Here is a 57,671-nt window from a genome sequence, read left to right on the forward strand (position 1 = left end):
GTATGAATGCAGAGGCTCAAAGAATGGGGCTGGTAAATACTCACTTTGTTAATTGCACTGGATTACCGGCAGAAGGGCAATACAGTAGTGTGGGTGATTTGTTGCTGCTGGCACAGGCATTGGTGCGTGATTTTCCTGAATATCAGGATTGGTTTGCTAAGAAATCGTTTTCTTATAATGGGACTACTCAGTTAAATCGTAATTTGTTGTTGTTTCGTGATGATCAGGTGGATGGGCTGGCTGTGGGTTATACTATCAATGGTGGTTATAATCTGGCGGTGAGCAGTAAGCGTAATGAGCGCAGGGTTATTGCGGTGCTGGTAGGTGCGGACAGTAGTGAGGCCAGAGCAGCAGAAGGCAGTAAGTTGTTAAGCTGGGCTCTGACTTCTTTTAATACAGCCAGATTGTATCCAGCCAGCCATAAGGTGGCCGATATTGCTGTTTATAAGGGGGCGCATGGTAAGGTAGCTGTGGGTTTTTTACGTGATGCTTATGTTACTTTGCCATCTGGTGGTGTAAAGCAGTTATCACTTGAGTTGGAAGCGGTGCAGCCGGTGGTGGCACCGGTGCGTAAAGGGCAGGGTATGGGTACTTTAAAGTTGCTGGCCGGTAAGCAGGTTGTTGCTCAGCTGGAAGTGGTGGCTTTGGATAATGTGGGTGAAGCTGGCTGGTTTAGCCGCTGGCTGGATAATGTGTGTTTATGGTGGCGCAGTATTTTTGGCTGATATGCTATGTTATAGGTAATAAGTTGGCTGATATTTTTAGCTGGTTTTAAAGTGCTTGCTACTATAAGTTGCGGTGGCTAATTGGTAATATGGATCGGGCTGATGAAATTGCTTGAAAGGTGTATTTTTGAGCCTTGGCTAAGTTTATTTAAAAGAAAACCCATCTACTGATGGGTTTTCTTTTTTGCATTAATTATTCGTATGGGTGTTGCAGTAAGATGGTTTCTTCACGGTCTGGGCCGGTAGAAATCATGGCAATCGGTGCACCGCAGATTTCTTCAATGCGTTTCAGATAGGCTTTGGCATTGTCCGGTAAGGCATCATATGATTTCAAACCAAAGGTACTTTCCTGCCAGCCGGGCATGGTTTCGTAGATGGGGGTACAGGCAGACACGGCATCGGAACCACAGGGCAGTATATCTGTTTTTTCTCCGTTGTAATCATAGCCGACACAGATATTAATGCTGTCCATGCCATCCATAACGTCTAGTTTGGTGAGGCATAAGCCGGAAATGCCATTTACTTGAATGGAACGTTTCATTAGTGCGGCATCAAACCAGCCGCAGCGACGCGGGCGTCCGGTTACTGCTCCAAATTCGTTACCGCGTTGTGCTAGGCCTTCTCCTATGCTGTCGAATAGTTCGGTTGGGAATGGGCCGGAACCGACGCGGGTAGTATAGGCTTTGACAATTCCTAGTACATAATCGAGTTTGGTAGGGCCTACACCTGATCCGACAGCAGCGGCACCGGCAATGCAGTTAGAAGAGGTAACATAGGGATAGGTGCCATAATCGATATCAAGGAATGTTCCTTGTGCACCTTCAAACAGTAGGGATTCGCCACGTGCATTCATTTCGTTCAGCTCGCGGGAAACATCGCCCACCATTGGCTGTATCTGTTCGGCCAATTCCAGTGTCTGCTGATAGATTTGTTCAGCATCCAGTGCTTGCTGACCATACAGTCCGGTAAGCTGGCAGTTATAGATGGCGACTGCGTCTTTGATTTTCTGCTCTAATACGTCTGGCTGGAATAGATCCATGATCCGTACTGCGCGCCGGGCAATTTTGTCTTCATAGGCTGGGCCAATGCCGCGGCCAGTTGTGCCAATTTTTTTATCGCCTTTAGCTGTTTCACGGGCGTGATCCAGTGCAATATGGTAAGGCAGGATGAGTGGGCAGGTTGGTGCAATGGTAAGCTGTTTGGTTACATCGATACCAGCCTGTTGTAACTCGGCCATTTCACTGAGTAAGGCTTCTGGCGATACGACAACACCTGAACCGATAAAACAACGTTTGCCAGTATGTAAGATGCCACTGGGAATTAGTCGTAATACGGTTTTTTTGCCATTGACTACTAGGGTATGGCCTGCATTATGTCCGCCCTGATAACGTACCACGCCGGAGGCACGTTCTGTTAGCCAGTCTACTATTTTACCTTTGCCTTCGTCACCCCATTGGGTGCCGACAACGACGACGTTTTTTGCCATATGGTTTACCTGCTCATACTATAAGGGTTAATTATTGCTACAAAGGAATCAGCTGCCATTGCTGGTTTTGCCAGATTAGTTGGCGATCGCATCCTTTGACATTGTTGCATTCAGGGGTGTAATCGATGATGACGCATTCACCGGCTGAACGCAGTTGCTCTATTTCGTTTTTTGCAGCTGTGGCATCGTGCACGCTGACTTTTATGCCGCGCAGTTTTTCTACTGGAGGCAGATGCCCGATTAAATCACGTAAGTCAAAACTGAAACCGGAAGCAGGGCGACTACGGCCGAAGTATTTACCTAAGCCATCATAGCGGCCGCCACGTGCCAGGGCATCTGGCCAGTTTTCACTATAGGCGGCAAACAGTAATCCGGTATGGTAGTTGTCTACTCTCAGTTCACTCAAGTCGATAAATATGTTGTAGTTGGTGAAAGTTGTGCAGATTTGCTGTAGTTGCTGTAATGCCTGATGAATTTCCGGTAAATCCGGCAATGAGGCTTTGGCAGTCTGTAATACTTTCTGGGTACCATATAGGGTGGGTAATGCTACAAATGCATTAATCCATTGTTCTGGAAGCTGCCATTGCTGCACGTATTGCTGTACGGCAGCCACATCTTTTGCCTGCATGAGCTGCAACAGGGAGGCAGCCTGTTGTGTTTCCAGTTTGGCAGCTCTGGCCAGTGTGTGAAAGATACCTATGTGACCTAGTGATAAGGTTGGTTCGGGTACATTGACTATGGCCAGACTTTTAAGCATTAAATCTATCAGTTCGATGTCTGCTTCAATGCAAGCATGGCCGTAGAGTTCTGCGCCAATCTGTAAAGGTTCTCGTGTGCTTAAGAAGCCATCCGGACGTGCATGGAGCACCGAACCGGCATAGCACAGGCGGTTTACGCCGCTATTGGCAGAAAGCAGGTGGGCATCAATGCGGGCAACTTGTGGGGTGATGTCTGCACGTAGTCCAAGCTGACGGCCGCTGAGTTGGTCAACAACCCGGATGGTTTTTAGGGACAAACCCTCATCAATATGGGTTAGTAAAGATTGGCTGTACTCGAGTAGAGGGGGGCTGACAAGTTCGTAGCCATAAACGCGATAAAGTGCTAACAGCTGTTCTTTGGCGCTTTCCAACTGGCGCGCCGTTGAAGGAAGGATGTCGGCAATGTATTCGGGTAATTGCCAAGACTGCATTGATATTCCTAACAAAATACAAGCCACACTGAATCTTGATGAAACGGTGTGACGTGGACATGAAAAGGCAGGTAAATGCTGTGCCTGTGGTCTATTAAGACATCACTTTATCACAAGTTAACGTTTTTATACCAGTGACAATTATGGCTAAGTTACCATTTTACCCAGCCTGTAGCCCATGTAAGTAAAATGATGCCGCCAAATATAATCCGGTACCAAGCAAAGGGGATATAGTTTTTGTGGGCAACAAAGCGTAGTAATGCTTTTACGGCTATGAGTGCGGAGAGAAATGCTGCTACGAATCCAATGGCGATTAAAAGTAAGTCGTCGCGGGTAAATTCATTCAGATGTTTAAGCATGTCGTAGCCGGTGGCGGCAATCATGACTGGTACAGCCAGAAAAAATGAAAATTCTGTGGCCGCTTTGCGTTCAATACCCCATAGCATGCCGCCCATAATGGTACTGCCGGAGCGGGAAGTTCCCGGAATCAGCGCCAATATTTGTGCTAGCCCCACTATAAGTGCATCGCGCGGACGCATTTCTTCTACGCTTTTGACTTTAGGTTCAATGCGGCTCTGGCGCTTTTCAATCCAGAGAATCAGTAGGCCGCCGATAACCAGAGCGGTGGCAACGGTGATGGGATTGAACAGGTAATGTTTGATTTGTTCGCTGAACAGTAATCCCATGACGGCTGCGGGAATAAAGGCGATGGCCAGATTGAGTACAAAACGGTTGGTGGCAGGCTCTTTGCCGATATGGGTGATGATATGAGCAAAGCGATGCTTGTATTCAAAAACAATAGCGAGAATTGCACCTAGCTGAATGGTGATGTCGAATACTTCGCCTGTAGTCTGGAATTTGAGCAGGTTGCCAACGACAATCAGATGGCCAGTACTGGAAACCGGCAAAAATTCGGTTAAGCCTTCGACGATGCCCAGTATGAGGGCTTTTAGAAATAATATGATATCCATTTTGTTTACGGTGCTTTGTGCATTGATGCTATGATTTTATGCAAAACAGCAAAATAATAGTGTGTTTAGGGGTAAACACACTATTATTCTGATTATAGATTAAGATCTATCGATTTGCAGAAGCAGCCAGTGAGGCGCCTATGCTTTTTGGCAGTTTACTTGCAGTTGCGGCACCGGCGCTATTCTCATTGCGTACTTTTTCAATTAAATCCTTTAAGGTTATCATTCCCGCTGCAAATCCTCGCGGAAATTTAAGTTGGTATTTGCCGCCAACGATAACGGTTGGTGTGGATTGGATGTCGTATTTTTCCCCCATTTTACGCATGCTGGTAGCGGCGGCAGCGTTTTCCAGGCTGTTGTAGGCTTTAACTAGTTTTTTTCCGTCAAATGCAGTTTGTTGCATAGCCCATTTGTTGAATACGTCAGGCTGCCATAATTCGATGTGTTTGTTGAAGATGGCATCAAAAATCAGCGGGTCTGCCTGTAGTTTCATTCCGGTACTGTCTACTGCGGCGGATACGCGAGCCAGATTGTAGTAAACGTCATCATCCCAGACTACGTGTACTGGGCGCAGATAGGTATCGGGTGCGAAGGATTTCATTTCCTTGAGCATATATGGTTCGAGGTGTGAGCAGTGGATACAGCTGTAGGAGAAAAATTCCAGCACTTCAATTTTGTTTTTGTGCAGTTGTGGAATGGGTTTGTCAAGTACGACGTAGTCTACGTTAACTAACGCTGCCTGTGCCAAGCCACTGGCAAATGCCAGTGTGGTGGCCATGATTGTAATGATTTTTTTAAGCATGTTGTTTCCCTGTTTTTATGAAAGTCGAGTAATTCAGGATGCTGCTCTGGTCAGGCTGTCTATGTTGTGTTGTTGCAAGGTTTTTTTAATTTGTCTGGCCTGATTCTGGGTCAGGTGATCGGTCTGTACACGGTATTTGGTTGTACCATTAACTTTGGCACTGTGTACGCTGCTATTGATGCCAAGCATCACTAGTTTGGCGCGTTGTGCATCTGCGTCAATGCGATTGTTGAAGGAACCGATTTGCAGATAGACTTTGCTGTCAGTATGTTGTTTTTCCGCAGCCTGCTGGGCTTTTTCCAGACTGCCGTTATTCAGTATCTGTTCTGGGGTGACATGTGTATGGTTGGGAGCAGACGGTGCTTTTTTTGGTGTTTTATCTATTGTTTTGTCTGGTGTTTTATGTGGTTCGGCTGGCTGGGTTACTTGTGAATGGTTTGTAATGACTTCATCAATGCCCTCGTCTTCGATGCCACCCATATCAACCGGCTGTGAGGCCGTAGGCATGACCTGTGTTTCGCTGGCAGTGACTGTAGGTGCAGAGGTATCTGGTATAAATGGCAGGGTGGGGGAGGCATGGTTGTTTGGTGTAAGTATTTCTGGCTGTTGTGGCGCAGAAACAGCAGTGCTATCAGGCGTTTTGAAATCTGATTTGCTTTTGTTCAGGTAGAACAGGATGCCAGCAATAATTACGGTTGCAATCAGCAAACCGACGATAAAGCTGACAAGCCCTTTACCTGCCTGATGAAGAGGTGTGTTTATATGCATGTTGAAAGCCTTTATGTTGGCATTATATACGGCAAAATCTGTTCGGGCGCGGATTGTCATCCATACGGGTATGATGCCCGTTTTTTTGCCCTATTGATATTATAATGCACGGCGGAAACTTATGGCGCGTAAAATATGGCTGGTTTCTACGTTATGAGTGTCAGTCATATCTGCCAGTGTGCGGGCAATGCGCAAAATACGATGAAAGCTGCGTGCTGAAAGTGACAGTTTTTCTATGGCATTGGCCAGAGTATGTTTGGCTTCGGTGCTGATTCGGGCAATATTGTCTAATTCCCGGTTGCTTAATTGTGCATTGATTTTACCCTGACGCTCGTACTGGCGCTTGCGGGCTGTGCTGACACGTTCACGAATACTGCTGCTGTTTTCGCCATCAGCCTGTTGTATCAAGTCACTGGCCGGCAAGCTGGGTACATCGATGACAAGATCTATACGGTCGAGTAGGGGGCCTGAAATTTTGCCCCGGTAACGGGATATGGCTTCTGGAGTGCAGCGGCACGGCTTGATCGGATGTCCGAGATAGCCACAGGGGCAGGGGTTCATGGCGGCCACAAGCTGAAATTTGGCCGGATAAGTGGCCTGACGTGCGGCTCGCGATATGTGAATTTCGCCACTTTCCAATGGTTCCCGCAGAACTTCGAGTACTTTACGGTCGAATTCAGGCAGCTCGTCCAGAAATAAAATGCCGTGATGCGCTAATGAAATTTCACCAGGCCGGGGATCCGATCCACCACCTACCAGTGCAACGGCTGAGGTGCTGTGATGAGGAGAGCGAAATGGCCGGATTTGCTGATATTGTTGTTGTCCGTGCGGTAACAGTGATTGTAAAGACCAGACACTAACCAGTTCTGTTGCGGTTAATGGGGGTAATATGCCGGGCAGGCGCTGTGCCAGCATGGATTTGCCTGTTCCCGGCGGTCCCGACATGAGTAAACTGTGGCCACCGGCAGCGGCAATTTCCAGTGCTAGTCTGGCTGTTTGTTGTCCGCGTATATCTGCCATATCTGGATAGGCTGCTTCAACGGGCTGGTGTTGCAGATGTTGTGCATCAACGACAGTAAGCTGCTCCTGTTGGTTGAGATGGGCTACTACAGCAGCCAGTGTGCCAGCACCATATACGCGTGCTTGCGGCAGTAAGGCTGTTTGATAAGCATTTTCTTGTGGCAGAATAAATGCACGCTGATGCTGCCGTGCTGCTTCAGCCATAGCGATGGCACCACGGATTGGTCTGATCTGGCCAGACAAGCCGAGTTCTCCAGCCAGCTCATATTCGTATAGGCTGGTGCCATCTATCTGGCCGGAAGCTGCTAGTATGCCAATAGCGATTGGCAGGTCAAATCGACCTGATTCTTTGGGTAGGTCAGCTGGTGCCAGGTTAACGGTAATTTTTTTAGCTGGAAAATCGAAACCGGACTGTATGATGGCAGCCCTTACTCGATCCCGACTTTCCTTTACTTCGGTATCCGGTAAGCCAACGATGCTGAATGCAGGTAGGCCATTGGCCAGATGAGCTTCTACTTCTACCAGTGGTGCTGCCATGCCAGTCAGGGCACGACTATATACAACTGCCCATGACATGGATTGATTCCTTAGGCAGGCAGATCAGTATGGTTGTCTGTAGCAGCAGAGGCGGGGCTGTTATTGCTGCCGTTGCTGTTTTGTGCCAGTAGTGCTTCCAGTGCAATAACTCGTGTTTCCAGTTCGGCCAGTTTTTCTCTGGTTTTCAGTAATACCTGCTGCTGAATATCAAATTCTTCGCGAGTGATTAGATCCATCCGGCTGAAAGCACTGCCAAGCATGGATTTAACGTTTTTTTCCATGTCTTTGATGGGGCTATTGCTGATGGTGTCGTTGAGTTTATCGCTGATGTCGTCAAAGAACTTTTTGCTAAGCATGATCTGAATCCTTTTAATGGCAAGGTAATCAATGTCTGTGATTGTACGGGTGAAACAGTTGCGGATGCAATGCTTATGTTGTTGTTTAGGGAGCAGTGAACACAATATTGTAATGCCGGCCATCAAGTGTTAAGTCACCGAGAAAATCATTGCGCTCATCAACACATACTGGTAGTACGGCATGATGTGCCGTCCAGATGCCCTGTCCCTGTGGCTTGAAATCGGTGCGGTTAAAGCCCAAATCCATATTTCGCATGGTGAAATGTATGCTGATTCGTTGTACTGATGCTGGTACATGATGCATGTTGATGTCAAAGGGTTTGGTGATATCGGCCGGCGGTGTAAATTGGATTACTGCTCCGCCAGGCAATATGCAGCCGGTGCGCACGTTGCAATTGCTGAGTGTGCTTAGTGCATTTATACGGCTGTTGTGCCACAGAACTATGCCAATGGTAAGAGGGACGGCTATTATGAAGATAAGCAGTCCAATAATAACGGTGGTTGATTTTTTGGCAGGGTGAGTCATGGTGTTAGTCGTTTATAGGGTAAATCAAGAAGTCAATAATTAGTAGTTGTCGGACAGACTATGATGGATAAAGTAACAAACTGACGTTAACTATAACTTGTGCTGCCCAGATGTATGGATGGCAACGTTGGAACCTAACTTATTTCATACTTAATTAGTACTGTATCTCCTTTTTGGTATAAAGGATGAGCAGGCATTCCACTTTTATTTATTTTAAAACACCAAAGTTCTATATTTTCTTTAGAAAGCTTATTAAATAACTCTTTGGCCCTATGATGAAAAACATTATTTCCCCATGCTACAACAACTTTATCGGATTTTTTAGCCACTTCTATAATTTTAATATCATTATCCACTCCAACAGGATCAACATCATCATTCCACATGTTTTTTTGATAAGTATCGATGTAAGCATATAAATTCATCATACTTAATGAGCCAAATCCCCATGATTTTGCAAAATTTATACATCTTGTCGCAGTCGGGTCATTTTCTGTCTCATTTGCTATAGATGGGTTCATGCATATAAATAATACATTAGGTTTTGTGCTATCCCATTCTCTTTCAAGTAAATAGCGGTATTGTCTATCCTCTGAAAATATGGCACTCGATTTCATAAAGTATTTTCCTTTATTGCTCTTGAATGATGCCATGAGCACCCAGTGTAAGCCAGTCTGGCTGTATTTTAGTGTGACTGGGACTTTGCTGTAAAACCATGACGGGCACGGCAGACGGATGTTGCTGTAACAGGGTAAGTAGCTGCTGGATGTTTTCATTGCTGGATACTGGCCAGATAATGGCTGCTGCTATCTGCGCCTGTACCCATTGTTCGCGATTATGACAGATAGCCCAGATATTGGTAATCGGGTGTTGATCTGCTAATTGTTTTAGCTGGCTAGCTGGTACATAAACCATTGTTGTTGTGGCCAGACCGCACTGATAGGGTAGTACCTTTAATACTGATTGTTGTGGTGTTGCGCTATGAAAGCCTGTATTTAAATGGCCGCTCATGCTGGTGGGTATGGCTAGTGCAGCCAGAATGGGTGCATTCGCTGGTAACATTGGGGCAACAGTAATATTACTCGGTTGTTGCCAGCACCAGCTTTGTTGTTCACGTGCTGTTAATTGTCCATGCCACTGGTTAGCGGCAATGCGATAAAAATGCAGGTGAACATGAGCATGTTCGTAATGATGAATTTTAGTTAGCCATGGGGTGGCAGTGTTGATTTCAATACCAAGCTCTTCGGCAAATTCGCGCTGTAATGCAGCCAGACGGCTTTCTCCTGCTTCGACTTTGCCGCCGGCAAATTCCCAGTAACCTGCATAGGCTTTACCTGCGGGACGCGAGCTGAGCAGGAATTCACCCTGTTGGTTATAAAGAACACCGGCAACTACTTCTATCAGGTTGTTATTACTCATTCGGCGTACTCGGCCACGACAAAGGCTACGATATGATTGTCTTCATCAGTCAGACTCAGGTGGATGCGACCGATGTTTTTTTGTTTGAGCCATTGTGCCAATGGTTTTTCTACGATAAATTCAGGCCGACCTAATTCATTGTGACCAATACCGATATTGCGAAGAGTAACTGGGCTGCGCAAACCGGTATGGACGGCTTTAGCAAAAGCTTCCTTGGCTGCGAAGCGTTTGGCCAGAAACTGGACAGGCTGATTGGCTGAAGGCCATTCCAGTGCTTCAATCCGTGACAGCATTTTTTCGGCCACGGCATTGGCTCCGTAGGTTTTACACATTTTGGCAATGCGGTCAATTTTTACTAAGTCTGTACCTATGCCGTAAATCATTTTTTTCCTTTTGCTGGTAAAGATTAATAAGGAATGCTGCGTGCACGAAAGATAGCGGTTTTCATTTGTTCAATGGCCTGAGGCAATCCGATGAAAATGGCTTGAGCTATCAGTGCATGGCCGATATTGAGTTCATGAATAGCCAGAATTTTGGCAATGGGGGTGACATTATGAATATTTAGCCCATGTCCGGCGTTGACGATTATGCCCATTTCACTGGCCTGATGAGCGGCTTCTTCGATACGTGCCAGTTGTTGTTGTCGCTGCTGTGTATCAGCAGCATCGGCATAAGCGCCGGTATGTAATTCAATTACTGGTGTCCCAATTTCGCGACAGGCTTGTATCTGTCGGCTGTCAGCATCGATAAAGAGTGATACGCGAATACCTGCGGCTGTCAGCTTCTGAGTATATTCTGCTACTTTATCCTGCTGTGACAGTACATCCAACCCACCTTCGGTGGTGATTTCCTGTCTTTTTTCGGGAACGATGCAGACATCGGCAGGCTGAACAGCTAGTGCATTATCCAGCATCTCTGGGGTAAGCGCCATTTCGAGATTGAGGCGGGTACTGATGGCGTTTTTGACAGCAAATACATCGTCATCACGAATATGTCGACGATCTTCGCGCAAATGCATGGTAATCAGATCGGCGCCGTGTGTTTCAGCCAGCAGTGCGGCCTCCAGTGGGCTGGGATAAATACTGCCACGAGCGTTACGCACTGTTGCAACGTGGTCTATGTTTACGCCAAGTAGCATAAGCTTTTACCTGATGCTGGTTAAATGATATGTCACGATACTTTACCCTCGCTCGGCTGTAAAGATAAACTGATTTAACTTTGTTTTGTTGCAAATAAATCGTTATCAAAGAGATCGGGATTATGTTCTGGGGTGTCGCTTCTGAGATGACAGACTAGATGTAAATCGGTTTCTACCTGACAGCAGCAGGGCAATATTTCTTCTGGTGCGATAAAGGCCAATGGCTGGTCTGGATAACTCACGTGTCCGGAAAGCAGTTTGAGGCGGCAGGAACCACAATAACCACTGCGACACTGGTATTCAACTTCATGTCCTGTACGCTCCAGCCCTTCCAGCAGGGTTTCGTCCTGTTGCAGGGTAAACGTTTTGTCGCAAGTGGTGATTAAACTCATTTTCAGTGGTGTTGCATTTCCGGTTAGTGTTTATGATTTTACCAGACTGAGATCATACAGATTTAAAGCTCAAAATCACTTAAATCGTCTTCGTTTAGTTCGGCGTCAATCTGGCCAACCAGATATGAGCTGACTTCAACTTCCTGTGGTGCTACCTGTACATTGTCTGAAGACAGCCAGGCATTAATCCATGGAATCGGGTTTTGTTTGGCATGTTCAAAGGCAGGTGGTAATCCTACTGCCTGCATACGCAGATTGGTGATGTATTCTACATATTGGCCGAGAATGTCTTTATTCAGACCGATCATGGATCCGTCTTTAAATAGGTACTCAGCCCAGTCTTTTTCTTGCATGGCGGCACGGTGAAAAAGCTGGAAGCATTCTTCCTCGGTTTCCGCCGCAATTTGCGCCATTTCTGGGTCATCTGCGCCTGTACGCATTAGGTTAAGTATTTGCTGTGTGCCAGTAAGGTGCAACGCTTCATCACGAGCAATCAGTTTGATAATTTTGGCATTGCCTTCCATTAATTCGCGTTCGGCAAAAGCAAAAGAGCAGGCAAATGAAACATAAAAACGGATTGCTTCAAGTACGTTGACGCACATCAGGCACAGGTAGAGTTTTTTCTTTAGTTCATGCAGATTGATTACTACAGTTTTGCCGTTGATTTGGTGCTTACCAACGCCCAGTAAGTTGTAGTACTGGGTGTATTCGATTAAGTCATCATAGTAACAGGCGATTTCTTCGGCACGGGCAATGATGTGTTTGTTTTGTACAATGTCATCAAATACGATGGACGGGTCATTGACGATATTGCGAATAATATGGGTATAGCTGCGTGAATGAATTGTCTCAGAAAACGACCATGTTTCAATCCAGGTTTCGAGCTCGGGAATGGATACCAGAGGCAGTAAGGCAACATTGGGGCTACGTCCCTGTATGGAGTCAAGCAAAGTCTGATATTTCAGATTGCTGATAAAGATGTGTTTTTCATGCTCGGGTAAATTGGCAAAGTCGATGCGGTCGCGCGATACATCCACTTCTTCCGGACGCCAGAAGAAGGACAACTGTTTTTCAATCAGTTTTTCAAAAATATCAAATTTCTGCTGGTCATAACGGGCTACATTAACTGGCTGACCGAAGAACATCGGTTCTGTCAGGGCGTTATTCGGTTTTTGACAGAATGTGCTGTAGTTCATTGACAGATGTTCACAGGCCATGGCGATACTCTTTATTTAAATTATCATAGATGGGAAATGAAAGGGTGCCCCGAGCACCCTTTGGAAACTCAGATTTTGCAGGCACCGCTGGCACAGCCATCATCTTGAATGCTGGTTTGCATGTCATCGGCACCATCACGGGTATTTTGGTAATACAGGGTTTTCAGGCCAAATTTATAGGCCGTCAGCAAGTCTTTGATTAATTGTTTCATCGGGACTTTTTGTCCTTCAAAACGTTGCGGATCGTAGTTGGTATTGGCTGATATCGACTGGTCGATGAATTTTTGCATGATACCTACCAGATGCAGGTAGCCTTCGTTATTCGGCATATCCCAGAGTAGCTCATACTGATTATGCAGGCGTTCAAATTCTGGCACCACTTGTTTGAGAATACCGTCTTTGGATGCTTTTATGGATACGAGTCCGCGTGGCGGTTCAATACCATTGGTAGCATTGGCAATTTGGCTGGATGTTTCTGAAGGCATCAGTGCTGTCAGGGTAGAGTTGCGCAAGCCATGTTTAACAATATCGGCACGTAAGGTTTCCCAGTCTAGGTGCAGTGGTTCCTGACAGATTTTGTCCAGATCTTTTTTGTAGGTATCAATTGGCAACAAGCCTTGTGCATAGGTGGTATCGCTGAATTTAGGACAGGCACCCAATTCTTTTGCCAGTTTAACTGATGCTTTGAGCAGGTAATACTGAATAGCCTCAAATGTGCGATGTGTAAGACTGATGGCGGAGCCATCACTGTATTTCACGCCATTTTTAGCCAGATAGTAAGCAAAGTTGATAACTCCGATACCCAGTGTACGCCGATTCATGGTAGCCAGTTCGGCGGCTTTGATGGGGTAGTTCTGATAGTCCAGCAGGGCATCTAAAGCACGGGTTGCCAGCTCGGCCAGTTCTTCCAGTTCTTCCAGATTTTCCAGTACGCCCAGATTGAATGCTGAGAGGGTACACAGGGCAATTTCTCCCTCTGGGTCTTTGATATCGTTTAGTGGTCGGGTAGGCAGGGCAATTTCTAGGCACAGATTTGACTGGCGTACTGGTGCAAGTTTGGGGTCAAACGGGCTATGGGTATTACAGTGGTCAACATTTTGGATATAAATTCGCCCGGTACCTGCGCGCTCCTGCATTAACAGGGAGAACAGATCTACGGCAGGAATACTGCGGCGGGTAATGCTGTTGTCTTTTTCATATAAAGCGTAGAGGCGCTCAAATTCGTCCTGATCAGCGAAAAATGCGTCGTACAGACCTGGTACTTCTGATGGTGAAAACAGGCTGATATTTTCGCCTTTAATCAGGCGAGTATACAGCAGGCGATTAATCTGTACGCCGTAATCTAGATGACGAACACGGTTTTCTTCTACGCCACGATTATTTTTCAGTACCAGCAGATTTTCTATTTCCAGATGCCATAAGGGATAGAACAGGGTAGCAGCTCCGCCGCGTACGCCACCTTGTGAGCATGATTTAACCGCAGCCTGAAACATTTTATAAAACGGAATACAGCCGGTGTGCTGAGCTTCTCCACCACGTATTTCGCTACCCAGTGCACGAATACGGCCAGCGTTAATGCCAATGCCGGCTCGCTGGGATACATATTTGACAATCGCGCTGGTGGTGGCATTGATGCTGTCGAGGCTGTCATCGCATTCAATCAGTACGCAAGAAGAAAACTGGCGTGTTGGTGTGCGCACACCCGACATAATTGGTGTGGGCAGGGAAATTTTGAAGGTACTGATGGCGTGATAGAATTTTTTTACATATTCTAACCGGCTTGCCTGCGGATAACGGGCAAACAGACACATTGCTACCAGCATATATAAAAATTGCGGGCTTTCAAAGATTTGTTTGGTAACGCGGTTCTGTACCAGATATTTTCCTTCGAGCTGTTTGACCGCTGCATAGGAGAAAGTTAGGTCGCGATTATGGTCAATGCACGCATTCAGTTCATCAAATTCAACCTGTGAATAGTCCTGTAATATGTGTTTGTCGTATTTGCCAGATTCAGTCAAAGTGGTTACATGTTCATACAGATGTGGCGGTTCAAACTGACCAAAAGCAATTTTGCGTAAGTGAAAGATAGCCAGTCGGGCAGCTAAATACTGATAGTCTGGTGTTTCAGTTGAGATTAAGTCGGCAGCCGCTTTGATAATGGTTTCGTGAATGTCATCGGTGCGAATACCATTGTAAAACTGAATGTGTGAGCGCATTTCTACCTGAGATACGGATACATTATCCAGCCCCTCTGCTGCCCAGGTAACAACTTTATGGATTTTATCCAGATTGATGTCTTCCAAACTTCCGTTACGTTTGGTTACTTTGAGATTGGCTACCGCATTCATGAGTTATTCTTTCTAGCACAAGTAAAGCAGAAAAAAACAGCGACGACACAAAATGTAGTGGTCAACTGTTGTTTTAAGCACAATATACTGGTTTTTTGCTGTAAAAAAAAGACTTGTCAAAACCAACTATATCCGTTTCGTCATGGTGAGTGGGTTAAGCGGTGTAATGATTTTTGTTGATTCACAAACAGTTTGGTTTGATTTGTCTCATTTTGAATAGAAAAGTAAAAAATATTATTAATTTTTCAGTTCTATTAGTTTTTTTATATCGGGGGATAAGTTTGGCTCGTATCTGACTACATTCATTGAAAAAAAGAAATACTGCCTAAAATATAAGCTTGGCACAGCTTCACTTAGTTTTTAGACAGTAATTACCAGTAGTTAGGCTTTAGTGTTGCAATAGTGACTCATTTAGTTTTAAGTCATTGTTGTAATTAATACTGATCTGGTTATCTAGTACTTTCTGAGCAATGGCTTTAGCTTCCTCGAGCGAATGCATGGTGTAACTGCCACACTGATAACGGTTCAGTTCAGGTATATGATTCTGGTCGGTAACGGCGAGTACGTCCTGCATGGCTGCTGCCCAGGCTTTGGCTACTGTAGCTTCGTCAGGTGTCCCAATCAGGCTCATGTAAAAGCCTGTACGACAGCCCATAGGGGAAATATCGATAATCTCTACTTTGTCGCTGTTGAGGTGGTTGCGCATGAAACCGGCAAATAAATGTTCAAGCGTATGCATACCTTTTTCCGGCAAAATTGCCTGATTTGGTTTGCAAAAGCGCAAATCAAACACGGTGATGTCATCTCCTTTGGGGGTCGACATGTTTTTGGCTATACGCACTGCCGGTGCATGCATGCGGGTATGGTCTACAGTAAAACTATCCAGTAATGGCATGATGATTCCTTTGTAGTTGTTAGCCTAGAACTTTCCGGGCACTGGCAAATAGCCGGTACCAGCCAGACATTTCCGGCCAGTCACGTGGAGCCCAGCTCATTTGTGCTGTCTGAAATACCCGTTCCGGGTGTGGCATCATAATGGTAACACGGCCATCCTGATTGCTGACACCTGCAATACCTGCAGGGGACCCATTCGGGTTTAACGGATATGTATCCGTTACCTGATTATGGCCATCTACATACTGTAATGCAATAGCCAGCTCTGGCGGTACGTTGTTTTGCGGCAGATGGCTAAAGTCTGCTCGTCCCTCTCCATGGCTTACCACTACGGGCAAGCTGCTGCCAATCATATCTGCCAGAATTAATGATGAAGAGGCAGGAATTGTCACCATACTCAGGCGTGCTTCAAACTGCTCGGAATTATTACGGCGAAAACGAGGCCATGTTTCTGTACCCGGGATAATTTCAGCCAGATTACTGAGCATCTGACAGCCATTACATACGCCTAGAGCCAGTGTGTCCGGACGGGCGAAAAATTCAGCAAATTGTTGTCGTAGTTGCTGATTGAATAGAATGCTTTTTGCCCAGCCCTCACCGGCGCCAAGTACATCTCCATAGCTGAAACCGCCGCAGGCAGCCAGCAGGTGAAAATCTTTCAGCGTTACTCGTCCGGCCAGTAAGTCACTCATGTGTACATCATGGGCAGCAAAGCCGGCACGTGTAAATGCAGCAGCCATTTCTAGCTGTCCGTTTACGCCTTGTTCACGCAGAATGGCTACTTTAGGCTGTTCACTTCGGTGAATATAGGGTAAGGCAATATCTTCGGCAGGGTTAAAACTCAATTCTGCAAATAACCCCTGTGAGCGTTCCTGTTCTAGTAAAGCAAACTCACTGTCGGCACAGCTAGGATTATCGCGTAAGCGTTGCATGTGATAACTGGTCTCACTCCAGCTTTTTTGCAGGTCTACACGATTTTCATTAAGTAGAACCGTATTGCCGTGATGCACCATTAATCGGTCGGTGGTATTGATGTGACCGAGAATATGCAGCGTATCAGCTAGTCCGGCTTCAGCAAAGGAAGCCTGAATACTGGCAACTTCAGTATTGTGTACCTGAATCACTGCACCCAGTTCTTCAGTAAAGAGGCTGCGTACTGCTGCATCCTGTAGTTTCTGATTATGACTGTGCTGGTTGGTCTGCTGGATAAGTGAGGCAATATTGATGGTTACGCCTATATGGGCGGCAAACATCATTTCTGCCAGTGTCACTACCAGACCGCCATCGCTGCGGTCGTGATACGCCAGAATTTTCTGCTCGCGAATTAACGATTGCATAAGGTGGAAAAAATTAGCTAGTAATGCTGGTGTATTGACATCAGGCGCATGGCCACTGAGGTTTTTCCACACCTGTTGTAAGGCGCTGCCGCCCATGCGACTATAGCCTTGACCAAGGTCAATGGCCAGCAGGGTAGTGTCTGTAATATTCTGGAGTTCAGGGGTAACGGTATGGCAAACATTGTTTACCGGTGCAAAAGCAGTGATAACCGCAGATAAAGGCGACACTACTCGTTTTTCTTCGCTGTTATCGTGCCAGATTGTTTGCATTGACAAGGAATCTTTGCCAACAGGGATACTCAGCTGCAATTTCTGGCATAGTTCAGATACCGCCTCTACGGTTTCATACAGGCGTGCATCTTCACCTGTAAATCCACAGGCAGCCATCCAGTTGGCAGAAAGTTTAATTTTGTTCAGTGTGCCGATATCAGCAGCAGTAATGTTGGTTAATGCCTCCCCAACGGCCATGCGTCCAGATGCAGCACCGGAAAATAAAGCCAGAGGTGATTTCTCACCCATACTCATGGCCTCGCCAAGCAAGGTATTAAAGCCCATTTTGGTAACTGCAACATCGGCAACCGGTGTCTGGAAACGTCCGACCATCTGGTCACGGTGGGTAAGGCCGCCAACAGTGCGATCACCGATGGTAATCAGAAACTGTTTGCTGGCTACAGTGGGCAGGCGTAATACTCGGTAAAGACTTTCACGAATGTCCAGCTTGCTGCCATCAAAGGGGGCAATCTCTTCGTTAACGGTATGGTCGGTACGGGTAATTTTAGGGGGCTTGCCTAGTAATACGTCTAGCGGGATATCTACTGGGTTATTGTTAAATAAATCATCACGCAGTCGCAATTGTCCATCGTTTGTGGCTGTGCCAACAACAGCAAACGGACAGCGTTCACGCTGGCAAATGGCCTGAAAGATTTCGAGATTTTCTGGCAATATGGCTAATACATAGCGTTCCTGTGCTTCATTACACCAGATTTGCAGTGGATTAAGGCCGTGTTCTTCCAATGGTATCTGGCGTAGCTGAAACACCGCCCCACGGCCGGCATCGTTTACCAGTTCTGGAAAGGCATTAGATAACCCTCCTGCACCGACATCATGAATGGAAATAATTGGGTTGTCCGAACCTAGTTGCCAGCAGCGGTCGATAACTTCCTGAGCACGACGTTCGATTTCTGGATTACCGCGTTGTACTGAGTCAAAATCTAGGTCAGCATGATTGGCACCGGTACTCATGCTGGATGCAGCTCCGCCACCCAGACCAATCAGTAGGCCGGGGCCTCCCAGTTGAATGAGTAGTGCGCCGGCAGGAATTTTGTCTTTGAAAATTTGCTGTTCCTGAATGTTACCCAGTCCGCCGGCAATCATAATGGGTTTATGAAAGCCGCGCATGGTGCCGTTGAATAATTCTTCAAAGGTGCGGAAATAGCCGAGAAGATTAGGACGGCCGAATTCATTATTAAAGGCAGCAGCGCCAATCGGTCCATCCAGCATGATATCCAGTGCACTGCTGATGTGTGCCGGTTTGCCATATTGGTTACGGGTAGCAGTATATTGCTCCCATGGCTGGATAAATTCGGGTATAGAAAGATTGGAAACACTGAAGCCACTTAAACCCGCTTTAGGTCGTGCTCCTTTACCTGTGGCACCCTCATCACGTATTTCGCCTCCAGAACCGGTGGCTGCGCCGGCGAAAGGTGCAATAGCGGTAGGATGATTATGAGTTTCCACTTTCATCAGAATATGGGTTGCTTCAACCTTAAACTGATATCGCTGCTGTTGATTAGCCTGAGGGTAAAAGCGCTCAATACTGGCACCGGTAATAATTGAAGAATTGTCTTTATAAGCTACTAATGTACCTTCAGGATGTGCTTGATGAGTGGAGCGAATCATGCCAAACAGGGATGCTGGTTTGGCTTCATCGTCAATGATGAAGCCGGCATTAAAAATCTTGTGGCGGCAATGTTCGGAGTTTGCTTGAGCAAACATCATCAGTTCTACATCTGTAGGATTGCGTTGCAGCTGCTGATAATTTGTCACTAGATAATCTATTTCATCTGCGGATAACGCCAGCCCCATTTGCTGGTTTGCTTTTTCCAGAGGGTCTTTACCTTCTGTCAATACATCAATACTGGTAAAACTTTGCGCTTTTGTCGTGTGAAATAGTTGTACCGCATCTGCTACAGAAGCAAGTACGCTTTCAGTCATGCGGTCATGTAACATAGCCAGCCAGCTTTCCTGCTCCTGCTGACTGAGCTGTCTGGAAAAAGAATATAGAATGCCACGTTCAATGCGTTTAATCGTGGTTAGACCGCAATTGTGAGCAATGTCAGTAGCTTTGGAAGCCCAGGGTGAAATGGTTCCTAAGCGTGGGGTAACCAGAAGCTGAGTGCCGGTCAGAGTGCTGCTGCTCTGGTTCGTGGCACACAGCAGTTCAAGTAATTTTCGTTGATTGTCTGGACTGAGCTCAGTTGCTGAATCCACAAAATAGCGAAATTCGCTGTTTATCTGAATATCGCAGTCCAGTTGCAGTTTTGCAGCCTGCTGTAACAGTTTATCAATACGGAACGGGGAAAGTGCGGCCTCGCCGCACAGTGACAGTACAACTGACATGATGAGGGTAGCTCACTTCGGTAGAGGGTTTTGGCTGAGGCGCAATTTTACGCGAAAAATAGGTGCTTTGCTTGGTTTTATGTTATTGGGGATGGGCGGTTTGAGTTTCAGATAAGGATATGGTAGTTTTTATCTCTGTAGATACAGTAAAAAGGGAAGTACTGGTATGAAAAAGATTGAAGCAATCGTTAAACCGTTCAAACTGGATGATGTGCGCGAGGCCTTGTCTGATGTAGGTTTTAGCGGAATGACTGTATCTGAGGTCAAAGGTTTTGGACGCCAGAAAGGGCATACAGAAATTTATCGTGGTGCCGAATATGCGGTAGATTTTTTACCTAAGGTAAAAATTGAACTGGTGTTGCCGGACGAGCGAGTGGAACAGGCAATTGAGGTTATTGTGGCTGCTGCTCACTCTGGCAAAATCGGCGATGGTAAAATTTTTGTGTTGCCTGTGGAGCAGGCGGTGCGTATTCGTACCGGTGAGCAGAATGAATCGGCAATTTGAGCGCTGGCCTGATTGATACCAAACCGTCTGAATTCAATCGCAATAGAGTAATTTAACTGTCAATTGTATTCAGACGGTTTATCTTTACTTGTGAAATATCAATGTTGCTTTGAGCCTGAGCAGTGCCACAGACTAAGCATAATCAGGGTGGCAATAAAAAACTTGAGTAAATCAAAGCCAGCAAATGGAAGATAACCCAGTTGCAGGGCATGATAGATGTCCGTGTGCAGATAGAATGCCAGATAGGCAACACCAAAGAAAAATATAATCTGGTGAGCAAGTGCAAAGGCACATAGCCCGCTGAAAAAATGCCGGTCGTAACCTCTTTCAGCCGCTAAGCCTGCAATATAGGCACTAACAATAAATCCATACAGATAACCGGCTGAAGCTGATGTCAGGGCATTTATTCCGCTATGTCCACCGGCAAAAAAAGGTAGTCCGCAAGCACCCAATATTAAATATCCGAGCATGACCAATACAGCAAGTCTGCGCCCCAAAAAGGCGCCAAGCAGTAAAACGGTCAGAGATTGCAGAGATAAGGGTATAGGTTGCAGAGGAATGCTGATATTGGCTGATAAGGCCATAAGGAGTATGCCGGTTGTGATTACCAGCAATTTATGCGGCCATTGGACTACAGAGCAGTATTGCAGAAGATAGGGCTGATGGGTACGGGATAATGTGAAATTCATAGAAAGCCGGAAGTAAAATAAAAATTTGGTAGAAAGACAATACTCGCAGGCAAATAAAAAAGCGGCCGTAGCCGCTTGAATATAAGGTTACAATACGTAGCGAGCCAAATCCTCACGTTCGGCAATATCCTGTAATCGCGCGTCTACATAGGCTGCATCTATGGCTATGTCACCAGCAGGAGCTTCGAAAGAAACTTCTTCAAGCAGTTTTTCCATCACTGTATGCAGGCGGCGTGCGCCAATATTCTCTGTTTTCTCATTCACCTGAAATGCAATTTCGGCAATACGGGCAATACCATCATCGGTAAATTGCAGATTTACGTCATCAGTAGCCAGTAAAGCAGAATATTGCTCGGTCAGATTAGCATGTGTGGTGGTAAGGATGGCTTTGAAGTCGTTCACACTCAGATTATCCAGCTCAACCCGGATAGGGAAACGCCCTTGTAATTCGGGTATTAGGTCGCTCGGACGATTAAGGTGGAATGCACCAGAGGCAATAAACAGGATATGGTCAGTTTTAATCATGCCATACTTGGTTTGCACTGTTGTGCCTTCAACCAGTGGTAGCAGATCACGTTGCACACCCTGACGCGACACATCACCACCATGTCGGTTGCTATCAGTAGCGATTTTGTCGATTTCATCCAGAAATACAATACCGTTTTGCTCAACCGCTTTGATGGCCTGCTCGCGTAATTCTTCTTCACTTACCAGTTTGGCTGCCTCTTCATCCAGCAATAGTTTCATGGCGGCGCTTACTTTCATTTTCTGCGCTTTGGTTTTACCCTGTCCCATGCTGCTGAACATATCCTGCAACTGATTGGTAAAGTCTTCCATTCCCGGAGGGCCCATTACTGACATGGCTGGAGAAGGAGAAGCGGCAACTTCGATTTCAATTTCTTTATCATCCAGTTCGCCTTTACGTAACATCTGACGGAATTTTTGCCGCGTGTGATTTTCCGGCTGCGCTTCCTGCGGTTCACCGGCAAAACCCACACTGCGTGGTGGCGGTAACAGGGCATCCAGAATGCGGTTTTCGGCAGCATCTTGTGCACGGTCGCGATTTTTGGCGATTGTCTGACTGCGAATGTTTTTCAGCGCAATTTCAATCAGGTCGCGAATAATGCTGTCCACATCGCGGCCAACATAGCCCACTTCGGTAAATTTAGTGGCTTCTATTTTAATAAACGGCGCATTGGCCAGACGGGCAAGGCGGCGGGCAATCTCTGTTTTACCTACGCCGGTAGGGCCAATCATTAATATATTTTTCGGGACAATTTCACTTTGTAATGGTTCGGTAACACGACTGCGGCGGTAACGGTTTCTCAGTGCTACTGCTACTGCACGTTTGGCCTGAGTTTGGCCGATAATATGTTTATCCAGTTCATGAACGATTTCGCTCGGGGTCATTACTGCTGTACTCATCTTGTTCCAATCTTGATATTTGACCGTTTTTGACAACTTAAATTAACAGGCCAAGGCAATTACAAGGTTTCGATAGTGTGGTTCTGGTTTGTGTAAATGCAGATATCACCGGCGATTTCCAGTGATTTTTTAACTACCACGGCTGGTTCCAGTTCGGTGTTTTCCATCAATGCACGGGCTGCAGACTGGGCAAAAGCACCACCGGAGCCTATGGCGGCAATACTCTGTTCTGGTTCGAGTACATCGCCATTACCAGTGATCACAAGTGTATTTTTTTTGTCGGCTACAATTAACATTGCTTCAAGCCGGCGCAGGGCACGGTCAGTACGCCATTCTTTGGCCAGCTCAATTGCAGCCACCATTAGTTTACCTTGATGTTTTTGCAGCTTGCTTTCAAACAGTTCAATCAAAGTGAATGCATCAGCAGTGCCACCGGCAAAGCCGGCGAGAACCTGATTGTTATACAGTTTACGCACTTTGCGTGCGGTGCCTTTAATAATAGTATTCCCCAATGTCACTTGACCATCGCCTCCGATGGCGACGTTTTCGCCGCGTCGAACGGAAATGATGGTGGTGCCGTCGAATTGTTGCATGTCTTGTGATCCTTTGCTGACCAACAGTCACAATAACTGTCGGAAAATGTAACTGTCTTTAAATAAGGGCAGTTTGGTCTGCTTTCAAGTTAATAGGTTGAGGGGTTTTGGCCGATATAACCATGATATCAATGATAATCATAGGGTTGCTGAGTTGAAATTCGGATAACCAATTACAGAAACTGGGCGAAACCAGAACTAGCCAGATGATGCTGAACGCAAAAACAAACAAGATGCAAATAAGTTACTGTATAAGAAAGGATGAAAAATGTATAGTTGGTATAGCAATATAGAATGATACTGGAAAAAAGGTGAATACCGCGAGGTTTTAATTAATTAAAGGAAAACGATGGCTGGGGCAGAAACTATGTTGCTGACAGTCTTAGAAGACTTCGAGCAGATGTGGCAGCAGAAAACCTAGCCAATCGGGAAATCGACCAAATTATTGGCTAGTAAAATAAATGTATTTACAGAAGCTGAAAGAAAAAGATAATAGAAAGTTAGGCATGTAAAAGTTCTGACTAAGCTTTAAAGATATTAAAAATCTAAGATTTTATGTTTTGTAATCATCTTTTGAGCATTGCCATATAGTTATCAGTGTGTTTTCTCATGCTTAATTTTTCTAGTGCCGCAGGCTAATCTGTTTTTTGCAGATAATCTGGTGCCAGTTCTGGGAGAAGTAAGGAAATTCTGTAGATCAATCATGGCCTCGTCACAAGCATGAACTGTTAAGTTAGAGCGGAAATCATATTTTTTACAGAGATTAATTGCTTGCTGCTTTAATAGTGTTATAGAAGCCTCTGGCTCTTTTTTCAAATTTTTAAGTATTTCATGGAGGTAGCTATATTAATTTCCAACCATTGCTAGGTAAGTCAAAAACATCAGCTACAGCAGTAGTTTAATCTTGTCGGAGTCGTGTGTGCTCAAGATTCATTATTCTCTTTTTCTTTTCGAGTAGATTGGTGCTACAGCTAACGGTCTGTGGTCATTTGCAGTTACTGAAAGAGTAAATGTGTTTGGAATAGTTATTTGTAATAGCTATTCTTGATTAGGTTAAAAGCTGTCTTTGTGCGAGTAACTTTTATTCTGTAGGCAATAGGATAAATAATATAATCACTGTAAAAATGTATGCTGTTTGTTCAGTTAAAGTACTATTTGCAAGTAAATATAAATCATTAAAATAATAATGTTTCTGCGCAAAAGTTTTCATCTATTCTAAAAAACGGCAACCTAAAAGGTTGCCGTTTTTTCAACTATGAGAACTTATTTTTTTGTGTTTGGTCTTTTGTGTTTATAGACTTTTTTAGTGGTAACTGTTTTAGTGGTTTTAACTGTTTTGGTTCTTGCAGGAGCAACTTTGGTTCTTACAGGAGCAACTGCTACTGTACCATTATCCACTACGCAATTCTGAGTAACAATTTGCGGAACGATTTTTTCCTGACCATTAACAATCTGTTTGCCAGGTTGTAACAGACCCAGAGCACTAACTTGATCTACAGTATCGCTGTTAGCAATAGCTGTTTTCCATGTGATGCCTTCAGGAGAAACGAAAGTATTATAGTTAACGTCGCTGGTATCACGCATCATTACTGGAGATAGTTTGCCCTGATAATTTACTTGAGCGGCTACTACGTTCTGGCCTTGTAAGCCATACATTACGCGTAAGCTGTTTTTAACGTTGTCGGTACCGCACAGGTATGATACTTCTTTACGTGCGTCAATCTGTACATTGTCAGTAGTAGTAGCTGTAGTAGTTGTAGTTGACTGGACGACAGGTGTTTTGTGATGAGATTTTGATGCACAGCCAGTTAGAGCAAGCATTAATATTACAGCGGGGACGAGAACTTTTTTCATGACAACTCCTTCAAGCATTTATTAATAAATCGTTAGATAACATAAACCATCATACTTGGCTTAGGTAAAGATGCAATAGATGTATCTTAGTCTTTTTTATCTAATGTTTGTTATTATTAAAAAATACCAATTAAATGTTATCATTGCTATATTAGCAGGACTTGAATGAAACTTTCCCCACAACATCATGTTTAAATGGAATATTTGCTTTAGCGATTAAATATTTACAAGTAAGTGCCATTATTTCTAGTACATTAAATTTTCTAAATTTAACCTTGTTTGACTTGGTGTCTGTACCACGCTTCTGTCGTCCAAATTAAACGCAGTCAGACTGCCACCCCATAATGCTCCGGTGTCGACGCAGACAACATTGTCTCCTTCATACAGACCCAATGCTGACCAGTGACCAAATAAAATGGTTTTATCAGTGTTCTGTCTATTTGAAGCTTTGAACCATGGTAAATGATGTGCCGGCATGGCATTAAGGGTGCCTTTATAATCAAAATCCATGACATTATTATCAGTGAGTGCACGCATACGTGTAAAAACATTAGTAATGAAACGCAGCCTTGCATCACCACTGAGATTGTTGTCCCAATGGGTAGGTTTATTGCCGTACATGGTGGCAAAAAACTGTTCCGGGGTATTCTGCAAAACGGTTTCCACTTCATGTGCCAGTAGCTGAGCCTGTGTGCACGTCCATTCTGGCCAGATACCTGCATGTACCAATACATAGCCTGCTTGTTGGTAATATAAAGGTTGCTGCCGTAACCAGCTAATTAATTCTTTTCTATCTGGTGCGTTGAGAACATCATCGATAGTGTCTGCACGTTTGAGTTTGCCATAGCCGTAATGCACAGCCAGTAAATGTAAATCATGGTTGCCCAAAATGGTTTGCATACAGCCATCATGTTGTTTTACCAAGCGCAATGTGGCCAGTGATTGTGGACCACGATTGACCAGATCACCCGTAAGCCATAAAGTATCAGTGCCGGGATTAAAGTCTATTTTGGCCAGCAGGCTCTGAAATTCTGCCAGACACCCTTGTATATCACCAATTACATATTGTGCCATATCCAATCCTTCCTGCTGATCAGGAAAAACAGCCACACTGGCTGCTTGTTCCTGAATTTGTCTGCTTACTTGTCCAGAACCAGAACACCTTCTGCTTCAACTAGTACACCTTTGGGTAATGCAGAAACTTCAACGGCTGCACGAGCAGGATATGGAGCAGTAAAGTATTGCGCCATAATCTCATTAAACGTAGCAAAATTGCTTAAATCGGTCAGATAGGCATTTACTTTGACCAGATCATTCAGGTTACCGCCAGCAGCTTCCGCAACTGCCTGAAGATTTTTAAATACCTGATGTGCCTGTTCTGCAAAACCACCATCTACTATTTGCATGGTTTCTGCTACCAGAGGAATCTGGCCGGACAGGTATACGGTGTTACCAGCGCGTACTGCCTGAGAATAAGCACCGATGGCGGCCGGTGCCTTATCTGTATGGATAATATTTTTACTCATGAAGCTATTCCTTTGCATTAAAGAAAAAGGATTATCGAATAATCAGGCTTTCAAAAATAAAGCCAGTAAATCATTCAGAAAACTGCGTCCCAGCTTTGTGGGGCGCAAATACAGCGGATTTGCATCCAGTAAACCACGTTCAACTGCCTGAGTGATGGCATGCTGTATCACGGACAGAGGCAGGCCGGTACGTTCACTAAACCATGCGCTTGGCACGCCGCCAGTCAATCGTAAGGCATTAAGCATAAACTCAAAGGGTAAATCCTGTACCGATACTTGCTGACGGGTAATAGCATGTTGCGGTTGCTGCTGCATAGCCTGTAAATAGTCTTTTGGATGTCGGCTGCGAGTTGTGCGTATGATTTCCTGAGCGTTGGATATTTTACCATGTGCACCGGCACCAATACCGATATAGTCACCAAATTGCCAGTAGTTTAGATTATGCCAGCACTCCTGTTGTGGCTGGGCAAAAGCTGAAGTTTCGTAGTGAGTAAATCCGGCCTGAAGTAATGCTGTGTGTACTGTATCTTCAATATCAGCGATATGGTCATCGTCCGGTAATTGTGGTGGCGGAGAATGGGCAAACGGTGTATTTGGTTCCAGCGTAAGCTGATAGGCACTGATATGCTGTACACCAGTTGAAATAGCCGTGTGAATGTCATCTTTTGCCTGTTTGACTGTTTGTCCGGGTAGAGCATACATTAAATCTATATTCACTTTGGGAAACAAAGTTAAACCAGATTCGATGGCACTTAGAGCCTCGTCACGGTTATGAATACGCCCAAGCGTAGTCAGTTTGTCATTGGCAAAGCTTTGTACCCCGATTGAAAGGCGGTTAATCCCTGCTGCTGCAAAAGCAGCAAAACGGTTACGTTCAAATGTACCTGGATTTGCTTCAAGCGTGATTTCAGCTGCCGGCAACAGATTGACACGTGCACGAATACCACTTAACAATTGCTCAAAAGCAGCTGCTGAAAACAAGCTCGGGGTACCGCCACCGATAAAAATCGTTTGTACTGTCCTACCCCAGAAATAAGGCAGTTCCGTTTCCAGATCGGTTAGTAAGGCAGCAATATAGGCCTGTTCATTCAGTTCCTGTTTCAACTGGTGTGAATTAAAATCGCAATATGGGCATTTCCGCACACACCATGGGATATGGATATATAACGATAATGGCGGTAAGCAGGAAAGAAGTGGAAACTGATTCCAGGGTGTTTGCAGAGAAACAGAAATTTCAGACATCAGTATTCAGGCCATATTGTTGCTGAAGTTTTGCTATTAGCATATTCAATGCCTGTGCTCGGTGGCTGATTCGATTTTTTTCTTCGTGACTCATTTGTGCAGCGGTTAATTGCTGTTCAGGTAAATAAAAATGCGGATCATAGCCGAAACCATTATTTCCGGCAGCAGATGACTGCCACAAGCCCGGCCAGTTTGCTTCGGCAATCAGCGGTTGTGGGTCGTCAGCATGACGCACCAATACCAGTACACATACGTAAAATACACTTTTATCACTTTTTTGGCGTAATTCGGCATCCAGTTTGGCATTATTGGCGATATCTGATTTTGGCTCTGTACCCGCATAGCGGGCAGAATGAACACCGGGCGCGCCATGCAGAGCATTGGCACAAATACCGGAATCATCGGCCAGTGCTGGTAAGCCGCTGTGGTGGCTGGCGTGCCGTGCTTTAGCCAGTGCATTTTCTACAAAAGTTACATAGGGCTCAGGACATTCGGTAATATTGAAAGCTGACTGCGGTACAATTTCTATGTTTAGTGATTTAAACAGGCGGCTGAATTCAGCCAGTTTACCTTGATTATTACTGGCAAGAACAATTTTATTCATGATTAACGTCATTAGAGGATAAGGCTTGATACATTTTCTGGCTGGCGCGTTCACGCAGTGTAAACGCCAATGCGGCAAATTGTCCCAGCGCACTGGCAAAAGCCAGTAAACAGCAAATTATTGCAATAGTATGCTGTTGATGTATCCAATAATAACAGCCTAATACCACCCAGCCAATAAACATTAATGTACATGAAGCCAGAGTGAGTAATAAAAGTTTGAGTTTGGTCATTTTGGGATGATTACAAATTAATGGTCTAGTGTTATGCAGACTATAGTAATCAGTTAAATTGGGATGGTTTGTAACTGGTTATGGTGTTCAAAATGAAACAGAATACAAATGATTTACTGATATTAGGCATTAGACCTAACATACAGATTATCTGCCTGAATACACATATCCGCGCTTTTCTGACGAAAATTTATTTTTTACCAAGAGAGGTAAAATCTTTATTAGTAGTGTCTGGTGTCTGTTCTTTATGCTGTTGTTTCATTCTCCATATTTTCATATATAACGGTAAATCAATAATCATGATAAGTAAGGCCATAATAAAACATATAGAGCTTTCAGGAGAAAGCTGGCGCTCATTGTGATAGAGTGTGAAACCGATTCCAATAAATATTACGTATAGTATTGAAAGAAAAATATTAATAATAGTTAGTCTTTTTATTGACATGGTTATGTTTGAGAGTGAAATTTATATTGTATATTAGTTATCTAATGTGTTTGTTATTGTACTGTAAAATTTTATTTAATGGGATATTCTTTAGGAATAAATGTGTTGCTGGTTGTAGTTGCTTTAGATTAATTTAAATCTCGGCTGAATTTAATTAGCTTAACTGTAAGTGGTGTTATTATCACCAATCCAATTGTGGCAATAATGAGACAGCAAATACTGTACCATAAGGGATAGCGTATATTGGCAAAGAAAATGGTGCCGATAACGAGAGCTGCAATAACTATCATTGATAGAAAACAATAACTAATAATCAGTTTTTTCATATTCTTCATTTAATAACATTATTTAAAGCTTAATAAAAACTATTCATTTGCATCACGAGCATGTATATCTGATATCAGGTTTTAGATAGTTTGCATGTAGTATAGAAGTAAAATATTAACCGAGAAAAATCCATTCTGGCTAGAAAATATTTGTTTACATCGCCCTGAAAACACTCAAAGCTAATTAATACTCTGGCTATGCTTTATACAATTAAGTATTTAAATTTTATCTGGATTCAATCTGCCGGAACAAATCCGGATAAATTAAGATATTACTTTCATATAGCTATAATAATTATTTTTGATTTCAGTGCATTGATGAATCATCATGTCAGGCAGTATGAGCAGTTACCGGACTGTTTGGATGCGTTACTATTGGGATGAAAGTAATTAATCTGATTTAAGATATAAATATATTGTTGGCTGGTAGAATAGTGTTCCCAATGATTTTATTTGCAGCCAATTTGCTATATTTATTGCCATAGCTGGATTAGATAATGATGGCTTTCTGCTGTAGCTATGCTATGAATCATTGATATTGCAGTATATTTATGTAATATCAGGTATGTGGCCAGTAATTAAATCCAGAAAAATAAAAAGCCTGCGTAAGCAGGCTTTTAGATTAACGCAATTGCTGATCCAGTTGCTGAATCCATTTTTTGGTATCTTTGCCAGTATAGGGTGTGCCATCTTCATTAGCCAAGCTGACACGGGTACCACCATCATTCAGTGGTTGTGCCAATACCATTAAACGCGGCTGCTGTTTCGGTTGCTGTTGTTGCTCAACTTTTTTGCTGCGTCCAAACATGCGGCTAAACAGCCCGGGTTTTTTATTGGAAACTGAAGAAGCTTCAGCAGCAGCTACTTCCACCAGATAAACATATTGGTTCCGGTTTTCACCGATAACATTCAGACCAATACGATCCAGAGCCAGTGCAACACGGCGCCAATTGCGTTCTTGTGAACCTAGCATATAAACACTATTACCGTCTGACTTGGCCAGTATATTTTCATTCGTGTTTTGCTTCTGAGCAGCTATCTGCTGCTGCACCTGTTTGATATCTGCGCCCAGATATTGCATAAAACGTGCAAGGAATGCAGCTTCGAGCTCAGGTTCATTCGGCCGAGGTTGCCAAGCAGTGCTGTCTCCATCCTTGCTGGTATAAACTTCTTTCATACCTTTCTGGCTAAAGAATACATCTGTACCACCTTTGCTGTTGCGTTCCAGCCGGATCGTAAACATATCACGTTCACCACTGGAATAAATACCGCCCAGACCTACTTTTTCAAAAATGCCACGAATGGCATCTGAGGGTAGTTTGGCACGGTTTTCAGCCCAATTGGTTTGCATTAAGCCGATGGCTGGTTCTTCCCGCTCAATAGTAAAACCTTGTTCTTGCCAGAATGCTTTCAGTAGTGGCCATAATTCACCAGCTTGTTTGTTGTCTATGGTCAGCCAGCGAATGCTGCCATCACGCTGAAAGTGAATATCTGGTACTTGTGTCAGTACCTGAGTATTGGCATTGGTCTGGCTTTTGCTGGCAGATTTGTTCAAATCGCTGGCACGTACTGCACCATTAATCAATGAACTACCCGGAGCACTGAAACGATTACCCTGATTCGGGTCAGTCAGGTCTGGTGGTACATCCAGTTGGACAATTTTTTTATTGTCTGACTGATAATCCAGTTTGGGCAGGTTTTCTTTTTTGCTGGCACAAGCGGCAAGGCTTGCCGCCAGCAGAGTCAGAACAACGGTTTTACTTATATTCATATCGGCCACTTTCTGTGTGCATTATTATAGCAATGTTGGCTTGTGTCTTTAGATTAGTCCAGCTTCCTGCATGGCAGCCAGTACTGTGGCCTGTCCGGCAGGAGACAGTTCGATAATCGGCAGGCGGCAAACGGGGTTAATTTTGCCTAATTTGGACAAAGCCCATTTGGTTGGTGCCGGGCTCGGTTCGCAAAAAAGGTCACCATGCAGGCGCTGTAATTTGTCATTCAGAGTGCGTGCGCCGGCGATGTCCCCGCGTAAGGCTGCATGACACATGTCAGCAAACATTTTTGGAGCAACATTTGCTGTAACACTGATTACACCATGGCCACCGCATAACAGGAATGCCATGGCAGTGGGATCATCACCAGAATATACTGCAAAATTTTCAGGTACATGTTTAAACAGGTAGCATGCACGGGCAATATTACCAGTGGCTTCTTTAATCCCCACAATATTATCGATTTCTGCTAGCCGTAAAGCCGTATCTGGTTGCATATCGGCAACAGTACGACCAGGTACATTGTACAGAATCATGGGAATACTGGTAGCTTCAGCAATGGTTTTGAAATGGCGGTATATACCTTCCTGATTGGGCTTGTTGTAGTAAGGCACTACTGACAATGTCATATCGGCACCAGCCTGCTGTGCTTCCTGAGCCAGATAGATCGCTTCATGCGTATTGTTGGCACCAGTGCCTGCAATCACTTTAACGCGTCCAGCTACGTGTTCAACAGCAGTTTTAATCACATTCAGGTGTTCATCAACACTAAGTGTAGCTGATTCACCGGTAGTTCCAACAGCAACAATAGCGTCGGTACCGGATTCGATGTGCCAGTCAATAAGCTGCTTGTATTGTTCATAATCAATACTGCCATCTGTATGCATAGGCGTTACGATGGCAACTAGGCTGCCTGTCAACATAATTCTACCCTTTACAGGTGAGCTAAAAATGTGATGATTGTAGCGTATTTTTTTCCTTTCGTGGAAATCAGCCTATTATCAGATTGATTTTGATAAAAGTAGTTTGATTATGTTAAATATTTTATTGCTCAATAGTTTGCTCTGGATTAAATGTCATTGCTTCGCTTAAAATACGCTGCTTTATATTCATTTAACACATGCATAAAGCAAATAAGGAAGGATGACATGACCGATAATTCCTCTGTTCGTACACACGATGAACACTCTGATCTGGTCTATGGTCTGGAGGAAAAACCTCCTGTTTTAAATGGTTTGCTTAGTGCATTAACTCATTTACTTGCTCTGTTTGTGCCAATGGTGGCACCTGCTCTGGTAGTTGGCGGTGCCTTGAAACTGCCGGCGGACATGACTGCTTATCTGGTGTCTATGTCCATGGTTGCCTCCGGTGTTGGTACATATATTCAAGTACACCGTTTTGGTGTCATTGGTTCGGGGTTATTATCTATTCAATCAGTTAATTTTTCTTTTGTTACCGTGATGATTGCGCTTGGACTGGGCATGAAAGAGAACGGTATGAACGAAAATGCCATGATTTCTACTTTACTGGGCGTCTCTTTTGTAGGCGCCTTTTTAGTAATTGGTGCATCATGGTTATTGCCTTTTCTGAAAAAAATCATCACGCCTACAGTAAGCGGCATAGTGGTTTTAATGATAGGCCTGAGCCTGATTCATGTAGGCATTACCGATTTTGGTGGCGGTCTCCCAGCCAAGGCCAATCAAACTTTCGGTTCTTGGTCAAATCTCGCATTATCTACATTCGTGCTATTTACTGTGTTGTTATTTAATTGCTTCAAAAATGCATGGTGGCGCATGGCTGGTATTGCGGTAGGGCTGATATCCGGTTATGTGATTGCGATTTTTATGGGTATTGTTGATTTTTCGAATCTACATGACTTGCCCCTGATTACCATACCGATACCATTCAAATATGGTTTTGCCTTCGACTGGCATGCATTTATCGTTGCCAGCACCATTTATCTGTTAAGTGTCTTTGAAGCAGTTGGAGATTTAACCGCCACGGCCATGATTTCCAATCAGCCGGTAGACGGACCATCGTATACAAGCCGTCTGCGTGGTGGGGTAATGGCTGATGGTCTGGTTTCTGTAATTGCTACAGCTCTGGGTTCTTTGCCATTAACAACATTTGCTCAGAATAATGGTGTCATTCAGATGACTGGTGTTGCCTCGCGGCATGTCGGAAAATACATTGCAGTGATTTTGATCATACTTGGGTTATTTCCTTGGGTAGGTGCTATTTTCACTACTATTCCTAGTCCAGTTCTCGGGGGGGCAATGGTAGTTATGTTTGGTTTGATTGTGACTGCTGGTATTCGTATTATCATTACAGCCGGAATTCGCCGCCGTGAAGCGGTTATCTGTGCTACATCGCTAGGCCTTGGGCTAGGGGTAGCATTTGAGCCGGAAGTTTTTGCTCAGTTACCTATTCTGTTTCAGAACCCGATTTGTATGGGCGGAATTGTGGCAATTATCTTGAATCTGCTGCTGCCACATGATAAAAGTGAGCCTGCAGTATATTTAAGCGATGATATTCCACATTAATTAATATGTGTTAAAAAAGCTGCCTGAAAATTCAGGCAGCTTTTTTTGTAGAATAATCAAAACTGATAGTAAGATTTTTATTTTTTCTTGGTAAGCAAATTTTCACCATCTGTGGGGTGTAAGCGTGCAAATATCCAGCTTGAAAGCAGGGTACATAGTCCCAGAATAATAAATGTGATTCGAAAAGCTGTGGTGATATTGTGATTTATAAAACTGGCACGAGTAAAACTCTGTAGCAGTAAGGCACCTATTGCTATGCCGAAGCTCAGTGCCAGTTGCTGGTTAACGGCCATTAGGCTAGTACCACTGCTTATTTGATTGGGACGTAGGTCAGCCAGTGTAATGGTGTTCATGCCGGTAAATTGTAAGGAATTGCATGCGCCCAGAATGCACAAATGCATTAGGATCAGCCATTGTGGTGTACTGGCACTAATAAGAGCCAATGACATTATCAATATACCAATAATACGGGTATTCCACGCCAGTGTATTGCGATAGCCGAAGTGGTTCATTAATGGCTTTAGAAATGGTTTGGCAAATATGGCAGCCAGAGCAAGAGGCATTAATAGCCAGCCTGAGTTGACTGCGTCGTAGTTAAAAGCAACTTGAAATAATAACGGTAATAATAATGGTAAAGCACTCATACCTAGGCGGCTAACCAGATTACCTGCCAGCCCCAGACGAAAAGTACGTACTAGAATTAGATGTGGCGGATATAATGCACGGTTGTTCTGACGCGCATGAGCTAAATAGGCGATTAGCGCTCCAATACCTGCTATAGCCATCATGCAACCGAACAGCATGTTATTGGCATGTGACATGGTTTCAAAGGTAAGAGTCATGCAGAAAGCCGATGCCGAAAACAGAAAGAAACCTAAACCATCAAAATAATTTGCCGGACGGTTAAAATTGGGCATGATATACCAGGTAACCAGTAATCCCAGCAGGCCGATTGGCACGTTTAGCAGAAAAATCCAGTGCCAGCTGGTATATACTACTAGATAACCACCAATAATCGGTCCGAGTACTGGCCCGATAAGTGCTGGCATAATGGCATAATTCATGACTGTGATCAATTTGGAACGGTCGTAAGCCTGCATCATTGTCAAACGGGCTACCGGTGTGAGCATGGCTCCGCCCAGTCCCTGAATAATTCTGGCTAAGACTAGCAGAGCCAAGTTACTACTGGCCGCACATAAGACAGAGCCAATAACAAATATAACCATAGAACCCATAAAGAGTTTACGTGTGCCTAGTTTGTCGGAAAGAAAACCAGACAGAGGCATCAAGATGGCCAGTGTCAGTGCATAAGCAATAATAGCCGATTGCATGTTCAGTGGAGATTGCCCCAGATCAGCAGCCATTGAGGGCAGTGCAGTGTTGAGTATGGTTGCATCCAGCTGCTGCATAAAGATGGCTATTGCCAATAATATAGGCAAAAAGCGTGATGGTTTACTGCTATTAATGGTAGCCATAATTGCTATTTATTAATGATGGTTCAATTCATTATAACAGAATCATGTTGGTTCTTAATTCAGCAGTATAAATGCAGAAGTATGCTGAATGGAATGTATAATATATAAGTTATCAATAATATATTAATATGGATGGTTTCTGGATTAAGACTAAATGTGTTCTTTACTTTGGAAACAAGAAAAAATCAATTTATATTGAGTTAAGTCCATTAACTGAAATATCCAGTTTTACTTAATTTTTTCTGATTGTTCTAGTATTCTAGAATATGCATAAGAACTATTATAAGATGAGAAATTGCATTTTTTGTTATTAAAAGTAATATTATTTAGCTGATTTGGTAATTAATTTACCGTAATTTTATGATCAATTTGTTAATTCTTAATAAAATTTATAAATGTGTCAGATTTATTGATATGAGAAGAACATGCACCATCTGCAAGCAAAATAATCTTGTTATCTTTTTGATTATTGATGATATGAGATCTATTATATATATCATTGCGGCATCCATATTCGTAAATATCTTGAATGCTGGTTTTGCAATGCAGAAATAATTTGCACCATCAGATTTCTTTGTTTTTGTGGAGTAATATCATTGCAAAAAAGCTTTTATTCACAATTATTTTGTAATTTTATTAATGAAATTTTTATTTTAATCAGAAAATGTTATATTTTTTTTCAAAATAGTGCGGGAAAAATGTGAATTTAAATTAGGGGTAGTGTCTCATATGGTTATTACATTTAATAAATTCATTGATGATATAGCTTTAATTTTTTGCTACTTACACTGTATAGGATATAAAGCTAGCTTACTAATTCTGAATAATGTCTATATTGGTTCTGATTAAGATGTTACTGTTATTTCGGTTTAGAATATCGTTTTATTTGAAATTTCTAAAATTTGGCTGAGCTTTTTTATTAATATTTTTATTAATATATGGACAGAGGGTGTATCTTCGACAAAAGTGCCAGTTAATTTGAGATGGTATGGTAAAAGTTAAAACTTTCTGACCAAATTTTATTTGGTTACCAAAAAAGATTTGCTTCATAAAATAACCCGTGTAATTCTTAGTCAGAGTTACACGGGTAGATAGAAGTTAGGGAAATTACATACGCATTGTATCTACAACGTCAATCATAAATTCCATATCTTCTTTTGATAATTCACTGAAGCCTTCTGGAAGACTCAAGGCTTTAACGATGTTTACACCATCTGGATCATCTGCCATTTTGCATAGTATTTCTCTTAATGGCTCTGCTTGTGCAGCAGCATCCGGATGATATAACATGACATGGGATACTTCATTAATCCGGCTCTTCAGCAGAACTTTCAACTGATTTTTGGTAACGGAGTTAAAGCTTTCATATACGTCTGCCTGAACAATCCCAACTTGAGCCTGATGGCGAATGACGCTGGAAGCAACCATAAGGAAGTTATCTTTGCGTTTGATAACTATTTCATCATCGCTCAGATTGGCTGGTTCTAACAGGCGTAAACCAATAAAGTTTGCATCTTCATTGTTTGAAAGTGCTAGCTCTACATTACCATTCAGATCTTCAATGGCATTGATGTCTGAATCAGCGGCAGTAACAATAACAATTTCATCAGATTTATTTTTTGGTTTTACCAGTGGCAGATAGCCCTGTTCTCGAACGTATGTACCGGCTGAAAACGGGTTAACGAAAAGCATTGAAACTTTTTCTTTTTGCTGCTGTGCATCTACTTCATCAAATGATGGAGGCATGAGCAAGGAAATGTTCTGATCGCTTTTCTTTTGCAGGTAGTTGTTGAGCAAATACCAAGTGCTGAACTGATCAGGTAAATAATCGGGTACAACCATTAAACTCAACATATTATTTTCCTTCCTGTTCGGTTTTCAGCATTTCTGCGTATTTTGCTGTCATTTCGTTGATCCGCTCACGGCTTGGTTTACGGCGAATTGAGCTATAGCCAATTACTTTACCTTGACGTAAATTAGGGATTACTGTGGCATATACCCAGTAGTGGCCGCCATCTTTACGCAAATTTTTTACATAACCATACCAGCGTTCACCTCTTTGCAGTGTAGCCCACATATCAGCAAAAGGTGCTTTTGGCATGTCGGGATGACGTAGCAGGCAGTGTGGTGCACCAATAACCTCATCACGGGTCCAGCCGCTGATATCAACAAATACATCATTTGCGTGAGTAATGATACCATCAAGATCAGTACGAGATACAATCAGGGCGCCATCAGGATAGGGGAATTCCTGATTGGTTACATAAACAGTTGATTCAGCATCTTGTTGATAATGTTTGATTTTGCGCTCAGAAAAATCGCCCTCTGGCTGTGGCTGAATCCAACGACTCATATCCATATTAATTTGTCCTTCAATTTTGGTTTAATCTCATAAAGGATAAGTGTACTTGATGAGATATATTTCAGAGTTTTTTTGTAATCTTACAATAGCCTAACTTATTTTTGATCTTATACATTAATCGCTACTTAAAAACTGCTGAAGTTTACTGTAATTGGGATAAGAAAGTGTTTCCCCAATATAAAGATGTGCAATGTTTTAATTAAAAAATTTTAAATACACTTAACTAACCTTTCATGCAATCAAATTAGCTTTGGTTTGCTTCTGATTTTCTGACATGGATCCAACCAGATCAGTAACTGGAATCTGGGATAATGGCGATACTGTACTATCTGATGAGATTTTTACAGTATTGTGTATTGGTTACACAAATGTCAATAAAACAGTAGATTACAATTTTGCATGAGCGGGAATTTAAATGGTGTAGCACATTTGTGATTAAATATACTGATTATTAATCAAAATGATCAGCCAGTTCTTTCAATGCTCGTTTAGCTTCAAACAGAATCAAACCTAATTTTGCTTCATGAGTAGTCGTGATGGTCAACAGAATGGCTTCAGATGCTTGAAATAGCAACATGTAACCTTTGTCTGTATGAATAATGGTGTTATCCAAAGTACCTTTTAGAACTTCTTTTGCGGAACGATTACCCAAAGACAGCAATGCAGCTGCCATGGCGCCAATACGGTCTTCATCCATGCCACTTTGCAATGCAGAAGCGATTGGCAGACCATCTGTTGAAATAACTGCTGAAGAAGTAATGTCAGGTGTACTGTTCAGGGTTTTTAACACACCTTCGATAAAATCATATTTCATGAAAATTCCTCTAAAAATTGACTGTAACCGTGTCAATTATAGAGAGGGGTGAGTTTTTTTGCAAAAAAATGTTATTAAATTTTATCAATTATAATTATTGATATTTTTTATATTATTTACAATACTTTATTTTTATTAGTTTATTTCTTTTTCAGTGCAGAATAAAGATGAAATCTATTTCCATTAATCATATAGTTTTTTGTGTAAATGGTTAATTATAGCATTTAAAAAAACGGATTATGACGGATAAAATTGCTCTATTAGAGAATTTTTGATATTGATCAAGTTATATCGTTAAATTCAAAGAGAATAAATTTCTGGTTTTATGCTATCTGATTCTTGCTAGTATCTATTCAACTCTTTAAGCAAATATTCTTTATTAAAAATCTCAACAGTTTATAAATTTGCTAAAATATGTAAATGTCAAATTTTATTAAATTAATTTTTGTTTTTATTAAGAATTAAGTTGATTATTTATTATGTGGCTTAAAGAAATATTCAGGGTAGGAAATGAAATATGTCTTATTTGGATAAATATGGTTGAATTTTGGGTAAAGATGAAGTTGATGCTGGATGGTTTGACAGGTTGTTATCAGATAACAACCTGTCGAATAAAGGAGATTATGCTTTTAGGCTAATCTTGTGTTTTAAGCGATGTTTATAAACGTTAACAGAATAAATTTGCGTGTTTCGGTTTGAATTATATATCGGCTTCTACTTTATCTCCTTCTGCTTCCATCCAGATGCGACGGGAAGCTGCTTCCCCTTTACCCATTAGTTTAATAAATATTTTATGGGTTTCGCTATTTGCTTCATCTGGAATCTGTACTTGTAACAGGCAGCGGGTATCTGGATTCATGGTAGTGTCTTTAAGCTGATCAGGATTCATTTCACCCAGACCTTTAAACCGGCTGATACTGTAGGCATTTTCTTTTACTTTTTCTAGTTGTAGCCGTTCCAGAATGCTATCAAGCTCTGCCTGATCCTGAGCGTAGAGTTTTCGTGCTGGTTTGTTTTTTCCCTGAGCATTAACATCTACACGAAAAAGCGGAGGTTGAGCTACGTAGATATGACCGGCTTCAATCAGGCGCGGGAAATGGGTGTAAAATAGGGTAAGTAACAGTACTTGTATGTGAGCGCCATCTACGTCTGCGTCAGATAATATGGCAATTTTGCCATAACGCAAGCCAGATAAGTCAGGATTATCGTTTTTTCCATGCGGATCTACGCCAATGGCTACTGAGATATCATGAATTTCGGCATTACCGAATAATTGATCACGATGGATTTCGAAGCTGTTTAAAACTTTACCACGTAAAGGAAGAATTGCCTGAGTGTTTTTGTCGCGTGCAAGTTTAGCTGAACCGCCGGCAGAATCACCTTCAACCAGAAATAGTTCATTTTCGCGTATATCTTCACTTTCGCAATCGGTTAGTTTACCTGGTAAAACGGCTACGCCTGAACCTTTTTTCTTTTCTATTTTTTTAGCTGAGCGCATACGTGCCTGAGCTTGATGAATGGCTAGTTCAGCAATTTTTTTACCAATATCGATATTCTGATTTAACCACAACTCTAAGGGATCGCCGCACATGGTAGAAACCAGCTTGAGTGCATCACGGCTGGTGAGTTTGTCTTTTGTCTGGCCTTGAAACTGCGGGTCTAGAAGTCGGGCTGAAAGGACAAAGGCTACTCGTGAAAAAACGTCATCAGATTGTAATTTTACGCCGCGCGGAAGCAAGTTGTGATGGTTAATAAAATTATTTACGGCATGAAAAACTGCCTGCTTCAGGCCAGCTTCGTGAGTACCACCTATAGCGGTGGGAATCAGGTTAACATAACTTTCACTTGGAGCATGGCCTTCTTCTACCCATGTTAATGCATATGCAGCACCTTCACCCTGATTGAAATCAGTTTCATGATTGGTATTTAAATAATTTTCGCTAGCAAAAATTGGGGTTACGGTCGGGGTATCTGCGAGTAAATCGAGTAAATAGCTTTTCAGACCATTAGGGTAGTGCCAGTTTTGTGTTTGTACTTCATCTGTGTTGTTGAGATAGCGGGTGAGGGTAACGCTAACTCCCGGCAATAAAACTGCTTTGGCACGTAAAGAGCGTTCAAGTTCGGCTAGATTGTAGTGTGGATTATCAAAGTAGTGTCCGTCTGGCCAGATACGAACTTCTGTGCCACTGTCTTTACTGGAACATTTGCCAATCACTGACAAAGGTTGGATAACATCCCCACCAGCAAAGGCGATATGGTAAATTTTTCCGGATCTTTTAACTGTAACTTCCAGACGTGTGGACAAAGCATTGGTTACAGAAACACCTACACCATGCAAGCCACCTGAAAAGGCATAGGCTCCATCGCCACTTTTTTTATTGAATTTACCGCCCGCATGAAGTTGGGTGAATACCAGTTCAACAACGGGTACCTGTTCTGTTGGGTGTAATCCGGTAGGAATGCCACGGCCATTGTCTCTGACTGTAACAGAACCATCCTGATTCAGGGTAACATCGATATTTTGTGCGTAGCCACCCAGCGCTTCATCAGCTGCATTGTCAATAACCTCTTGAATGATGTGGGTAGGACTTTCCGTTCTGGTATACATTCCGGGACGTTCTTTGACAGGCGCTAGACCTTTCAGAACGGTGACGCTGGATTCATCGTAAGTTATGGGTTTACTCATAGTTTTATTTTTAGAGATATATCAATGCCAATATAAAACAAATTACCGTAAAAAAATAATTTTTTCGGTAATTTGTTTCTGGTTGATGTTGTAGTAAGGAAATATGGTACAGATTGGATTGCCGATATTTATTCAGCCAGTGAATATTCATCATCATGATTCTGGCGAGTTTGAACAAAATCAGCCCAGCTTGGCAGTTCATGCAAAAATCGTGACAGTTCATGCAATGCATTCAGATAGACGCTACGTTTAAATTCAATAACTTCGTCTACTGGTGCCCAATACTGATGCCAGCGCCACGCATCAAATTCCGGATGATGGGTGGCACGTAGTTGAACATCGCTTTCCCGTCCAGTTAGGCGCAGCAGATACCATATCTGTTTCTGTCCTTTATAGGAACCTCGCCATTCGCGTTTAATCCAATGCGTGGGTACATCATAACGCAGCCAGTCACGTGTCCGCCCGATTATTTTGACGTGATGTGGTAGCAGGCCTACTTCTTCCATCAGTTCGCGATACATGGCCGCCTCTGGACTTTCGCCTGGTTTGATGCCTCCCTGCGGAAACTGCCATGAGTGTTCGTGTACCCGTTTGCCCCAAAAAACCTCGTTACGGTCGTTGGTGATGATTATCCCGACATTGGGGCGATAACCTTCTCTGTCTAACATGGTAATTCGCCCGATAAATAAATTGGATTTTCGCACAAATCAGGGTATGAGACCAGTAAGGATTAAATCAGAGGTGCTTTATTATCAAAGTTATTCTTTGTGTGATTACTGAACAATACTTATGATCTGTTAAGGTTAGCAGAACTGGAATTGATCTGTTAATTGCTATTATAAGAATGGCTTAGTGTATCAGATGACCAAGAGGTTTACGTCTGTTTTATTGCTAAATAGCTGGCAAAATAGAATTTATCTAAAAATAAAGCCATATCTGATAGATACGGCTTTATTTTGTTTGATCTAATCAGTTTTACGAATGAATGGGTTCTAGAGTATGAATAGCTTTCTCGTTTTCACGAATCTGCTCTTTGTTATTGTCTGGCTGGGCATGCTGATAAAAAGCAGCGCGTTTGGCAGCCTGAAAAATTTGTAGTCTACGACGGTGTTGCATAATTAAATCCTTTCTCGCTTGTCGGTGTTGTGCACCAACTGTTGTCATTTATAGCTTGTGTGTACAGACGATCCTAGATAGTTAATATATTGGTAAAGTTGTCTGTACTGTTTTTGTTTTTAACATAATTATTTATTTGTTCACCAACAATATATAAGATATAGCAGACTTTTGCAAGGCAGTAATCTGTGTCTGCTTTTAAGTGTTGAGGTAATTGAGTGCCGAGAGAGTGGCGATTTATAGAAAGTTCAGGCAGCAGAAGCTGCCTGAAACTATAATGATGATTAGAAATTAAGATTTAGGCTGGCTGTTGCTATTACGTCTGTTTTGCTGGTTGCTGCGCTGACGGTTCGCTGGATTGTTTTGGCGGGTACGGTTTGGTTGCAAGTCACCATTCTGACGCCGGCTGCCGCTTTTGCTGTGGTTACCGAATGAACGACGACCTTTATTCGCTATTTTACCTGAACGTTTGCGGGTAGGTTCCATGCCGGGGATGGTTTGTTCTGGCAATTTCCGATTCAGGTATCGTTCTATTTTATGTACTTTGATGTACTCGTTTACTTCAGCAAATGTGATGGCTAGACCTGTGCGGCCAGCGCGGCCAGTTCGGCCGATGCGGTGTACATAGTCTTCAGCCTGTTTAGGCAAGTCATAGTTAATTACGTGGGTAATGGTAGGTACATCAATGCCACGCGCAGCGACATCTGTAGCTACCAGAATTTTAATCCGCCCTTTACGTAAATCCATCAGTGTGCGGTTACGCCAGCCCTGAGGCATATCGCCATGCAGGCAGTTGGCTGAAAATCCTTTTTCATACAATTCATCAGCCAGTTGTTCGGACATGGCTTTGGTAGCTGTAAAGATTACAGCCTGATCAATGCTGGTATCGCGTAAAATATGGTCAAGTAGTCTGTTTTTGTGTCTTATATCATCGCAATAAAGCAATTGTTCATCAATTTTGCCCTGTTTTTCTTCGCGGGCAATATCAATTTTCTGTGGCTGCTGGGTTAGTTTCTGCGCCAATTTGCCAACCATGCCATCCCATGTAGCCGAAAATAACAGGGTTTGACGTTCTGCTGGTGTGGCGGCAACGATGGTTTCAATATCATCAATAAAGCCCATATCAAGCATACGATCGGCTTCATCTAAAATCAGTACTTCTAGACGGCTAAAGTCAATTCGCCCCTGACGCATGTGATCCATTAATCGTCCCGGTGTGGCAACAATCAGGTCAATCGGGCGGGATAAAGCACGGATTTGTTGGCCAAAAGCTGTACCACCTACTAATGTTACTGTGCGCAGCCATGGCATGTTTTTACCATAAATCTGGGCATTTTTTTCTACCTGCTGGGCTAATTCGCGTGTAGGTGTTAAAACCAGAGCCCGAGGACCTTTGCCTGATTTTTCACTGCGTTTTAGTAATTTTTGCAGGGTAGGTAATAAGAATGCGGCAGTTTTACCAGAGCCAGTCTGAGCAGAAACCATTAAATCCTGATTATTCAGAACGGCAGGAATGGATTCCATTTGTACTGGCGTAGGTGTTTCATAGCCAGCAGCAATCAATGCGGTAGTAAGTTGTTTGTCTAAGTGTAAATCCGAAAAAGACAATGTCATGATTTTCCTTTGGTTAACGATCAACCAAACGTAATAATCTAGTTTTTAAAGGAGAAATTAGATTATAAGAAACTGTTGCTAGCTTAAGCCAAGTAGGAAAATAAACAAAGATAGCAATTGGTTGTCGTAAGCGTGTGTGTTTGGGTTTGTTATACATCGGCGACAACCAAGCAACGGACGCATTGCTGCGGATGTTGGTAGGCGGCGTTACATAATAATGGTGATATTGAGTACGTCGCGCTTAATCAGGTTGCAAACGATGGCTTCAAATTATCTGGTTTATTATAGGATATAGCGGCTTTTTAAGCAACTAGATGTATGGGGAAGTGGTAAAGAATACTCTGGGGTATAAGATGGTTTTTTCCGTTACAATGTGGCTGTTAGCGTGATTATGGCAGATATGTAAAGTTTTATTTATGAGTAATGATATTGGTGCGTTTGCCAACCGTCTTGGCAAAAATATTAAACATTTGCGCAAATGGGCGCAGCGTCAAGGGCTGGAAGCGTGGCGTATGTATGATCGTGATGTGCCGCAATATCCTTTTGCTGTGGATATTTATGCGGATCATGTTCATTTGCAGGAGTACGATACTGGCTGGCTGATGCATAAGTCTGAATATGAAGAATGGCTGGCAGAAGTTATGGAGGCAATTGTATTTGTAACTGGTTTGCCCAGTGAACATATTCATTTGAAAAGACGGCAGCGTCAGAAAGGTAAGGAGCAGTATGAAAAAACCGGTGCTGATGGCACGGATTTTGTGATTCATGAGTATGGACGGGCTTTTTGGGTGAATCTGGATAAATATCTGGATACCGGTTTATTTCTTGATCACCGTCATACGCGTCAGAAAATAGGTGCTATGGCAGCAGGTAAACGTTTTCTTAATCTTTTTGCGTATACGGGCAGTTTTTCGGTATATGCTGGCACTGGTGGTGCTTTATCTAGTGAAACTGTTGATTTATCTAATACTTATTTGCAATGGGCTCGACGTAATTTTGAGCTGAATGGTCTGGATATGCATGTGCATCAGCTTGTGCGGGCTGATGTGTTTCAATATTTGCAGAAAGCTGCTGAAGAAGGGAAGCAGTTTGATTTGATCGTAATGGATCCGCCAAGTTTCTCTAATAGTAAGAAAATGTTGGATATTCTTGATGTTCAGGCTGATCAGGAGAAATTAATAGATGGTGCTATGCGCTTGTTATCAGCGCAGGGAACTTTGTTTTTTTCAAATAATCTGCGCAGTTTTACGCTGAATTCTGCTCTGGAACAGCGTTATCGGGTAAGTAATATTTCTAGAAAAACGGTGCCGGAAGATTTTCGTAATGACCGCATTCACCAGTGCTGGGAGATCAGGAAGCGTTAATCAGTGAAATTTATTTGCAGGAGATGATGATGGTTGGGAAGAGATATATGGAGCTTGCTATACGTGTATTTGGTATGTTGTGGTTACTTGTGCCAGTTGCCAATGCAGCCGTAATTTACCATTCAGGTCATGGCGAACGCGATATTATTGTTGATTTACCTGTTTCATCAACTACTACTATAAATAAAACTGTACATATTAATGCACCGGCTGGTACAACAGTGATTTACTCGGACACGCCGGTTTATCCGGCTGTGCGGCCGTATCCACAGTACCCAACCGTTTTACCATATCCTCCGGTTTATCCAGTATCTTCCAGTATCAGTTTACGTCCGGTAAGTCGCGTTTGCTTGCGAAATGACTCTATTTCTTATGATTGGCAGTCAGTTAGGCTTGATGCTTGTTCTAGTGGTGAAATCAGTGAGGCTATGTATTTTCATCAGGGGCAGGTATGGCTCAATAGTCGTTGCCTTGCTGTAAGAAATAATGTTGTAGGAACGGTTTCCTGTGCACTCAACAGGGAAAATAACTGGCTATTAATTGGTCGTCAGTTACGCGATCGCAACAGCAATTTATGTGTGGATGGGGCACAAGGACGTTTGCAGTTGCAGACTTGCCGTGATGTGATGAGTCAACAATTTCATTAATGCTGCTAATGGATCTGTATGAATATTTTTTATAAGTTACATAGTTATATTTTATTAATATAAGCTGATTTTACTAATAATATGCTTTATTGAGACTATTAAAATTATTTTTACTGGGTAGAGTTTTAAATTTTTTGGCAATTTTCGTAATAATATATTTATTTATGTTAATATGATGTTTGCTAATATCATTTTTGAATTTGCTAGATTTCATGGTTGGAATTTAAAAATGCAGGCAGTTGAGTTTATTCATGCTAAACGTGTTTTGATTATGGCTGTTGTGCAGGCTTCCGGTCAGACCTGTGAAGTTCAGCATGCATTGATTTTTGAGGGGGAATCATTTGATTATTGGTATGATTTCTAAGGTAAAAAATTGTTGATATATTTTAGGGTCTTTGGTTTGACCCAGATGACTATATCAGCAGGATTGTTTGATTTAAGCTAATATTTTCTATAATTCTAGGTAAGGTTACTGTATACCGTTATGTCTTTTTCTTCTTCCTGTATTCTACCTCCAGCAATGTTGGGTATTCTGGGTGGTGGGCAGCTGGGTGCGATGTTTGTTATTGCTGCCAAAACAATGGGTTATCAGGTAACGGTTTTGGATCCTGATCCGAATGCTCCTGCTGCACAATATGCTGATGTGCATTTATGTGCGGCTTTTGATGATGCTGCTGCCTTGCAGACTATGGCCGGGTGTGCGGCAGTGACGACTGAATTTGAAAATGTAAGTGCCGATTCAATGCGGTGGCTGGCACAATATACTGAGGTATCACCATCTGGTGATTGTGTTGCTATTGCACAGGACAGGCAGCAGGAGAAAGACTGGATTACCAGAGCAGGACTGGCTACTGTACCATTTGTGGTCATCTGTGTTGATTCTGATATTAACAGCAATCTGGAAGAGTTCTTGCCCGGAATTCTGAAAACGGCCACTCTGGGCTATGATGGAAAGGGACAGATAGAAGTAGGCACTGTTGATGAGTTGCGTACGGCATTTACACAATTGCAGAAGGTGCGTTGTGTGCTGGAAAAAAAGGTGGATTTGCGCGCGGAAATATCTGTTGTTGTTGCACGTCTGGACGAGCAGCAAACTGTGTGTTTCCCGCCGGCAGAAAATCAACACGAAAATGGTATTCTAGCCTACTCGTTAGTACCAGCCAGATTGCCTCAGCCTGTATTGCAGCAGGCTGAATATATGGCTTTGAAATTGGCTCACGCTATGGATTATAAAGGGGTTCTGGCTGTTGAGATGTTTGTTGTGGGCAATGAAATGCAGTTAGTTGTCAATGAAATTGCACCCCGACCGCATAATTCTGGCCATTACACTTTAGATGCCTGTGTTTCTGACCAGTTCCAGCAGCAGGTACGGTTGATGTGTGGTTTGCCACCAGCGGCTACTGATTTGTTACAGCCATGCTGTATGGCCAATATTCTGGGAGATGTTTGGCCGGCAGGCAGGGAACCGGACTGGTGTACTGTGCTGGATCATGCTACCGCCTGTTTACATTTGTATGGCAAAAAACAGGTGCGGCCGGGTCGCAAAATGGGACATTTTACTGTTCTGGCAGAAGACTCTGCACAGGCATGGCAAATGGCACGGTCTCTTCATCTTCATCTGCAAAATGATGCTCAAAACTTTTGCTCAACTGCGCTAAATATATCCTGTTGATATGAGCAAAAGGATAATACTTTGAAATTGATGAGCACTAAATTGTCTCCGCTGATATGGTTTTCACACGGCTGGATTTTGCTGGGGTATGTATTACCAATGGCACTGGCGTGTGCTGGTATTGCTGGGTTACCTGTATCAATGGCGTTGGCTGGCGTTATGTGTGCATTGATGTGCAGTGTGTTTTTCTGTGGTCGCAAGAAAGCATTGCTGACACCATCACCGTTTTCAGCATTAATGCTTATGGCCTCAATAGCATATTATGCCGGTGCAGTTAGCGAACGGATTGCTGTGGCCAGTATGCTGACTTTGTTTACAGGTATCTGGTTATTATTGCTGGCTGTGATGCTACCTCAGCATTGCCTGAGATGTATTGCACGTCCGGTGTGGCATGGTATTGGAGCTGGTATTACTCTGACTCTGATAGTGATGCTGGTACCGATTATTTTTGGTGTTTCTGCCAATGATAGTTCATGGCTGGAACAATGGATGCTTTTGATTAATTGGCAAAGCTGGAACTGGCCAAGTGTGGCTTTGGCTGGATTATCCTTTGCCATATTGATGCTGTGGAGAACTAAATCTCAGCCCAAGGCTTTATGGGTACTGCTGCTGGTGTGGATTCTCAGTCATATATGGCCATTTTCACTCATTGGGATTGCTACGCCTGTTCAGCAAAACTGGCAGCTCTTATCTTTGTTAAATCCGCTGTATGCTGACTGGCCATTGCTGGTTTTTTTAAGTGCTACGGTAGCGCTGTTGATTTATGTTGAGGTTTGTCAGTATTTACCCGATCAATCCCGGCATAGTACTGGTCTGGCAGGCTTGGCCAATATACTGGCTGCTTTGACTGGCGGTATGGTAGTCAGTTTAGGATATGCCGCTGATCAGGCAGTGAAAATTAGGCTTAGTGCTCTAGTGGCAATGGTGTTACTGCTGGCGCTGATTTTTTGCTGGTCATGGTGGGCTTATGTGCCTTTACCTGTGCTTGCGGTTATTGCATTGTATGTAATATGTGTACAGATCAATTGGTGTGAATTGCGCTTATATTATCGGCAGTGGAGCGATTTGTTGTGGCTGTGTGTTTCGGCTATCCTGATTATTCTGTTTGGTATATATGCTGGTTTATGGCTGGTTATTTCGCTGGGAGTAATAGTGATGAGCTGTTATTCTCTCCGTATGCATGCCTGGCCTGTATTATTACCCGAAGTGCAGGTTATTGCACAGGAAGCTATCATTGTTTTACCGCAGATTTTGCTGTTTGCTAATGCCAGTACGTTGTTACAGCGCAGCCGCAATCTGGTTAGTGAATTGAATGTACAGCGAGTATATCTGGATGTAAGTGCAGGCTGCCGTACGGATGTTACTGTATTTGTTCATTTGCAGGCTTTAGCTCGTGAATTACATCAGCAGAATAAAATGTTATTTGTGTGTGGTCTGAGTGAGCAGGCATGTATGGTATTGATAACCAAGAATCTGGATTACTTATTGCCTGAACAGTTGAGTACACGGAATGCTGAGTCTTTATTGATATATCAAAGATATACTGGTGAGCCTGTGACGGCATAGGATATTATGCTTATAGTTGCTGGTACAGATGATCAGGTATGATTGCTTTATGCTAAATATTTATTGGATTTAGCAGGGAGAGAGAAATGAGTAAATTCTGGAGTGAGAGAACTAAATGCTTACAGCCTTATGTACCTGGAGAACAGCCTAAACTAACCAATCTGGTTAAGCTGAATACTAATGAAAATCCATTTCCGCCATCGCCTATGGTTCTGACTGCGATGCGCCAAGCAGTCAATGATGAATTGTGTTTATATCCAGATCCGAATGCGGATAAGTTAAAGCAGACAATTGCTGACTACTATGGTTTGCATAAACAACAGGTTTTTGTAGGTAATGGTTCAGATGAAGTGCTGGCACAGGCATTTGCGGCTTTTTTTCAGGGGAAACAGCAGTTATTGTTGCCAGATATCAGCTATAGTTTTTATCCTGTATATTGCCAGTTATATGATGTTGAAGCCTGTTGTGTACCTCTGAATGAAAATTTTGCCATTGATCCTGCTGACTATTGTCATGCTCGGGCTGGTGTGATATTTCCGAATCCGAATGCGCCGACTGGCTGTATTTTATCCTTGATGCAGATTGAGCAGATATTGCAGGCCAATCCTGATTGTGTGGTGTTGGTAGATGAGGCTTATATTGATTTCGGTGGTGAGTCATCGGTTAAGCTGATTGATGATTATCCTAATCTGCTGGTGGTACAGACGCTGTCTAAATCCCGTTCCTTGGCAGGAATGCGGATTGGTCTGGCAATGGGGCATGTTGATTTGATAGAAGGGCTGGAGCGAGTTAAGAATAGTTTTAACTCTTATCCGCTTGACCGGGTAGCGCAGGCTGGTGCTGTTGCGGCATTTATGGATGATGACTATTTCCGCTTTACCTGTGCTAAGGTGATTGAAAACCGTATCTGGCTAACTGAACAGTTGCAGCGGCTTAAGTTTGAGGTTTTGCCCTCGGAAGCTAATTTTGTATTTGCACGTCATGATAGAAAACCGGCTGCACAGATTGCTGCTTTTTTACGGCTGCATGGTGTGGTAGTACGCCATTTTCTGCAAGATAGAATCAGTAATTTTCTGCGTATCAGTGTTGGAACAGAAGAACAACAACAACGGCTGATTGCTGTGCTAGAGGAAATGCTGACACAATAAGCAGTTTATTTCTATCATTACTGTTTTGCTTGCAAACAACAGCTAATATGGGTGGTATATTTTTATTCTGTTATGGATGCTTGGCTGAGTTCATAATCATCTGCCAGTAATTCAAATTTGAAATGCTGATTGGATTTGATGAAAATTTTTTTGTCTTTTGTGACAAATATGGCACCCATATTTTTGTGTTTTTCCAGTTCTCTTAGCCCCTGTCTTACGCCAAATCCGTACAGAATGGTTGAATAAATATCCCCTGTTAATGAATTATCTGAGATGATGGTCACACTTTGCAATTCATTATCCAGCGGATAGCCGGTGAACGGGTCGATAATATGGTGATAAAGTTGTTCATTCAGAATAAAATAACGCTCATAGATCCCCGAAGTAACTACAGATTTGTCCTGAACGTGCAGTATGCCGAGTAAGGTGTCTGCTGTGGCAAAGGGACGTTTCAAACCGATATGCCACTGCTGTCTGGGTGTAAGCGGTGAGCTGCCAATGGTTAATACATTGCCGCCACAATTGATAATAGCCTGATGAATGCCATACTGGGCTAATACCAGTCTGGTAATATCGGCAATATAGCCTTTGGCAATGGCGCCTAAATCAATTTCCATGCCGGCTTTTGCGAGATACACTGTATGATTCGTCTGATCCAGCTCGATAAGATGCGGATTGGTCAGAGTTAATCTGTGTGCTATTTCTTTTGCTGGAGGAATACTGTGTCCATTGAAGCCGATTTTCCACAATTTGACTATCGGACCTATGGCAACGTTAAAGTGGCTGTTCGGTAGCAAGCTGGCTGCTTTAGCCTGCCGGATTAAATCAAATACCAGTTTACTTACTGCTACCGGCTGCTTGCCGGCAGCATGATTAATGCTCATCACTTCTGAATGGTCACGATTTACGGTCAGACGTGTCTCCAGTGCCTGAATGGTATTGAAAACGGCAGTTACTGCTGACAGGTTTTGGACAAACAGTTGCAGGGAAACGGTTGTTCCCATGAGCTGTTGGCTGTAGGTATAGCATGAACCAGACATTGTGATGAGTCATTTATTGGTATTTAATGGTTTTTAGCATAAGCGGCAGCCTGGGCACCAGCCTGAATACCAAAAATAATGATATCGGCAATAGCATTGCCACCTATACGGTTGGCACCGTGTACACCACCAGCCACTTCGCCGGCGGCATAGGCGCCTTCAATAATCCGTGCATTGGTATCCAGTACTTCGGTATTGGTGTTGATGGTTATACCGCCCATGGTATGGTGGATGCCAGGTGCAATTTGAATGGCGTAAAAGGATGGTTGGTTTAATGAATGGCGCATACCGGTAGTACGCCCGAAATCTTCATCGTGCTGCTGTTCTACAAAATGGTTATAACGTTCTACAGTGTTGGTAAGATTCTCGGGGTTGATGTTCAGTTTATCAGCCAGCTCTGCTAGGGTGGTGGCCTGTACGGCTAGTCCTTTGCTGATATAGGTTTCTGCTGCCTTGTTTTTGGTACGAATCTGTTCATCAAACAGTATATATGCATAATGTTCGGAAAGGGCAATAATGCTGTTGGAAACCTTATCACGCGTATCTAGTTCATTGACAAAGCGTTTACCGTGCTGAGATACCAGAATGGCACCACCGCCGCGAATGGATTCTGAAATCAGATAGGCTGTATTTTGTTCTACTGTAGGATGAATCTGTATTTCATTCATGTCGACAGTACCTGCACCGATTTTCTGTAACAGTGCAATGCCTGAGCCAGTTGCACCTTTATGATTGGTAGTAACAAAATTAGCTAAATCAGGTCGGTAATGTGCAACCATCTGTGCATTGGCACCAAAGCCGCCGGTTGCGACAATGATTGCTTTGGTGCTGATGCGTTGTTCATTGCCTTCTTCGTCGCACACCATTATTGCGTTGATGCGGCCATCTTTCATTTCAATATCGGTAACAGAAGTGTCGAGCATTATTTCAATGCCGCGATCATTGATATTTTTCAGTAGCCCGCTAATCAGATAACCACCAACGGCTGCACCATTGTCTGGGCGATGGGTGCGGTCTACACTCATGCCACCGGTAGTGGTTAAATTATTTAACTGAATTCCTTTTTCATCCAGCCAGTCTATCGCTGCCGGAGCATGTTCGACAAAGTAGTGTAATAATTGTGGGTTGTTTTTGTTTTTACCGCCTTTAAGCGTTTCATTATAGAACCATTCTTTATGGTCGATAATTCCTGCCTGTTGCTGGAAACGGGTTTCTGCTGCATTCATGCCAGCTGAGGCTTTGTTGGTATTACCGCCGGTAATGGGCATTTTTTCAATTATGATAACTGAAGCACCTTTATCATGTGCTTCAATTGCTGCGGCCAGACCGGCACCGCCGCTACCCACTACAATTACATCACAGGATTTATCATCAGCATCACCACCCTCGGCGATGGTAGCCACTTTATAAGAGGTTGATATGGCTTTGGTAACTGCTTTTTTAAATGCATCGCATTGTGAGGTGGCACCACTGATTGTATCTACGTAGGGGCTATTGGATGCCAGAATACGTTCTTTGATTTCATTAAAGTTACGTACAGAAACGTGATCCAACTGTTCGGCATTTACTAGTGCCATGTCTTTAATAAAATCTTGTCCCAGTTCAACATTGATAACGAATTTATTGTCAAAATCATCATTAACTGTTTGCTGATAAGTGCCAGCATGGAATTTTTTCGTATTGATTTCACGTACCATGCTGTGAATAAGGGGAAAACGCCATAATGGTTCTGGTATGCACAGGTTGGCCCGTTGGTCACTGTTCATGGACAGTTGTAAATCGTTCTGATTCTGAATACGTTCTGCCCAGTCCGGATAAGCTACGCAGGCTCTTCCGGCAGCAACCAAATCATAGCCGTGTGCCATTGCTGTTTCTGCATCAGTCTTATTCACGACATTACCCACGCCGATAACCGGTATTTTAGCCAGCGTGGCTGAACGTAGTTGCATGTATTTGTCAATTAATGGTGTTTCGTCACTGCTATCGATAATGGATGGGCGTAATGTGGCTGCCATAGAGAAATGTACATAGTCCAAGCCAGCCTGAGCGAGTTTATCTAATAGAAATAAAGAATCTTCAAAAGTAATGCCTGGTACTTCCAGTTCTTCAGGTGAGAACCGGTAGCCGATAATAAATTCATTAGTGGCATGTTTTTGTACCATCTGCCTGCTGATTTCCAGTACTGCCAGCGGAAAGCGGGTGCGGTTGTCGCGGCTACCACCCCATTTGTCTTGACGCTGATTGGCATGGGGAGAGAAAAATTGCTGAATCAGATAGGTGTTGGCACCGTGAATTTCAATACCATCAAAACCTGCGGCAATTGCACGCCGTGTTGCTTCGCCAAATTTGCCAATCATGTCTTCAACTTCGCCAGCCGTCATTGCAACTGGTATAGTTGCATTAGGACGTGGAATAGCAATGGCACTGGGTCCTATAGGTGTCTGGCCGCCGATCAGCTGGGGCTCAACCATGCGTCCGCCATGATAGATTTGTATAATTGCTTTAGATCCACGTTCTTTTATCGCGGTTGCCAGCAGACTCAGGCCTTCTATGCAGTCATCGTTGTGAATACCGATTGCACCGGGAAAAGCCGGTCCCATTGCATCTACATAACCGCATTCGACAATAATAGTGCCAATACTGCCAGAGCGTTCCCGATAATAATCAATCAGGTTATCAGTAACGGTACCATCATAAAAACCACAGCAGGTAGTCATTGGTGCCATTACTAGACGGTTTTTCAATACAACACCATTGGGCAAGGTAAGCGGATTAAATAGAGGAGAAGATGGTTTATTCATATTCAATATCAGTTAATCAGAACTAAATATAAAAAAGAAATGTGCGCATGGTAGCGTAAAATATAAGGTGTCATCTATTAGGCAATAGGGATAAATATGATTTTGGGATGGCTTTAATCTATTGTATTGATGAGTATCAAATTTAACGGGTTAAATCTGGTAAAATAGAAAGTTTATTAAAATAAATATATTTTTGTCGTTCTGTTATGAGTGTTTTTCTGCAAATTTATTATCTGTATTGAATTTTGGCTTGGAAAATTGGTGATATTGCATTTGAAATAGGCATTTTCTGTCTTCAGGCAAAATATGGGACGGTTACTGGCTGAATAATATGATGAAGAATATTGTTGCTATAAACATGTGTTGCTAATAGCGTTGAGTTTAGGTCTGCTGATGTTGCTATTAATATTTAATATTAAAAATATATTAATTTCAGTTGGTTGGGCTATTTTTTTGTGATGTAAAGGTGTTCTTTTGCTGAAGCAGTAAGTTTATATTTATTTTTTTAACGAATATTAGCAATTGCTTAATGTGACACAAACATGACGTTGTTTGCTGCACTCAGGTACAATCTGTTTTTTCTATTGAAATATAGCACTCATGGCATCTCTGGAAACATGGATTGGTTTACGTTATTTACGTGCCAGGAAACGTAACGGGTTTATGTCATTCATTACTGCGGTATCTATTGTTGGTATTGCGCTTGGGGTAACAACATTGATTGTTGTGCTGTCTGTGATGAATGGCTTTCAAAAGGAAATCCGTAATCAGTTACTCAGTGTGGCTCCTCATGCTGAAATGGGATTTTATGAAAACGGTCCGAATCAGCACTGGCAGGATTTGCAGAAGCTGGTAAAAGATAATCCTCAGGTGGTGGGTTCGGCTCCCTATGTTGCTGATCAGGCATTACTAGCCAATGCGGGTGAAGTGCGTGGTGTGCAAATTCGTGGAATTGATCCGGCGCAAGAGGGTAAAGTTGTCGATTATGGTCAGGGAATGCCTAAAAATGGCTTTGCCAGTCTGAAGCCGGGTGAGTTTGGTATTTTATTGGGTAAAGATCTTGCTGATGGACTTGGCGCCAATATTGGGGACAAGATTACGGTAATCACGCCAGACGGTAATGTGACACCAGCTGGGATGGTACCGCGTTTAAAACAATTTACTCTGGTGGGTGTGGTTAAAACCAAAATTTATGAAGTGGATAATACGCTTGCCTTAACCCATATTATCGATGCGCAAAAGTTGTATCGGCTAGGGGATAATGTCAGTGGTTTACGCCTGAAACTGGCCGATCCGCAGAATGCGCCTTTTATGGTTCAAAAATTTGTACCAGCAAAACTACAGAATGAAGTCTGGGTTCGTGACTGGACTTTCCAGAATCGCAGTTATTTTGATGCTGTGCAGATGGAAAAACGCATAATGTTTATTATTCTGTTATTAATTATTGCTGTAGCAGCTTTTAATTTGGTGTCGTCTTTAGTGATGGCTGTTACTGAAAAGCAGGCTGATATTGCCATATTGCGCACACTCGGACTTTCTCCGGGTGGTGTAATGCGTATTTTCATGATTCAAGGGGCTGTGGCTGGATTTCTCGGAACTTTTTTTGGGGTGTTTTTCGGAGTATTGCTTGGATTGAATGTCGGCCGCATTGTTGCTTTCTTTGAACATATGACCGGCAAACATTTGATTCCGTCTCAGATTTATTTTGTAAGTTATCTACCTACAGATGTCAAAATTTCTGATGTATGTATGATTGCGGTGATTTCTTTGTTGCTGGCTTTTGTAGCTACACTGTATCCAAGCTGGCGTGCTGCCAAAACGCAACCAGCAGAGGCTTTGCGCTATGAATAAACCTGATTATGTTATTGAATGTGAGCATGTCAGTAAAACCTACGATGACGGGTATTTACAGGTATCGGTACTGGATAATTTGCAATTTAATGTTAGGCGCGGACAGAGTATCAGTATTGTTGGTGCATCTGGCAGCGGAAAATCTACTTTATTGCACTTGCTTGGAGGGTTGGATACCCCCAGTGGTGGCACAATACGCCTGATGGGTGAGGATATAACCCAGTTAAGTCAGAAAGCCATAGGCCAATTGCGTAATCAGTATCTGGGCTTTGTTTATCAGTTTCACCATTTATTACCTGAGTTTTCTGCTCTGGAAAACGTTATGATGCCTCTATTGATAGGACGCATACCCAAAGCTCAGGCGGAAGAACAGGCGAAGGTGATGCTGGATAAGGTAGGGCTGAAACAGCGTATGGCTCACAGGCCGGGTGAGCTGTCTGGCGGAGAGCGACAACGCGCTGCAATTGCACGGGCTATGGTTACTCATCCCGCTTGTATACTGGCCGATGAACCAACAGGCAATCTGGATCGGAAAAACGCCAGCAATGTACTGGATATGATGCTGGATTTACAGCATGAACTGAATACCAGTTTGGTTGTGGTTACACATGATGATGAACTTGCCGGACGCTTTGATGAAGTTTTAACGGTAAATGACGGTAAATTAGCGCCATTTATTGCTAATTGATACAAGAATTATATTTGTCATAATGGTTGATTGAGCATGGCTGATAATGTCAATCCGGTTGAGGTATCTGTGCAGTCCACCCATCCGGCACTACAAGCAATGGCTCATGTACTTGGTGTGGTTGCACACGCTGAATGGGCGGTTATGCAGCCATGGGCAGATGCGCTGTTATGGGCTTTTAATCGGGGAGACAGTTATATTTCTGTACCCCGTGAACATCTGGCGGCAATCCGTAACTGTCGGATTCTCGTGGGTGCTGCCGGATTCTATACTCCATTTATTTTGCAGAACAATCATTTGTTTTTGGGACGAATGTGGCAGTTGGAGCAGGATATAGCTAAGAACCTGTGGCAACTGGCCAATATTGCGCCTGTAAGGGTAAATGAGGCTGCTGTTGCGGCCGATCTGGCCAGTTGGTTTCCTGAGGCCGACAGTGCCCAGCAGCGCTTTGCAGCTGCGCTCGCCTTAATCCAGCATTTTGTGGTGATAAATGGCGGGCCGGGAACGGGGAAAACTACTACGGTTGCTAAGATTCTGGGCTTATTACTTAAGCATGCTTGGCAATTGTCGCGTCCGCCACAGATTGCGCTGGTGGCGCCTACTGGCAAAGCGGCTGCCCATATGGCTAATGCTTTACAGCGTGCTTTAAGTAAACTGCCTCTGCCGGACAGCAGTATGCAATTATTAGGCCGTTTAACAGGTCAGACGGTTCACCGCTTACTACAGTTACAGCCGCCGCTGTTAACCGGTCCATATGATGCTGAGCATCCATTGCCGGTGGATATTCTGGTGGTTGACGAGTCCTCCATGCTGGACTTGTCGCTGTTTCGAGCACTGTTGCGTGCGTTAAAACCTGATGCACGTCTGATACTGCTTGGAGATGCTAATCAGTTACCGGCAGTAGGTGCGGGCAATGTGCTGGCAGAATTGTCTCAGCCTACAGTGTTGTCGCCTGTACTGAAACAGCAACTCACAACACTGTTGTTAGAACAGCCTTTACCTCCATCCAGTAATGAAGCCAATATGGCTGGACATGTTGCTACTTTGAGCCATAGTTATCGTTTTGATGCTACGCAGGGTATCGGTGCATTGGCATCGGCCTGTATCAATGGTGATGATGGTGCGGCTCTAGATGCGATAATCAGTTTTCCTGCGCAGTTGCAGTTGCGGCAAGCTGACATGCAGCGATTGAGCCGTGATTTATATTCACAGCAGCAGAAGTGGTGGCAGGCTGTAGCTGAAAATAATATTGTCATGGTTTTCAGCCACCTGACGGATATTATGGTGCTGACTGCGTGGCGAGCTGATGCTGAAGCATTTAACCAGC

The 57,671-nt window shown here is 43.2% G+C and carries 50 protein-coding genes (2 of these 50 running past the window's edge); 12 read left to right on the forward strand and 38 right to left on the reverse strand.

The window, feature by feature from the left end:
* Positions 1–725: the 3' portion of a D-alanyl-D-alanine carboxypeptidase family protein gene (locus BHC51_RS01670; protein ID WP_180296401.1), read on the forward strand. 415 nt of this gene lie to the left of the window's left edge; only the last 725 of its 1,140 coding nucleotides appear in the window; its start codon lies off the left edge, out of view; the stop codon is at positions 723–725.
* Between the two features lie 193 nt (positions 726–918).
* On the opposite strand, the gene BHC51_RS01675 is transcribed toward BHC51_RS01670, so the two are convergent.
* The 17 genes from BHC51_RS01675 to purL form a co-directional block, all read right to left on the reverse strand.
* Complete coding sequence (locus BHC51_RS01675; RefSeq protein WP_100123709.1) at positions 919–2,211, reverse strand: adenylosuccinate synthase; 1,293 nt, start codon at positions 2,209–2,211, stop codon at positions 919–921.
* 37 nt (positions 2,212–2,248) lie between these two features.
* Complete coding sequence (locus tag BHC51_RS01680) at positions 2,249–3,400, reverse strand: ATP phosphoribosyltransferase regulatory subunit (protein WP_100123710.1); 1,152 nt, start codon at positions 3,398–3,400, stop codon at positions 2,249–2,251.
* Positions 3,401–3,552: 152 nt separating this feature from the next.
* Positions 3,553–4,371, reverse strand: coding sequence for an undecaprenyl-diphosphate phosphatase (locus BHC51_RS01685; protein WP_100098810.1), 819 nt, complete (start codon positions 4,369–4,371; stop codon positions 3,553–3,555).
* A 106-nt stretch (positions 4,372–4,477) separates the two neighbouring features.
* Positions 4,478–5,173, reverse strand: coding sequence for a thiol:disulfide interchange protein DsbA/DsbL (locus BHC51_RS01690; protein ID WP_100153163.1), 696 nt, complete (start codon positions 5,171–5,173; stop codon positions 4,478–4,480).
* A gap of 33 nt (positions 5,174–5,206) precedes the next feature.
* Entirely contained in the window at positions 5,207–5,941 is a 735-nt protein-coding gene (locus BHC51_RS01695; protein WP_180296402.1) for an SPOR domain-containing protein, read from the reverse strand.
* Between the two features lie 99 nt (positions 5,942–6,040).
* Positions 6,041–7,537 carry a YifB family Mg chelatase-like AAA ATPase gene (locus BHC51_RS01700; protein ID WP_100123712.1) on the reverse strand — a complete coding sequence of 499 codons (1,497 nt, stop codon included), beginning with the start codon at positions 7,535–7,537 and terminating at the stop codon, positions 6,041–6,043.
* Positions 7,538–7,548: 11 nt separating this feature from the next.
* On the reverse strand, positions 7,549–7,854 hold the full coding sequence (locus BHC51_RS01705; RefSeq protein ID WP_100098813.1) for an accessory factor UbiK family protein: 306 nt from the start codon (positions 7,852–7,854) through the stop codon (positions 7,549–7,551).
* A gap of 85 nt (positions 7,855–7,939) precedes the next feature.
* Complete coding sequence (locus BHC51_RS01710; protein WP_100153165.1) at positions 7,940–8,380, reverse strand: hypothetical protein; 441 nt, start codon at positions 8,378–8,380, stop codon at positions 7,940–7,942.
* 134 nt (positions 8,381–8,514) lie between these two features.
* Positions 8,515–8,997 carry a DUF1643 domain-containing protein gene (locus tag BHC51_RS01715; RefSeq protein WP_100153166.1) on the reverse strand — a complete coding sequence of 161 codons (483 nt, stop codon included), beginning with the start codon at positions 8,995–8,997 and terminating at the stop codon, positions 8,515–8,517.
* A gap of 13 nt (positions 8,998–9,010) precedes the next feature.
* Positions 9,011–9,799, reverse strand: a complete 789-nt coding sequence (locus tag BHC51_RS01720; RefSeq protein WP_100153167.1) for an NUDIX domain-containing protein — start codon at positions 9,797–9,799, stop codon at positions 9,011–9,013.
* Positions 9,796–10,182: a holo-ACP synthase gene (gene acpS / locus BHC51_RS01725; protein ID WP_100098817.1), complete on the reverse strand. Its 387-nt coding sequence runs from the start codon at positions 10,180–10,182 to the stop codon at positions 9,796–9,798. The genes BHC51_RS01720 and acpS overlap by 4 nt, the downstream gene beginning before the upstream one ends.
* 23 nt (positions 10,183–10,205) lie before the next feature.
* Positions 10,206–10,937: a pyridoxine 5'-phosphate synthase gene (gene pdxJ, locus BHC51_RS01730; protein WP_100153168.1), complete on the reverse strand. Its 732-nt coding sequence runs from the start codon at positions 10,935–10,937 to the stop codon at positions 10,206–10,208.
* Between the two features lie 74 nt (positions 10,938–11,011).
* Entirely contained in the window at positions 11,012–11,329 is a 318-nt protein-coding gene (yfaE, locus tag BHC51_RS01735; protein ID WP_100098819.1) for a class I ribonucleotide reductase maintenance protein YfaE, read from the reverse strand.
* Positions 11,330–11,391: 62 nt separating this feature from the next.
* Positions 11,392–12,525 (reverse strand): class Ia ribonucleoside-diphosphate reductase subunit beta, encoded by a 1,134-nt coding sequence (nrdB, locus tag BHC51_RS01740; protein WP_100098920.1) that lies wholly within the window; start codon positions 12,523–12,525, stop codon positions 11,392–11,394.
* A gap of 89 nt (positions 12,526–12,614) precedes the next feature.
* Positions 12,615–14,894 (reverse strand): class 1a ribonucleoside-diphosphate reductase subunit alpha, encoded by a 2,280-nt coding sequence (gene nrdA, locus BHC51_RS01745; RefSeq protein WP_100123715.1) that lies wholly within the window; start codon positions 14,892–14,894, stop codon positions 12,615–12,617.
* 388 nt (positions 14,895–15,282) lie between these two features.
* Positions 15,283–15,789, reverse strand: a complete 507-nt coding sequence (gene luxS, locus BHC51_RS01750) for an S-ribosylhomocysteine lyase (protein ID WP_100153169.1) — start codon at positions 15,787–15,789, stop codon at positions 15,283–15,285.
* Positions 15,790–15,808: 19 nt separating this feature from the next.
* A complete protein-coding gene (gene purL / locus BHC51_RS01755) occupies positions 15,809–19,744 on the reverse strand; it encodes a phosphoribosylformylglycinamidine synthase (RefSeq protein WP_100153170.1) in 3,936 nt (1,311 codons plus the stop codon).
* 166 nt (positions 19,745–19,910) lie between these two features.
* Between purL and BHC51_RS01760 the strand changes: the two genes are divergently transcribed.
* On the forward strand, positions 19,911–20,249 hold the full coding sequence (locus BHC51_RS01760; RefSeq protein ID WP_100098823.1) for a P-II family nitrogen regulator: 339 nt from the start codon (positions 19,911–19,913) through the stop codon (positions 20,247–20,249).
* Between the two features lie 98 nt (positions 20,250–20,347).
* On the opposite strand, the gene BHC51_RS01765 is transcribed toward BHC51_RS01760, so the two are convergent.
* The 11 genes from BHC51_RS01765 to dapA form a co-directional block, all read right to left on the reverse strand.
* Positions 20,348–20,938, reverse strand: a complete 591-nt coding sequence (locus BHC51_RS01765; RefSeq protein WP_100153171.1) for a biotin transporter BioY — start codon at positions 20,936–20,938, stop codon at positions 20,348–20,350.
* 87 nt (positions 20,939–21,025) lie between these two features.
* Positions 21,026–22,363, reverse strand: a complete 1,338-nt coding sequence (hslU, locus tag BHC51_RS01770) for an ATP-dependent protease ATPase subunit HslU (protein WP_257381381.1) — start codon at positions 22,361–22,363, stop codon at positions 21,026–21,028.
* Between the two features lie 59 nt (positions 22,364–22,422).
* Positions 22,423–22,956 carry an ATP-dependent protease subunit HslV gene (gene hslV, locus BHC51_RS01775; protein WP_100098825.1) on the reverse strand — a complete coding sequence of 178 codons (534 nt, stop codon included), beginning with the start codon at positions 22,954–22,956 and terminating at the stop codon, positions 22,423–22,425.
* A 1,263-nt stretch (positions 22,957–24,219) separates the two neighbouring features.
* Entirely contained in the window at positions 24,220–24,810 is a 591-nt protein-coding gene (locus BHC51_RS01780; protein ID WP_100098826.1) for a hypothetical protein, read from the reverse strand.
* A gap of 246 nt (positions 24,811–25,056) precedes the next feature.
* Complete coding sequence (locus tag BHC51_RS01785; RefSeq protein ID WP_100135511.1) at positions 25,057–25,884, reverse strand: symmetrical bis(5'-nucleosyl)-tetraphosphatase; 828 nt, start codon at positions 25,882–25,884, stop codon at positions 25,057–25,059.
* 65 nt (positions 25,885–25,949) lie between these two features.
* Positions 25,950–26,336: a RidA family protein gene (locus tag BHC51_RS01790; protein WP_100098827.1), complete on the reverse strand. Its 387-nt coding sequence runs from the start codon at positions 26,334–26,336 to the stop codon at positions 25,950–25,952.
* Between the two features lie 42 nt (positions 26,337–26,378).
* Complete coding sequence (hemW, locus tag BHC51_RS01795; RefSeq protein WP_100135441.1) at positions 26,379–27,578, reverse strand: radical SAM family heme chaperone HemW; 1,200 nt, start codon at positions 27,576–27,578, stop codon at positions 26,379–26,381.
* Entirely contained in the window at positions 27,571–28,185 is a 615-nt protein-coding gene (gene rdgB, locus BHC51_RS01800) for an RdgB/HAM1 family non-canonical purine NTP pyrophosphatase (RefSeq protein WP_100098923.1), read from the reverse strand. Before rdgB ends, hemW begins: the two co-directional genes overlap by 8 nt.
* Positions 28,175–28,414 carry an NGO_0222 family membrane protein gene (locus BHC51_RS01805; RefSeq protein WP_100098829.1) on the reverse strand — a complete coding sequence of 80 codons (240 nt, stop codon included), beginning with the start codon at positions 28,412–28,414 and terminating at the stop codon, positions 28,175–28,177. Before BHC51_RS01805 ends, rdgB begins: the two co-directional genes overlap by 11 nt.
* A 1,393-nt stretch (positions 28,415–29,807) precedes the next feature.
* Positions 29,808–30,956, reverse strand: a complete 1,149-nt coding sequence (gene bamC / locus BHC51_RS01815) for an outer membrane protein assembly factor BamC (protein WP_100153172.1) — start codon at positions 30,954–30,956, stop codon at positions 29,808–29,810.
* A gap of 48 nt (positions 30,957–31,004) precedes the next feature.
* Positions 31,005–31,880 (reverse strand): 4-hydroxy-tetrahydrodipicolinate synthase, encoded by an 876-nt coding sequence (dapA, locus tag BHC51_RS01820; RefSeq protein WP_100098831.1) that lies wholly within the window; start codon positions 31,878–31,880, stop codon positions 31,005–31,007.
* A 225-nt stretch (positions 31,881–32,105) separates the two neighbouring features.
* Between dapA and BHC51_RS01825 the strand changes: the two genes are divergently transcribed.
* The gene (locus BHC51_RS01825; RefSeq protein WP_100098832.1) at positions 32,106–33,500 is read left to right on the forward strand and encodes a nucleobase:cation symporter-2 family protein; all 1,395 of its coding nucleotides are present in this window, start codon (positions 32,106–32,108) and stop codon (positions 33,498–33,500) included.
* A 77-nt stretch (positions 33,501–33,577) separates the two neighbouring features.
* Here BHC51_RS01825 and BHC51_RS01830 read toward each other — a convergent pair whose 3' ends face one another.
* From BHC51_RS01830 to BHC51_RS01860, 8 genes are all read right to left on the reverse strand, one after another.
* Positions 33,578–34,975 (reverse strand): DHA2 family efflux MFS transporter permease subunit, encoded by a 1,398-nt coding sequence (locus BHC51_RS01830; protein WP_100098833.1) that lies wholly within the window; start codon positions 34,973–34,975, stop codon positions 33,578–33,580.
* A 1,107-nt stretch (positions 34,976–36,082) separates the two neighbouring features.
* On the reverse strand, positions 36,083–36,829 hold the full coding sequence (locus BHC51_RS01835) for a PhnD/SsuA/transferrin family substrate-binding protein (protein WP_100098834.1): 747 nt from the start codon (positions 36,827–36,829) through the stop codon (positions 36,083–36,085).
* Position 36,830: 1 nt separating this feature from the next.
* On the reverse strand, positions 36,831–37,334 hold the full coding sequence (locus BHC51_RS01840) for a PAS domain-containing protein (RefSeq protein WP_257381387.1): 504 nt from the start codon (positions 37,332–37,334) through the stop codon (positions 36,831–36,833).
* Positions 37,335–37,788: 454 nt separating this feature from the next.
* Positions 37,789–38,151 carry a roadblock/LC7 domain-containing protein gene (locus BHC51_RS01845; protein ID WP_100091445.1) on the reverse strand — a complete coding sequence of 121 codons (363 nt, stop codon included), beginning with the start codon at positions 38,149–38,151 and terminating at the stop codon, positions 37,789–37,791.
* Positions 38,152–38,851: 700 nt separating this feature from the next.
* A complete protein-coding gene (locus tag BHC51_RS01850; RefSeq protein ID WP_100123723.1) occupies positions 38,852–40,837 on the reverse strand; it encodes a DNA topoisomerase IV subunit B in 1,986 nt (661 codons plus the stop codon).
* Positions 40,838–40,965: 128 nt separating this feature from the next.
* A complete protein-coding gene (locus tag BHC51_RS01855) occupies positions 40,966–41,505 on the reverse strand; it encodes an RNA pyrophosphohydrolase (RefSeq protein WP_100123724.1) in 540 nt (179 codons plus the stop codon).
* Between the two features lie 307 nt (positions 41,506–41,812).
* Positions 41,813–41,953 (reverse strand): hypothetical protein, encoded by a 141-nt coding sequence (locus BHC51_RS12620; RefSeq protein ID WP_180296403.1) that lies wholly within the window; start codon positions 41,951–41,953, stop codon positions 41,813–41,815.
* 291 nt (positions 41,954–42,244) lie between these two features.
* Positions 42,245–43,567 (reverse strand): DEAD/DEAH box helicase, encoded by a 1,323-nt coding sequence (locus tag BHC51_RS01860; RefSeq protein WP_100153173.1) that lies wholly within the window; start codon positions 43,565–43,567, stop codon positions 42,245–42,247.
* A 416-nt stretch (positions 43,568–43,983) separates the two neighbouring features.
* Between BHC51_RS01860 and BHC51_RS01865 the strand changes: the two genes are divergently transcribed.
* The 6 genes from BHC51_RS01865 (at position 43,984) to hisC (ending at position 49,964) form a co-directional block, all read left to right on the forward strand.
* Positions 43,984–44,931, forward strand: a complete 948-nt coding sequence (locus tag BHC51_RS01865) for a class I SAM-dependent methyltransferase (protein WP_100098838.1) — start codon at positions 43,984–43,986, stop codon at positions 44,929–44,931.
* 47 nt (positions 44,932–44,978) lie between these two features.
* On the forward strand, positions 44,979–45,578 hold the full coding sequence (locus BHC51_RS13235) for a hypothetical protein (protein ID WP_373885676.1): 600 nt from the start codon (positions 44,979–44,981) through the stop codon (positions 45,576–45,578).
* 229 nt (positions 45,579–45,807) lie between these two features.
* Positions 45,808–45,942: a hypothetical protein gene (locus tag BHC51_RS12995; RefSeq protein ID WP_257381390.1), complete on the forward strand. Its 135-nt coding sequence runs from the start codon at positions 45,808–45,810 to the stop codon at positions 45,940–45,942.
* A 120-nt stretch (positions 45,943–46,062) separates the two neighbouring features.
* A complete protein-coding gene (locus BHC51_RS01875; RefSeq protein WP_100153174.1) occupies positions 46,063–47,250 on the forward strand; it encodes a 5-(carboxyamino)imidazole ribonucleotide synthase in 1,188 nt (395 codons plus the stop codon).
* Between the two features lie 30 nt (positions 47,251–47,280).
* A complete protein-coding gene (locus tag BHC51_RS01880) occupies positions 47,281–48,816 on the forward strand; it encodes a SulP family inorganic anion transporter (RefSeq protein WP_100153175.1) in 1,536 nt (511 codons plus the stop codon).
* 86 nt (positions 48,817–48,902) lie between these two features.
* Complete coding sequence (gene hisC, locus BHC51_RS01885) at positions 48,903–49,964, forward strand: histidinol-phosphate transaminase (RefSeq protein WP_100153176.1); 1,062 nt, start codon at positions 48,903–48,905, stop codon at positions 49,962–49,964.
* A 62-nt stretch (positions 49,965–50,026) separates the two neighbouring features.
* Here hisC and BHC51_RS01890 read toward each other — a convergent pair whose 3' ends face one another.
* Positions 50,027–50,968, reverse strand: a complete 942-nt coding sequence (locus tag BHC51_RS01890) for an FAD:protein FMN transferase (protein ID WP_218964554.1) — start codon at positions 50,966–50,968, stop codon at positions 50,027–50,029.
* 59 nt (positions 50,969–51,027) lie between these two features.
* The gene (locus BHC51_RS01895; protein ID WP_100153177.1) at positions 51,028–53,805 is read right to left on the reverse strand and encodes a flavocytochrome c; all 2,778 of its coding nucleotides are present in this window, start codon (positions 53,803–53,805) and stop codon (positions 51,028–51,030) included.
* A gap of 600 nt (positions 53,806–54,405) precedes the next feature.
* Between BHC51_RS01895 and BHC51_RS01900 the strand changes: the two genes are divergently transcribed.
* The 3 genes in view from BHC51_RS01900 to recD are tightly spaced (at most 36 nt apart) and all read left to right on the forward strand, a layout consistent with a single transcriptional unit that may run on beyond the window.
* Entirely contained in the window at positions 54,406–55,656 is a 1,251-nt protein-coding gene (locus BHC51_RS01900; RefSeq protein ID WP_100153178.1) for a lipoprotein-releasing ABC transporter permease subunit, read from the forward strand.
* On the forward strand, positions 55,649–56,344 hold the full coding sequence (gene lolD, locus BHC51_RS01905; protein ID WP_100153179.1) for a lipoprotein-releasing ABC transporter ATP-binding protein LolD: 696 nt from the start codon (positions 55,649–55,651) through the stop codon (positions 56,342–56,344). The genes BHC51_RS01900 and lolD overlap by 8 nt, the downstream gene beginning before the upstream one ends.
* 36 nt (positions 56,345–56,380) lie before the next feature.
* Positions 56,381–57,671: the 5' portion of an exodeoxyribonuclease V subunit alpha gene (recD, locus tag BHC51_RS01910; RefSeq protein ID WP_100153180.1), read on the forward strand. The gene runs 494 nt beyond the window's last position; 1,291 of the gene's 1,785 nt are visible here — the first part of the coding sequence; the start codon lies at positions 56,381–56,383; its stop codon lies beyond the right edge, outside the window.

It is taken from the genome of Snodgrassella alvi (assembly GCF_002777745.1).
Lineage (GTDB): Bacteria > Pseudomonadota > Gammaproteobacteria > Burkholderiales > Neisseriaceae > Snodgrassella > Snodgrassella alvi_D.

What these genes read in the sequence shown, in the direction of transcription:
- BHC51_RS01675 (WP_100123709.1), bottom strand. Translation starts at nt 2,211, where the DNA reads ATGGCAAAAAACGTCGTCGTTGTCGGCACCCAATGGGGTGACGAAGGC.
- BHC51_RS01680 (WP_100123710.1), bottom strand. Translation starts at nt 3,400, where the DNA reads ATGCAGTCTTGGCAATTACCCGAATACATTGCCGACATCCTTCCTTCA.
- BHC51_RS01685 (WP_100098810.1), bottom strand. Translation starts at nt 4,371, where the DNA reads ATGGATATCATATTATTTCTAAAAGCCCTCATACTGGGCATCGTCGAA.
- BHC51_RS01690 (WP_100153163.1), bottom strand. Translation starts at nt 5,173, where the DNA reads ATGCTTAAAAAAATCATTACAATCATGGCCACCACACTGGCATTTGCC.
- BHC51_RS01695 (WP_180296402.1), bottom strand. Translation starts at nt 5,941, where the DNA reads ATGCATATAAACACACCTCTTCATCAGGCAGGTAAAGGGCTTGTCAGC.
- BHC51_RS01700 (WP_100123712.1), bottom strand. Translation starts at nt 7,537, where the DNA reads ATGTCATGGGCAGTTGTATATAGTCGTGCCCTGACTGGCATGGCAGCA.
- BHC51_RS01705 (WP_100098813.1), bottom strand. Translation starts at nt 7,854, where the DNA reads ATGCTTAGCAAAAAGTTCTTTGACGACATCAGCGATAAACTCAACGAC.
- BHC51_RS01710 (WP_100153165.1), bottom strand. Translation starts at nt 8,380, where the DNA reads ATGACTCACCCTGCCAAAAAATCAACCACCGTTATTATTGGACTGCTT.
- BHC51_RS01715 (WP_100153166.1), bottom strand. Translation starts at nt 8,997, where the DNA reads ATGAAATCGAGTGCCATATTTTCAGAGGATAGACAATACCGCTATTTA.
- BHC51_RS01720 (WP_100153167.1), bottom strand. Translation starts at nt 9,799, where the DNA reads ATGAGTAATAACAACCTGATAGAAGTAGTTGCCGGTGTTCTTTATAAC.
- acpS (WP_100098817.1), bottom strand. Translation starts at nt 10,182, where the DNA reads ATGATTTACGGCATAGGTACAGACTTAGTAAAAATTGACCGCATTGCC.
- pdxJ (WP_100153168.1), bottom strand. Translation starts at nt 10,937, where the DNA reads ATGCTACTTGGCGTAAACATAGACCACGTTGCAACAGTGCGTAACGCT.
- yfaE (WP_100098819.1), bottom strand. Translation starts at nt 11,329, where the DNA reads ATGAGTTTAATCACCACTTGCGACAAAACGTTTACCCTGCAACAGGAC.
- nrdB (WP_100098920.1), bottom strand. Translation starts at nt 12,525, where the DNA reads ATGAACTACAGCACATTCTGTCAAAAACCGAATAACGCCCTGACAGAA.
- nrdA (WP_100123715.1), bottom strand. Translation starts at nt 14,894, where the DNA reads ATGAATGCGGTAGCCAATCTCAAAGTAACCAAACGTAACGGAAGTTTG.
- luxS (WP_100153169.1), bottom strand. Translation starts at nt 15,789, where the DNA reads ATGCCATTACTGGATAGTTTTACTGTAGACCATACCCGCATGCATGCA.
- purL (WP_100153170.1), bottom strand. Translation starts at nt 19,744, where the DNA reads ATGTCAGTTGTACTGTCACTGTGCGGCGAGGCCGCACTTTCCCCGTTC.
- BHC51_RS01760 (WP_100098823.1), top strand. Translation starts at nt 19,911, where the DNA reads ATGAAAAAGATTGAAGCAATCGTTAAACCGTTCAAACTGGATGATGTG.
- BHC51_RS01765 (WP_100153171.1), bottom strand. Translation starts at nt 20,938, where the DNA reads ATGAATTTCACATTATCCCGTACCCATCAGCCCTATCTTCTGCAATAC.
- hslU (WP_257381381.1), bottom strand. Translation starts at nt 22,363, where the DNA reads ATGAGTACAGCAGTAATGACCCCGAGCGAAATCGTTCATGAACTGGAT.
- hslV (WP_100098825.1), bottom strand. Translation starts at nt 22,956, where the DNA reads ATGCAACAATTCGACGGCACCACCATCATTTCCGTTCGACGCGGCGAA.
- BHC51_RS01780 (WP_100098826.1), bottom strand. Translation starts at nt 24,810, where the DNA reads ATGAAAAAAGTTCTCGTCCCCGCTGTAATATTAATGCTTGCTCTAACT.
- BHC51_RS01785 (WP_100135511.1), bottom strand. Translation starts at nt 25,884, where the DNA reads ATGGCACAATATGTAATTGGTGATATACAAGGGTGTCTGGCAGAATTT.
- BHC51_RS01790 (WP_100098827.1), bottom strand. Translation starts at nt 26,336, where the DNA reads ATGAGTAAAAATATTATCCATACAGATAAGGCACCGGCCGCCATCGGT.
- hemW (WP_100135441.1), bottom strand. Translation starts at nt 27,578, where the DNA reads ATGTCTGAAATTTCTGTTTCTCTGCAAACACCCTGGAATCAGTTTCCA.
- BHC51_RS01805 (WP_100098829.1), bottom strand. Translation starts at nt 28,414, where the DNA reads ATGACCAAACTCAAACTTTTATTACTCACTCTGGCTTCATGTACATTA.
- bamC (WP_100153172.1), bottom strand. Translation starts at nt 30,956, where the DNA reads ATGAATATAAGTAAAACCGTTGTTCTGACTCTGCTGGCGGCAAGCCTT.
- dapA (WP_100098831.1), bottom strand. Translation starts at nt 31,880, where the DNA reads ATGTTGACAGGCAGCCTAGTTGCCATCGTAACGCCTATGCATACAGAT.
- BHC51_RS01825 (WP_100098832.1), top strand. Translation starts at nt 32,106, where the DNA reads ATGACCGATAATTCCTCTGTTCGTACACACGATGAACACTCTGATCTG.
- BHC51_RS01830 (WP_100098833.1), bottom strand. Translation starts at nt 34,975, where the DNA reads ATGGCTACCATTAATAGCAGTAAACCATCACGCTTTTTGCCTATATTA.
- BHC51_RS01835 (WP_100098834.1), bottom strand. Translation starts at nt 36,829, where the DNA reads ATGTTGAGTTTAATGGTTGTACCCGATTATTTACCTGATCAGTTCAGC.
- BHC51_RS01840 (WP_257381387.1), bottom strand. Translation starts at nt 37,334, where the DNA reads ATGGATATGAGTCGTTGGATTCAGCCACAGCCAGAGGGCGATTTTTCT.
- BHC51_RS01845 (WP_100091445.1), bottom strand. Translation starts at nt 38,151, where the DNA reads ATGAAATATGATTTTATCGAAGGTGTGTTAAAAACCCTGAACAGTACA.
- BHC51_RS01850 (WP_100123723.1), bottom strand. Translation starts at nt 40,837, where the DNA reads ATGAGTAAACCCATAACTTACGATGAATCCAGCGTCACCGTTCTGAAA.
- BHC51_RS01855 (WP_100123724.1), bottom strand. Translation starts at nt 41,505, where the DNA reads ATGTTAGACAGAGAAGGTTATCGCCCCAATGTCGGGATAATCATCACC.
- BHC51_RS12620 (WP_180296403.1), bottom strand. Translation starts at nt 41,953, where the DNA reads ATGCAACACCGTCGTAGACTACAAATTTTTCAGGCTGCCAAACGCGCT.
- BHC51_RS01860 (WP_100153173.1), bottom strand. Translation starts at nt 43,567, where the DNA reads ATGACATTGTCTTTTTCGGATTTACACTTAGACAAACAACTTACTACC.
- BHC51_RS01865 (WP_100098838.1), top strand. Translation starts at nt 43,984, where the DNA reads ATGAGTAATGATATTGGTGCGTTTGCCAACCGTCTTGGCAAAAATATT.
- BHC51_RS13235 (WP_373885676.1), top strand. Translation starts at nt 44,979, where the DNA reads ATGGAGCTTGCTATACGTGTATTTGGTATGTTGTGGTTACTTGTGCCA.
- BHC51_RS12995 (WP_257381390.1), top strand. Translation starts at nt 45,808, where the DNA reads ATGCAGGCAGTTGAGTTTATTCATGCTAAACGTGTTTTGATTATGGCT.
- BHC51_RS01875 (WP_100153174.1), top strand. Translation starts at nt 46,063, where the DNA reads ATGTCTTTTTCTTCTTCCTGTATTCTACCTCCAGCAATGTTGGGTATT.
- BHC51_RS01880 (WP_100153175.1), top strand. Translation starts at nt 47,281, where the DNA reads ATGAGCACTAAATTGTCTCCGCTGATATGGTTTTCACACGGCTGGATT.
- hisC (WP_100153176.1), top strand. Translation starts at nt 48,903, where the DNA reads ATGAGTAAATTCTGGAGTGAGAGAACTAAATGCTTACAGCCTTATGTA.
- BHC51_RS01890 (WP_218964554.1), bottom strand. Translation starts at nt 50,968, where the DNA reads ATGGGAACAACCGTTTCCCTGCAACTGTTTGTCCAAAACCTGTCAGCA.
- BHC51_RS01895 (WP_100153177.1), bottom strand. Translation starts at nt 53,805, where the DNA reads ATGAATAAACCATCTTCTCCTCTATTTAATCCGCTTACCTTGCCCAAT.
- BHC51_RS01900 (WP_100153178.1), top strand. Translation starts at nt 54,406, where the DNA reads ATGGCATCTCTGGAAACATGGATTGGTTTACGTTATTTACGTGCCAGG.
- lolD (WP_100153179.1), top strand. Translation starts at nt 55,649, where the DNA reads ATGAATAAACCTGATTATGTTATTGAATGTGAGCATGTCAGTAAAACC.